52 protein-coding genes and 2 other RNA genes (2 of these 54 cut by a window edge) are annotated in these 55,859 nt (G+C 65.9%); 29 read left to right on the top strand and 25 right to left on the bottom strand.

The features are described 5' to 3' along the window. Positions 1-523 carry the 5' portion of a helix-turn-helix domain-containing protein gene (locus OH686_RS07000; protein WP_289537173.1) on the bottom strand. It extends 350 nt beyond the left edge of the window, so 523 of the gene's 873 nt are visible here — the first part of the coding sequence; it begins with the start codon at positions 521-523; its stop codon lies off the left edge, out of view. 144 nt (positions 524-667) lie between these two features. On the opposite strand from OH686_RS07000, the gene OH686_RS06995 reads away from it, so the two are divergent. Next, positions 668-1,567, top strand: coding sequence for a DMT family transporter (locus OH686_RS06995; RefSeq protein ID WP_289537170.1), 900 nt, complete (start codon positions 668-670; stop codon positions 1,565-1,567). Here the strand turns inward: OH686_RS06995 and OH686_RS06990 are convergent. After that, positions 1,564-2,724, bottom strand: a complete 1,161-nt coding sequence (locus OH686_RS06990; RefSeq protein ID WP_289537168.1) for an AAA family ATPase — start codon at positions 2,722-2,724, stop codon at positions 1,564-1,566. The genes OH686_RS06995 and OH686_RS06990 overlap by 4 nt on opposite strands. A 27-nt stretch (positions 2,725-2,751) precedes the next feature. Next, positions 2,752-3,258 carry a 2'-5' RNA ligase family protein gene (locus OH686_RS06985; RefSeq protein WP_289537165.1) on the bottom strand — a complete coding sequence of 169 codons (507 nt, stop codon included), beginning with the start codon at positions 3,256-3,258 and terminating at the stop codon, positions 2,752-2,754. 187 nt (positions 3,259-3,445) lie between these two features. Here OH686_RS06985 and OH686_RS06980 point away from each other — a divergent pair, with 187 nt between their 5' ends. Then, positions 3,446-3,844: a PA2779 family protein gene (locus OH686_RS06980; protein ID WP_289537162.1), complete on the top strand. Its 399-nt coding sequence runs from the start codon at positions 3,446-3,448 to the stop codon at positions 3,842-3,844. 29 nt (positions 3,845-3,873) lie between these two features. Beyond that, the gene (locus OH686_RS06975; RefSeq protein WP_502942801.1) at positions 3,874-4,797 is read left to right on the top strand and encodes a PA2778 family cysteine peptidase; all 924 of its coding nucleotides are present in this window, start codon (positions 3,874-3,876) and stop codon (positions 4,795-4,797) included. On the opposite strand, the gene OH686_RS06970 is transcribed toward OH686_RS06975, so the two are convergent. The 3 genes from OH686_RS06970 to yaaA all read right to left on the bottom strand — a co-directional run bounded on the left by OH686_RS06970 (position 4,794) and on the right by yaaA (position 6,868). Further along, entirely contained in the window at positions 4,794-5,168 is a 375-nt protein-coding gene (locus OH686_RS06970; RefSeq protein WP_289537157.1) for a hypothetical protein, read from the bottom strand. The two genes, OH686_RS06975 and OH686_RS06970, sit on opposite strands and share 4 nt — an antisense overlap. Before the next feature lie 9 nt (positions 5,169-5,177). After that, entirely contained in the window at positions 5,178-6,008 is an 831-nt protein-coding gene (locus OH686_RS06965) for an SDR family oxidoreductase (RefSeq protein WP_289537156.1), read from the bottom strand. A gap of 80 nt (positions 6,009-6,088) precedes the next feature. Next, on the bottom strand, positions 6,089-6,868 hold the full coding sequence (gene yaaA, locus OH686_RS06960; protein ID WP_289537153.1) for a peroxide stress protein YaaA: 780 nt from the start codon (positions 6,866-6,868) through the stop codon (positions 6,089-6,091). A 455-nt stretch (positions 6,869-7,323) separates the two neighbouring features. Between yaaA and OH686_RS06955 the strand changes: the two genes are divergently transcribed. The 6 genes from OH686_RS06955 (at position 7,324) to aotJ (ending at position 11,160) form a co-directional block, all read left to right on the top strand. Beyond that, positions 7,324-8,715 (top strand): PhoH family protein, encoded by a 1,392-nt coding sequence (locus OH686_RS06955; protein WP_137974218.1) that lies wholly within the window; start codon positions 7,324-7,326, stop codon positions 8,713-8,715. Between the two features lie 99 nt (positions 8,716-8,814). After that, on the top strand, positions 8,815-9,306 hold the full coding sequence (gene moaC / locus OH686_RS06950) for a cyclic pyranopterin monophosphate synthase MoaC (protein WP_289537151.1): 492 nt from the start codon (positions 8,815-8,817) through the stop codon (positions 9,304-9,306). Further along, the gene (locus OH686_RS06945; protein WP_137974220.1) at positions 9,303-9,548 is read left to right on the top strand and encodes a MoaD/ThiS family protein; all 246 of its coding nucleotides are present in this window, start codon (positions 9,303-9,305) and stop codon (positions 9,546-9,548) included. The genes moaC and OH686_RS06945 overlap by 4 nt, the downstream gene beginning before the upstream one ends. Positions 9,549-9,609: 61 nt before the next feature. Further along, positions 9,610-9,685: non-coding RNA, sX9 sRNA (locus tag OH686_RS06940), on the top strand. 5 nt (positions 9,686-9,690) lie between these two features. After that, positions 9,691-10,146 carry a molybdopterin synthase catalytic subunit MoaE gene (gene moaE / locus OH686_RS06935; protein WP_289537149.1) on the top strand — a complete coding sequence of 152 codons (456 nt, stop codon included), beginning with the start codon at positions 9,691-9,693 and terminating at the stop codon, positions 10,144-10,146. Between the two features lie 237 nt (positions 10,147-10,383). Next, positions 10,384-11,160 carry an L-arginine-binding protein AotJ gene (gene aotJ / locus OH686_RS06930; RefSeq protein ID WP_137974222.1) on the top strand — a complete coding sequence of 259 codons (777 nt, stop codon included), beginning with the start codon at positions 10,384-10,386 and terminating at the stop codon, positions 11,158-11,160. 22 nt (positions 11,161-11,182) lie between these two features. On the opposite strand, the gene OH686_RS06925 is transcribed toward aotJ, so the two are convergent. Next, the gene (locus tag OH686_RS06925; RefSeq protein ID WP_289537145.1) at positions 11,183-11,863 is read right to left on the bottom strand and encodes an ArsR/SmtB family transcription factor; all 681 of its coding nucleotides are present in this window, start codon (positions 11,861-11,863) and stop codon (positions 11,183-11,185) included. A 73-nt stretch (positions 11,864-11,936) separates the two neighbouring features. Between OH686_RS06925 and OH686_RS06920 the strand changes: the two genes are divergently transcribed. The 4 genes from OH686_RS06920 to OH686_RS06905 all read left to right on the top strand — a co-directional run bounded on the left by OH686_RS06920 (position 11,937) and on the right by OH686_RS06905 (position 14,903). Further along, positions 11,937-12,269 (top strand): NIPSNAP family protein, encoded by a 333-nt coding sequence (locus OH686_RS06920; RefSeq protein WP_289537144.1) that lies wholly within the window; start codon positions 11,937-11,939, stop codon positions 12,267-12,269. Next, the gene (locus OH686_RS06915) at positions 12,266-12,613 is read left to right on the top strand and encodes an antibiotic biosynthesis monooxygenase family protein (RefSeq protein ID WP_289537141.1); all 348 of its coding nucleotides are present in this window, start codon (positions 12,266-12,268) and stop codon (positions 12,611-12,613) included. The genes OH686_RS06920 and OH686_RS06915 overlap by 4 nt, the downstream gene beginning before the upstream one ends. 74 nt (positions 12,614-12,687) lie before the next feature. Continuing rightward, complete coding sequence (gene potE, locus OH686_RS06910) at positions 12,688-14,022, top strand: putrescine-ornithine antiporter (protein ID WP_289537138.1); 1,335 nt, start codon at positions 12,688-12,690, stop codon at positions 14,020-14,022. Beyond that, the gene (locus OH686_RS06905; protein ID WP_289537135.1) at positions 14,019-14,903 is read left to right on the top strand and encodes an amino acid ABC transporter substrate-binding protein; all 885 of its coding nucleotides are present in this window, start codon (positions 14,019-14,021) and stop codon (positions 14,901-14,903) included. Before potE ends, OH686_RS06905 begins: the two co-directional genes overlap by 4 nt. Positions 14,904-14,907: 4 nt before the next feature. Here OH686_RS06905 and OH686_RS06900 read toward each other — a convergent pair whose 3' ends face one another. From OH686_RS06900 to OH686_RS06880, 5 genes are all read right to left on the bottom strand, one after another. Beyond that, the gene (locus tag OH686_RS06900) at positions 14,908-15,537 is read right to left on the bottom strand and encodes a helix-turn-helix transcriptional regulator (protein ID WP_289537132.1); all 630 of its coding nucleotides are present in this window, start codon (positions 15,535-15,537) and stop codon (positions 14,908-14,910) included. 55 nt (positions 15,538-15,592) lie between these two features. Beyond that, the gene (locus tag OH686_RS06895) at positions 15,593-16,717 is read right to left on the bottom strand and encodes an NAD(P)/FAD-dependent oxidoreductase (protein ID WP_289538851.1); all 1,125 of its coding nucleotides are present in this window, start codon (positions 16,715-16,717) and stop codon (positions 15,593-15,595) included. 5 nt (positions 16,718-16,722) lie between these two features. Continuing rightward, a complete protein-coding gene (locus tag OH686_RS06890) occupies positions 16,723-17,664 on the bottom strand; it encodes an ornithine cyclodeaminase family protein (RefSeq protein ID WP_289537129.1) in 942 nt (313 codons plus the stop codon). Positions 17,665-17,771: 107 nt separating this feature from the next. Further along, complete coding sequence (locus OH686_RS06885) at positions 17,772-18,191, bottom strand: hypothetical protein (protein WP_289537126.1); 420 nt, start codon at positions 18,189-18,191, stop codon at positions 17,772-17,774. Beyond that, positions 18,191-19,387 carry a CaiB/BaiF CoA transferase family protein gene (locus tag OH686_RS06880; RefSeq protein ID WP_289537124.1) on the bottom strand — a complete coding sequence of 399 codons (1,197 nt, stop codon included), beginning with the start codon at positions 19,385-19,387 and terminating at the stop codon, positions 18,191-18,193. The genes OH686_RS06885 and OH686_RS06880 overlap by 1 nt, the downstream gene beginning before the upstream one ends. 264 nt (positions 19,388-19,651) lie before the next feature. Here OH686_RS06880 and bacA point away from each other — a divergent pair, with 264 nt between their 5' ends. The 13 genes from bacA to OH686_RS06815 all read left to right on the top strand — a co-directional run bounded on the left by bacA (position 19,652) and on the right by OH686_RS06815 (position 37,631). Next, positions 19,652-20,269, top strand: coding sequence for a biofilm formation regulator BacA (gene bacA / locus OH686_RS06875; RefSeq protein ID WP_289537121.1), 618 nt, complete (start codon positions 19,652-19,654; stop codon positions 20,267-20,269). 10 nt (positions 20,270-20,279) lie between these two features. After that, positions 20,280-20,975, top strand: coding sequence for a PspA/IM30 family protein (locus tag OH686_RS06870; RefSeq protein WP_289537118.1), 696 nt, complete (start codon positions 20,280-20,282; stop codon positions 20,973-20,975). Between the two features lie 64 nt (positions 20,976-21,039). Continuing rightward, positions 21,040-21,681, top strand: coding sequence for a hypothetical protein (locus OH686_RS06865; RefSeq protein WP_289537115.1), 642 nt, complete (start codon positions 21,040-21,042; stop codon positions 21,679-21,681). A gap of 27 nt (positions 21,682-21,708) precedes the next feature. Continuing rightward, positions 21,709-23,754, top strand: coding sequence for a flotillin family protein (locus OH686_RS06860; protein ID WP_289537113.1), 2,046 nt, complete (start codon positions 21,709-21,711; stop codon positions 23,752-23,754). A gap of 86 nt (positions 23,755-23,840) precedes the next feature. Beyond that, positions 23,841-24,080, top strand: a complete 240-nt coding sequence (locus OH686_RS06855; RefSeq protein ID WP_289537110.1) for a hypothetical protein — start codon at positions 23,841-23,843, stop codon at positions 24,078-24,080. A 170-nt stretch (positions 24,081-24,250) separates the two neighbouring features. Beyond that, on the top strand, positions 24,251-29,509 hold the full coding sequence (locus tag OH686_RS06850) for a DNA repair ATPase (protein WP_289537107.1): 5,259 nt from the start codon (positions 24,251-24,253) through the stop codon (positions 29,507-29,509). A 50-nt stretch (positions 29,510-29,559) separates the two neighbouring features. Next, positions 29,560-30,057, top strand: coding sequence for a rhomboid family intramembrane serine protease (locus OH686_RS06845; protein WP_289538849.1), 498 nt, complete (start codon positions 29,560-29,562; stop codon positions 30,055-30,057). A gap of 10 nt (positions 30,058-30,067) precedes the next feature. Further along, a complete protein-coding gene (locus OH686_RS06840) occupies positions 30,068-30,757 on the top strand; it encodes a phospholipase D-like domain-containing protein (RefSeq protein ID WP_289537106.1) in 690 nt (229 codons plus the stop codon). Between the two features lie 72 nt (positions 30,758-30,829). Further along, complete coding sequence (locus OH686_RS06835) at positions 30,830-31,369, top strand: YaeQ family protein (protein WP_289537104.1); 540 nt, start codon at positions 30,830-30,832, stop codon at positions 31,367-31,369. 149 nt (positions 31,370-31,518) lie between these two features. After that, positions 31,519-33,234, top strand: coding sequence for a single-stranded-DNA-specific exonuclease RecJ (gene recJ / locus OH686_RS06830; protein WP_289537102.1), 1,716 nt, complete (start codon positions 31,519-31,521; stop codon positions 33,232-33,234). Between the two features lie 127 nt (positions 33,235-33,361). Further along, entirely contained in the window at positions 33,362-34,699 is a 1,338-nt protein-coding gene (locus OH686_RS06825; RefSeq protein ID WP_289537100.1) for a choice-of-anchor Q domain-containing protein, read from the top strand. Positions 34,700-34,833: 134 nt separating this feature from the next. Next, positions 34,834-36,165: a choice-of-anchor Q domain-containing protein gene (locus tag OH686_RS06820; protein ID WP_289537098.1), complete on the top strand. Its 1,332-nt coding sequence runs from the start codon at positions 34,834-34,836 to the stop codon at positions 36,163-36,165. Positions 36,166-36,299: 134 nt separating this feature from the next. After that, positions 36,300-37,631 carry a choice-of-anchor Q domain-containing protein gene (locus OH686_RS06815; RefSeq protein WP_289537096.1) on the top strand — a complete coding sequence of 444 codons (1,332 nt, stop codon included), beginning with the start codon at positions 36,300-36,302 and terminating at the stop codon, positions 37,629-37,631. Here the strand turns inward: OH686_RS06815 and OH686_RS06810 are convergent. From OH686_RS06810 to OH686_RS06765, 10 genes are all read right to left on the bottom strand, one after another. Continuing rightward, on the bottom strand, positions 37,628-38,308 hold the full coding sequence (locus OH686_RS06810) for a transglutaminase-like cysteine peptidase (protein WP_289537094.1): 681 nt from the start codon (positions 38,306-38,308) through the stop codon (positions 37,628-37,630). The two genes, OH686_RS06815 and OH686_RS06810, sit on opposite strands and share 4 nt — an antisense overlap. Positions 38,309-38,447: 139 nt before the next feature. Next, positions 38,448-38,921, bottom strand: coding sequence for an ester cyclase (locus OH686_RS06805; protein WP_289537092.1), 474 nt, complete (start codon positions 38,919-38,921; stop codon positions 38,448-38,450). 156 nt (positions 38,922-39,077) lie between these two features. Next, the gene (locus OH686_RS06800) at positions 39,078-40,502 is read right to left on the bottom strand and encodes a gamma-aminobutyraldehyde dehydrogenase (protein WP_289537090.1); all 1,425 of its coding nucleotides are present in this window, start codon (positions 40,500-40,502) and stop codon (positions 39,078-39,080) included. A gap of 39 nt (positions 40,503-40,541) precedes the next feature. Beyond that, positions 40,542-41,348 (bottom strand): ABC transporter permease, encoded by an 807-nt coding sequence (locus OH686_RS06795; RefSeq protein WP_289537088.1) that lies wholly within the window; start codon positions 41,346-41,348, stop codon positions 40,542-40,544. Continuing rightward, on the bottom strand, positions 41,338-42,282 hold the full coding sequence (locus OH686_RS06790; protein ID WP_289537086.1) for an ABC transporter permease: 945 nt from the start codon (positions 42,280-42,282) through the stop codon (positions 41,338-41,340). The genes OH686_RS06795 and OH686_RS06790 overlap by 11 nt, the downstream gene beginning before the upstream one ends. Position 42,283: 1 nt before the next feature. Beyond that, positions 42,284-43,312 carry an ABC transporter ATP-binding protein gene (locus OH686_RS06785; protein WP_289537084.1) on the bottom strand — a complete coding sequence of 343 codons (1,029 nt, stop codon included), beginning with the start codon at positions 43,310-43,312 and terminating at the stop codon, positions 42,284-42,286. Between the two features lie 133 nt (positions 43,313-43,445). Beyond that, a non-coding RNA gene (locus OH686_RS06780) (sX9 sRNA) lies at positions 43,446-43,520 on the bottom strand. 61 nt (positions 43,521-43,581) lie between these two features. After that, positions 43,582-44,733 (bottom strand): putative ABC transporter substrate-binding protein YdcS, encoded by a 1,152-nt coding sequence (gene ydcS, locus OH686_RS06775; protein WP_289537083.1) that lies wholly within the window; start codon positions 44,731-44,733, stop codon positions 43,582-43,584. 81 nt (positions 44,734-44,814) lie between these two features. Then, the gene (locus tag OH686_RS06770; RefSeq protein ID WP_289537081.1) at positions 44,815-46,269 is read right to left on the bottom strand and encodes a gamma-aminobutyraldehyde dehydrogenase; all 1,455 of its coding nucleotides are present in this window, start codon (positions 46,267-46,269) and stop codon (positions 44,815-44,817) included. 136 nt (positions 46,270-46,405) lie between these two features. Beyond that, positions 46,406-47,317 (bottom strand): LysR family transcriptional regulator, encoded by a 912-nt coding sequence (locus tag OH686_RS06765; RefSeq protein WP_137974252.1) that lies wholly within the window; start codon positions 47,315-47,317, stop codon positions 46,406-46,408. A gap of 197 nt (positions 47,318-47,514) precedes the next feature. On the opposite strand from OH686_RS06765, the gene OH686_RS06760 reads away from it, so the two are divergent. Then, positions 47,515-48,249 (top strand): tellurite resistance TerB family protein, encoded by a 735-nt coding sequence (locus OH686_RS06760; protein WP_289537078.1) that lies wholly within the window; start codon positions 47,515-47,517, stop codon positions 48,247-48,249. Positions 48,250-48,374: 125 nt separating this feature from the next. Here OH686_RS06760 and OH686_RS06755 read toward each other — a convergent pair whose 3' ends face one another. The 3 genes from OH686_RS06755 to OH686_RS06745 all read right to left on the bottom strand — a co-directional run bounded on the left by OH686_RS06755 (position 48,375) and on the right by OH686_RS06745 (position 52,455). After that, on the bottom strand, positions 48,375-49,541 hold the full coding sequence (locus OH686_RS06755; protein WP_289537075.1) for an acyltransferase family protein: 1,167 nt from the start codon (positions 49,539-49,541) through the stop codon (positions 48,375-48,377). Beyond that, a complete protein-coding gene (locus tag OH686_RS06750) occupies positions 49,538-50,566 on the bottom strand; it encodes a hypothetical protein (protein WP_289537072.1) in 1,029 nt (342 codons plus the stop codon). Before OH686_RS06750 ends, OH686_RS06755 begins: the two co-directional genes overlap by 4 nt. A gap of 266 nt (positions 50,567-50,832) precedes the next feature. After that, positions 50,833-52,455: a diguanylate cyclase domain-containing protein gene (locus OH686_RS06745; protein WP_289537069.1), complete on the bottom strand. Its 1,623-nt coding sequence runs from the start codon at positions 52,453-52,455 to the stop codon at positions 50,833-50,835. A gap of 188 nt (positions 52,456-52,643) precedes the next feature. Between OH686_RS06745 and OH686_RS06740 the strand changes: the two genes are divergently transcribed. Next, positions 52,644-54,641: an XrtQ-dependent VIT and vWF-A domain protein gene (locus tag OH686_RS06740; protein WP_289537066.1), complete on the top strand. Its 1,998-nt coding sequence runs from the start codon at positions 52,644-52,646 to the stop codon at positions 54,639-54,641. Then, positions 54,631-55,859, top strand: the 5' portion of a protein-coding gene (xrtQ, locus tag OH686_RS06735) for an exosortase Q, long form (RefSeq protein ID WP_289537063.1). 127 nt of this gene lie beyond the right edge of the window; only the first 1,229 of its 1,356 coding nucleotides appear in the window; its start codon is at positions 54,631-54,633; its stop codon lies off the right edge, out of view. The genes OH686_RS06740 and xrtQ overlap by 11 nt, the downstream gene beginning before the upstream one ends.

Genomic DNA, 55,859 nt, shown 5'->3' with positions numbered 1-55,859 from the left:
GCAGGCCGACCTGGCTCAGCAGCAGGTGGCTGATCATCTCGTGGGCCAGGCTGCTGGCCAGCAGGCGCTCGCCGGGGTCGTTCCAGTCCAGGCTCACCAGTTGGCGGAATTGCACGGCCAGGCGTGGATCCTCGAGGAAGGTGCTCTCGCGCAACTGCAGCTCGCGCGGCTCGCGGTCGAGCAGGGTGACGGCGCTGGCGGCGAAGCGTTGCGGGCTGACGTAGAGATGGGCCAGGCGGATGTCGCCGTTGATCACCCAGGACGACTCGTGGCCGGCCGGCAGCACGCACAGCTTGTCCGGCGAGCCCTTGGCGCCGGGGCGTTCGCGGCGGAAGGTGCCGGTGCCGCCGGCCAGGTAGCAGGACAGGGTGTGATGATCCGGGCCCTGGTAGTCGCGGGCGTCGTGATGGTTGGTCCACAGCGCCGCGGCCAGTTCGTCGCCCAGCTCGGCGCCGCGCAGCAGGCGCGCGTTGGGCGAGCTGCTGAGCGACTGGAACACCAGGTTCTGTTCGAGGCTGGCCATCGGGACTGCGGTCGGTGGAGAAGATGCCTGCCATCCTACTCCCACGGCGCCGCGCCGCCAGCGGCGGACGACAGATAAGCGCAAGTTTGTGCAAGCGCGTGCGGGGCGTCGGGTGGAGACTTGACGGGTCAACGGAGCCTTGCCATGAACCTGTCGCTGTACCTGCTCACCGTCCTGATCTGGGGCACCACCTGGATCGCCCTCAAGCTGCAGCTGGGCGAGGTGGCCATCCCGGTGTCCATTGCCTACCGCTTCGCCCTGGCGGCCGGCGTGCTGTTCGCCCTGCTCCTGCTCAGCCAACGCCTGCAGCGCCTCGACCGGCGCGCCCAGCTGCTGTGCATGGCCCAGGGGCTGTGCCTGTTCTGCCTCAACTTCATGTGCTTCTACACGGCCAGCCAGTGGATCCCCAGCGGCCTGGTGGCGGTGATCTTCTCCACGGCCACCCTGTGGAACGCACTGAATGCGCGGATCTTCATGGGCCGGCGGATCGCCGCCAACGTGCTGGCCGGCGGCGCCCTGGGCCTGCTCGGCCTGGGTCTGCTGTTCTGGCCGGAGCTGTCGCACCACCAGGCCAGCCGCGAGACGCTGCTCGGCATCGGCCTGGCCGTGCTCGGCACCCTGTGTTTCTCCGCCGGCAACCTGCTCTCCAGCCTGCAGCAGCAGGCCGGGCTCAAGCCGCTGACCACCAATGCCTGGGGCATGTTGTACGGTGCGCTGCTGCTGGTCGGCTACTGCCTGGTCGCCGGCGTGCCGTTCACCTTCGAGGCCAACACCCGCTATATCGGCTCGCTGCTGTACCTGGCGATTCCCGGCTCGGTGATCGGCTTCACCGCCTACCTGACCCTGGTCGGGCGCATGGGGCCGGAGCGCGCGGCCTACTGCACCGTGCTGTTCCCGGTGGTGGCGCTGAATATCTCGGTGTTCGTCGAGGGCTACCAGTGGACGGCGCCGGCGCTGTTCGGCCTGCTGCTGGTGATGCTCGGCAACGTGCTTGTGTTCCGCCAGCCCAAGCCGGCGCTCGCGGCCGAGCCGGGCAGAGCCTAGTCCGGCCAGTGCCAGGCCGGCTCGTCGAGCATGCCCTGGCCCTGGATGGCGGTCTGCCCCAGGCTCTTGTCGAGGACGATGGAGTTGCACTCCGGGTGCTCCTCCAGCGCGGCGATCAGCCGGCGCGCGTGGGATACCACCCACACCTGGGTGTGCCTGGAGGCCTCGACGATCAGGCGCCCCAGGGCCGGCAGCAGGTCGGGGTGCAGGCTGGTCTCGGGCTCGTTGAGCACCATCAGCGAAGGCGGCCGCGGGGTGAGCAGGGCGGCGACCAGCAGCAGATAGCGCAAGGTGCCGTCGGACAGCTCGGCGGCCGACAGCGGGCGCAGCAGGCCTTCCTGACGCAACGCCACGCTGAAGCGCCCACCGGGCTGGCAGTCGATGCTCAGCTCGGAGCCGGGGAAGGCGTCGGCGATGGCCTGCTCCAGCGCCTGGCGATCGCCGATCTCGCGGATGGTCTGCAGGGCGGCGGCCAGGTCGCGGCCGTCGTGGTGCAGCACCGGGGTCCGGGTGCCCAGCTGCGGCTGGCGTGCCGGGGCATCGGCGTCGGTGCGGAAGTGATCGTAGAAGCGCCAGCGGCGAATGGTCTCGCGCAGCTGGAACACCTCCGGGCAGCCCGGGTCGTTGCCGATCTGGTCGAACAGGCTGTCGTAGCTCGGCAGATGCTGGGCCAGTACCTGCCAGCTGCGGCCCTCGCGCTGACGGACCAGCGGGCCCTCGCGATCCACCAGCAGCGCGGCGGGGCGGTAGCAGGGCCCGGCCCAGATGCATTCGCGCTTGATCTCGGGGTCGAGGGCAAAGGCCGAGCGCGAGGGCTCGGGCAGGCCCAGGGAGATGGCGTAGCCGAAGTCCTCGCCGGCGAAGCCCAGGCGCAGGCGCACCACCTCGCTGCGCGGGCCGCCCTGGATCGGCACCTCGCCAGTCTTCATGCGCCGGCTGATCTTCTCCGGCCCCGCCCACAGCGTGGATTCCAGCCCGCCATCGCGGGCCAGGGCATTGACCACGCCACCGCGCGCCGTCTCGGCCAGCAGGCGCAGGGCCTTGTACAGGTTGGACTTGCCGCTGCCATTGGCCCCGGTAATCAGGTTGAGGCGGCCGAGCGGCATCACCAGGTTGTTGATGGAGCGGTAGTTGCCGACGGCGAGGGTGTGCAGCATGGAGAGTCGTCCTGACGAGTGCGCGGCCTATGCTAGCGCGACCCGCGCTTCGACGCGCAGCGGGCCCTGCAGCTCGCGGGCGTCATAGCTGACCAGTTGCAGCTCGCGCACCGCCAGGCTCAGTGGCGGGCAATCGCGCAGGGGCTCGGCACGCGCGCGCCATTGCTCGGCGCTGACGGCTTGCCGATAGAGGCCGACGGTCAGGTGCGGCACATAGGCGGCCTGGCGGATTTCCGTGGAGAGGGTAGAAAGCGCCTGGCGCAGCTGCTCGAGCCGGCCACCGTCCCGCAAGCCGAGAAAGGCCGCGCTGGCGAAGCTGTCCAGGCCGCCAATCTGCAGCTCGAAGGGCGCTGCGTTCAGGCCGGCGAGAGCGCTGTGATGGGCCTGCAGAACGGCAGTGCCGATGTCGTCGTCATGGTGTGGCTCTGCGCAGGGGAAGCCGCAGACGAACAGGCTGATATGCGCCTGGCGCCGCTGCGCGGGATGCAGCCAGTCGCCGAGCAAGCGGCGAGCCTCGTGCAGGCGCCGGAGCACCGCCGGGCAGTCCAGCGGAATCGACCAGAGTGCATAGCGTGGGCGACTGCGGTGCCATTGCGGATACTCGTCCCGCAGGCTGGGAGCAGGGTGGACGGGGCCTGTAGCGGGTCTGACAGCAACATGTGGGAACCAGTGTGCAGCGCAGCGAGTCAAGAAGAGAACAATACCAACAGGAGTCGCCATCATGCGTGCCCACCCGTTTAAGCGTTATCTCGCTGCCGTTCTCGCTGCCCTCAATCTGCTGATGTTCGCCCAGATTCCTCTGGCCAATGCGGCCATGCTCGGCACGCCCGAGGTGCTGCAGGAGCAACGCCAACAGGTCGACCGCGAGCAACTGCGCGCCATGCTGGACGACCAGCAGGTGCAACAGAAGCTGCAGGAGATGGGCGTGGATCGCGCCCAGGTCGAGAAGCGCATCGATAGCCTGACGCCGGCCGAGCTGGCCCAGTTCAACCAGCAGCTGTCCGAGGAGCCGGCCGGTGCCGGCGTGGTCGGAATCATCGTGCTGTTCCTGGTGATCTTCATCATCACCGACATGCTCTGCGCCACCGATATCTTCAGCTTCGTGAAATGCCTGCGCTGAGGTGGCGGGCTCCGGCCCTCGCCATGCTGATGCTGCTGACCGGCTGTGCCGGCCAGCAGCTGCAGTTGTCGGCCAGCAGCGAGCGCTTGCCCGCGCGGGTCGAGCTCGGCGATACCCCGTTCTTTCCCCAGGATGACTACCAGTGCGGCCCGGCCGCCCTGGCCACGGTGCTGGTGCAGCGTGGCGTGCAGACCTCGCCCGAGGCGCTGCTGCCGAGCGTCTACCTGCCGGCGCGCAAGGGTAGTCTGAAGGTCGAGCTGGTCGCCAGCGCGCGCCAGCACGGCCAGCTGGTCTATCCGCTGCAGCCGAAGCTGGATGCGGTGCTGGCGCAACTGGCGGCGGGCCATCCGGTGCTGGTGATGCAGAACCTGGGGCTGGACTGGTACCCGCAATGGCACTTCGCGGTGGCCGTCGGCTACGACCGTGAGCGTCAGCAGCTGATCCAGCGCTCGGCACGAACCAAGCGCTGGACCACCGATTTCACCGACTTCGACCGCACCTGGGCGCGCGCCGGGCGCTGGGCCGTGCTGACCCTGCCGCCGGATCGGCTACCGGCGGAGCCGCAGCTGACCTCCTGGATGCAGGCTGCCAGCGATCTGGAGCAGACCGGCCAACGCGGAGCAGCCGCCACGGCCTATCGGACGGCGCTGCGGCAGTGGCCCGACGAGCCGCTGCCCGGCTTCGCCATGGCCAATCTGCTGCATGCAGCGGGCGATCGTGCCGGCGCCGAGCGGCAGTTACGCGACAGCCTGAGCCGCCGCGGCGATTTCGCCGCCGGCTGGTTCAACCTGTCGGAGATGCTCAATGAGCGTGGCTGCGTGTCCCAGGCCAGCGCCGCCAGGGCCTGTGCGCGCCGCCTGGCGCCTGACGATCGGCGCCTCGGCGCGCCGCTGTCGGCAGCCGGCAACGCGACGGGCGAGTGCCAGGCCTTGCCCGATTGCGCGGTCCGTTAGCCCGGGCGCGTGCGAGAGATGTGCAGCACCAGCAGCAGGGCCGCCGGATAGCAGAGGTAGTGCAAGAAGAACAGCAGCAGGCCCATGTCGCCGGGCTCGTCCTTCAGCCACATCAGGCCTAGGATCACCAGGTAGAGCAGGCCCAGCAGCAGGCTGTACAGCGCCACCAGCAGCCAGCGCTCGGCCGCTTGCGGGCGGCGCTGCTCGAGCCAGGCGAAGGCGGCGCACAGCACCCAGGCACCGAGCAGCGCCGCCAGCAGCGTGGCGGGCATGCCGCCGATCTTCAGTGGCACGCGTAGCAGGACATTGAGCAGGAACGCCGCCGCCGTCGCACCCAGGACGTAGCGGTAGAGCGGGAAGCGGCGTGGCATGGCGGTGCCTCAGAGTTGGGTGTCGAGGCCGAAGCGCCTGCTCAGCATGCGATCCATCAGCTTGCGCGGCAGCAGGCGATTGATCAGCGGCAGGCTGCAGCTGCCATTGCCGATGCGCAGCAGGGCGGGGCGCTCGGTCTGGCGCACGGCAGCCAGGAGAGTGGCGGCGAACTCGGCGGCCGGCGTCGGCTTCTCCTGGGAGGCATTGGCGCGGGCGCGGATGCCCTCGCGCACCGGCCACCAGGGCGACTGTTCGTTGACCAGCTGTTCGGCGCTGTGGCTGGCATTGCTGCCGAAGCTGGATTGGATGGCCCCCGGCTGCACTTCCATGACCTGAATGCCGAAGGGTGCCAGCTCCAGGCGCAGGGCGCCGGAGATGGCATGCACCGCGGCCTTGGACGCACAGTAGGCGCCGGCGAAGGGGGTGATCAGCACGCTGGAGATGCTGCCGATATTGATCACCAGGCCACGGCTGGCGCGCAGCAGCGGGAAGCAGGCGCGGGTCAGCTCGACCAGGCTGAACACGTTGGTCTCGAACTGCTGGCGCATGCCCTCGGCGCCACCGTCGAGCAGCGGGCCCATGGCGCCATAGCCGGCATTGTTGATCAGCACGTCGAGGCGCCCGGCCTCGCTCTGCACGCGCTCGACGGCGCGCTGCACGGCCACGGCGTCGTTGACGTCCAGCGCCACCGCGACGAAGCCGGCGGCGGTCAGGCCGGCGAGATCCTGGGGTTTGCGGGCGCAGGCCCAGACCTGGTAATCGGCGGCCTTGAAGGCATCAGCCAGGGCGCGGCCGATGCCGCTGGAGCAACCGGTGATCAGAACTACGGGCTGGGTCATGGGCACTCCTTGTCTCGCGAGGAAGGGGAGGCCCGATCATAACCACTCCCGGCGCCGGCGTACTGGCCTGGGCGGCCAGATCAGTCCTCTGAATGATCGCGCAGGAACACCAGGCTGTCCGGCTTGGACTGCTCGGGACTGTACCGATAGCCCTGGTAGTCGAAGGCCTTGAGCTGCTCGGGGTCGCGAATGCGCTCCTTGATCACGTAGCGCGCCATCAGGCCGCGGGCCTTCTTGGCGTAGAAACTGATGATCTTGTACTGGCCGTTCTTCAGATCCTTGAACTCGGTGTCAATGATCCGGGCGTTGAGGGCCTTGCGCTTGACCGCGCCGAAGTACTCGTTGGAGGCCAGGTTGAGCAGGATGTCGTCGCCCTGTGCGGCCAGCGCCTCATTGAGCCAGCCGCTGATACGCTCGCCCCAGAAGTCATATAGGTTGTTGCCGCGGGCGTTGGCCAGCTTGGTGCCCATCTCCAGGCGGTACGGCTGCATCAGGTCCAGCGGGCGCAGTACACCGTACAGGCCGGAGAGCATGCGCAGGTGGTTCTGCGCGAAGTCGAAGTCGGCCTCACTGAAGTCCTCGGCGGCCAGGCCGGTGTACACATCGCCCTTGAATGCCAGCAGCGCCTGCTTGGCGTTGGACGGGTTGAACGGCCGCTGCCAGCTGCCGTAGCGCGCCACGTTCAGCGCCGACAGTTTGTCCGACAGATGCATCAGTTCGCCGATCTGCTGCGGGCTCATCTCGCGCAGCTGGCCGATCAGCTCCTGGGCATGGTCCAGGTGCTCGGGCTGGGTGAAGCGGCCAATGGGCGGCGGAGTGTCGTAGTCCAGGGTCTTGGCGGGGGAAATCACCAACAGCATCGAATGGTCTCCAGAAGGCGTGGCGCGATTCTAGGCTGGATGGCTGCCCAGCTCTAGCTATGAGGGTGATTGACGGGATCGGCCTCGAATATGCCCAGGCAATAGTGCAGCTGGCGGCTTTGCCGAAAGAGATAAGGGATCTGGAGAAATGCAGCGAAGCGGCGTTGTGAAGCGCTTTGCCGCGGGGAGGACTTCCGACTTTAACGGCGCACTTGCGCCCCGCCAAGCGTTATTCGTCGAGCTGTAAAAAAAGCTTCCGGCCGAAGAAAAAGTTCTTTTTTCTGTCATCCAGATTGGGGTATTAAAAAAGCAGACCGCCGAACCCTGCAGCACAGGTGGCGGCCCTCGGCCATCACCTTTGCTCGCGTATCCCGCTCCGTTCGGGAGGTGGGCGGTCCTCCGCGACGGAGCTGTAGAGGCTCCGTCGTCCAGGCCCCTCGATAAGGTGACCGAGTATGGATGATCACGGACGCACCCGCTCCACCCAGCCCACCCTCTACGTCCTCGACACCAACGTCCTGATCCACGATCCCAACGCGCTGCTGAATTTCCAGGAACACCACGTCGCCATCCCCATGACCGTGCTGGAGGAGCTGGACAAGCTCAAGACCGGCAAGCACACGGTCGCCGCCGAATGCCGCCAGGCCATCCGCCTGATCGACCAGGTGCTCGGTGATGCGATTCCCGAGGACGTCGAGAAGGGCGTCCCCATCCAGCGCGGCAAGAGCGGGCCGAAGGGCAGCCTGTCGATCCTCATGAGCAAGCGTGCCGAGCCCATCACCTGGCTGCCGGAAAACCTCAACGACAACAAGATCATCAACCAGTTGGTGGACCTGCGCAGCAGCAACCCGGGCATGCGCGTGGTGCTGGTGACCAAGGACATCAACATGCGCCTGAAGGCGCGTGCCTGCGGTATCTCCGCCGAGGACTACCACACCGACCAGCTGGTCGACGACGTGTCCCTGCTGTCGCGCGGTTACCACAACATGAGCGGCTCGTTCTGGGACCGCGTGAGCAAGGTCGAGACCCGCCAGGGCCATGGCCGTACTTGGCACCAGGTGCAGCTCACCGACAACCTGCCGGCCGTGCACATCAACGAGTTCATCATCGACGAGCAGGGCTTCGTCGGCTGGGTCAAGGGCATCGAGGGCAGCACCCTGACCATCCTCGATCTGCATCAGGAGCCGCTGCTGCACCAGGAGGCCTGGGGCCTCAAGCCGCGGGACATCTACCAGTCGCTGGCGCTGTTCGCCCTGCTCGATCCGGATATCCACCTGGTCAACCTGTCCGGTGCCGCCGGCTCGGGCAAGACCATCCTGGCGCTGGCCGCGGCCATCGAGCAGACCATGGTCAGCAAGCGCTACCGGCGCATCATCGCCACCCGCAGCGTGCAGGGGCTGGACGAGGACATCGGCTTCCTGCCCGGCACCGAGGCGGAGAAGATGGAACCCTGGCTCGGCGCCATCACCGACAACCTGGAGGCCCTGCATTCGGACGACGAGAGTACCCACGGCAGCGTCGACTACATCCTGCAGAAGGTGCCGCTGCAGTTTAAGTCGCTCAACTACATCCGCGGGCGCAGCTTCCAGCACAGCCTGATCCTGATCGACGAGTGCCAGAACCTCACCCCGCACCAGATGAAGACCATCATCACCCGCGCCGGTACGGGCTCCAAGGTGATCTGCCTGGGCAACCTGGCGCAGATCGACACGCCTTACCTGTCCGCCACCAGCTCCGGCCTGACCTACCTCACCGAGCGCTTCAAGGACTTCGAGCACGGTGTGCACATCACCCTGCAAGGGGTGCCGCGCTCGGTGCTGGCCGAGTACGCCGAAGCCCACATGTAACCGACGCAGCTCCGCGCCTCTCCGACGGGAGGGCGCGGAGGCCGCGCGCTCCGCATGGTGGCGGCGTTACAATGGCCGCATCTATCCCGGAGCAAGATCGTGTTGACCCATCTCGATTCCCAAGGCCGCGCCAACATGGTGGACGTCACCGACAAGGCGGTGACCTTCCGCGAGGCCGTGGCCGAAGCCCGTGTGCGCATGCTGCCCGCGACCCTGGCGATGATCGCCGACGGCAGCCACCCCAAGGGCGACGTGTTCGCCGTGGCGCGCATCGCCGGCATCCAGGCGGCGAAGAAGACCCACGAGCTGATCCCGCTGTGCCACCCGTTGCTGCTGACCAGCGTCAAGGTCGAGCTGCAGGCCGAGGGCATCGACTGCGTGCGCATCCAGGCGCGCTGCAAGCTGGCCGGGCAGACCGGCGTGGAGATGGAGGCGCTGACCGCCGCCAGTATCGCCGCGCTGACCATCTATGACATGTGCAAGGCCGTGGACCGCGGCATCACGATCGAGGCCGTACGCCTGCTGGAGAAATCCGGCGGCAAGAGCGGCGACTACCGACTGGACTATCACGAGGCAGGGAGCCTGACATGATCCGCGTACAGTACTTCGCCCGCTACCGAGAGGTGCTGGGCATCGATGGCGAGCAACTGCAGCGCGCCGCCCTGGGCAACCTGGAACAGCTGCGCGAGCACCTGCTGAGCCGCGGTGGCGTGTGGCAGGTGCTGGCCGAGCAGAACCTGATGTGTGCGCGCAATCAGGAGCTGTGCGGCCTGGACACCGAAATCGCCGACGGCGACGAGATCGCCTTCTTCCCCACCGTGACCGGCGGTTGAAAATTGCCCACAAAGCTACTGCGCGTGTGTGATCTCGGGTTGGGCGGTGCTCGGAATCCTCATGTACTAGTTGTACATTCCGGTTCCTGTGCTCCGTCCGCCCCGAGCTGACACCCGCTCGCTACGCTTTGAGGACAATTTTATGAGCATCCGAATACAGGTCGAGGCCTTCGATCCGGGCGTCGAGCTCAATGCGCTGCACGCTGCCAACCTGGGCATCGGCGCGGTGGCCACCTTCGTCGGCTACGTGCGCGACTACAACGACGGCCAGGACGTGCACGGCATGTTCCTCGAACACTACCCGGGCATGACCGAGAAGGCCCTGGCGGGCATCGTCAGCGAGGCCGAGCAGCGCTGGCCGCTGCTGCGGGTGGAAGTGTTGCACCGGGTCGGCCGGCTGCAGCCGGGCGAGCCCATCGTCTTCGTCGGCACCGCCAGTGCCCACCGCCAGGCGGCGTTCGACGCCTGCAACTTCATCATGGATTACCTGAAGACCCGTGCGCCGTTCTGGAAGAAGGAAGACACCCCGGACGGCGCGCGCTGGGTAGAAGGACGCTGCAGCGATCAGCAGGCGGCGCAGCGCTGGTCGAAACCCTGAAGCAGATGAATACCGCCGCCGTTCAACAGGATCGGCGGTAGGCGAACGGCTGTTGACGCTGTGTACATTAAAGTCCAGTATGGATTTATAAGTACAAAATAGCGGTTCGTCGATCATGTCCCAGCACCAGCTATTCCTTTCTCCTTACTCGCTCCGGTTCGCGCCGGCGGCCCCTTCTTCTGCCCAGTCATTTGCCAACCTGCCTGCCTTGCGGTGGGCGCACCCGGGAGTCACACCATGAAGAAACTCGCATTGCTGGGCGGTCTCGCCCTGAGCCTGATGGCCTCCAGCCTGTTCGCCGCCGACAAGCCCCTGCGCCTGGGCATCGAGGCCGCCTATCCGCCCTTCGCCTTCAAACAGGCCGACGGCTCGATTGCCGGCTTCGATGTGGACATCGGCGTCGCGCTCTGTGCCGAGATGAAGGTCGAATGTCAGTGGGTGGAGCAGGAGTTCGACGGCCTGATCCCGTCGCTCAAGGTGAAGAAGGTCGACGCCGTGCTGTCGTCCATGACCATCACCGACGAGCGCCGCAAGTCGGTGGACTTCACCGGCAAGTACTACTACAGCCCGGCGCGCCTGACGATGAAGGAAGGCAGCGTGGTCAGTGATGATTTCAGCAGCCTCAGCGGCAAGCGCATCGCCGTGCAGCGCGCCACCACCACCGACCGCTTCGCCTCCGAGGTGCTGGCGCCCAAGGGCGTGGAAGTGGTGCGCTACAGCTCGCAGAACGAGATCTACCTGGATCTGGTCTCCGGCCGTGTCGACGGCACCCTGGCCGATGCCATCCCGGTCGACGAGGGCTTCCTCAAGACTCCGCAGGGCAAGGGCTTCGCCTTCGTCGGTCCGGCCTTCACCGACCCGGCCTATTTCGGCGAGGGCGCCGGTATTGCCGTGCGCAAGGGCGACAAGGCGCTGCTGGACAAGCTGAACGCCGCCATCGCCGGCATCCGTGCCAGCGGCGAGTATCAGAAGATTCAGGCCAAGTACTTCAGCTTCGATATCTACGGCGACTGAAGCGCGGCAGGGCTGACGCCGCTCAGCTCTGCAGCAGGCGTTCCAGCTCGTGCTCGCCGCGAGGGCTGAACGCGACCACCCGCGAGGTCGGGTCGCGTTTGGCCCAGCCCAGCTGCAGCAGGCGTTGCAGCAATTGTGCGCCCAAGGCGCCGCCGAGGTGATGGCGGCGCTCGCTCCAGTCCAGGCAGGGGCGGCACAGGTGGCGCCGGCGTCCGGCGGCGGCCGCCACATCTATCTGCAGTTCGGCGAACCAGCGCTGGCCGGCCTCGGTCAGGCGCAGTTCCTCGCCGCTTTCCTCGATGCAGCCACGCTGCAGCAGGGTCTCGTAGGCCTTCACGCCCAGTTCCCCGGCCAGGTGGTCGTAGCACACCCGCGCCTTGCGCAGCGCCGGCTCGCGCGGGCTGGAGCGCACGCGCACGGCGCCGGCGCGGAAGGCCACGCCCATCAAGGCTTCGAGCAGGCGGGCGACGTCGGCGTCGGCCAGGCGGAAGTAGCGGTGGCGACCCTGGGCCACACCGGCGATCAGCCCGGCGTCGAGCAGCTTGGCCAGGTGCGCGCTCATGGTCGGCTTGCTGACGCCGGCCAGGTTGGCCAGTTCGGTGGCGGTGAGGGCGCGGTCGGCCATCAGTGCGGTGAGCACCTCGGCGCGGGCGTGGTCGCCGATCAGCGCGGCGATGCGGGCGATGTTGGGTCCGTCTTTCATGGTTCGATCCTAGTCGAACCATCGACTGGCGACAAAGCGTTAGCTTGGCCCCATCAACCCAGGAGGACGCACCATGCCCATCACCTGTTTCATCCGCTACCAGATCGACCCGTTCCAGCGCGAGGCCTTCCGCGAGTACGCGGAGAACTGGGGGCGCATCATCCCGCGCTGCGGCGGGCACCTGCTCGGCTACTTCCTGCCGCACGAAGGCAGCAACGACATCGCCTGGGGGCTGATCGCCTTTCCCAGCCTGGCCGCCTACGAGGCCTATCGCACCCGGCTGAAGAGCGATGCCGAGGGCTGCGCCAACTTTGCCCTGGCCCAGGACAAGCGCTTCATCCTGCGCGAGGAACGCAGCTTCCTCGAGGTGGTGGAGGGGACGCTGGGCGTGGAGCCGCAGTCGTGATCGCGGTGATCTTCGAGGTGCAGCCGGCCGCGGGCCAGCGCGACGCCTATCTGGGGCTGGCCGCCGACCTGCGCGAGCAGCTGCAGGCCATCGACGGCTTCCTGTCCATCGAGCGCTTCGAGAGTCTCAGCCAGCCGGGCAAGTTGCTGTCGCTGTCGTTCTGGCGCGACGAGGCGGCCGTGCGCCAGTGGCGCAACACCGAGGAGCATCGCCAGGCGCAGGTGGCCGGTCGTGGCGGAGTGTTCGCCGACTACCGTCTGCGCGTGGCCGAGGTGTTGCGCGACTACGGCCTGCACCCGCGCGAGCAGGTGCCGGTCGATTCGCGAGCGATGCACGACGCGTGAGTTTTGTCCGCCGCCAGGCGCAGCCGCTGCGCTCCACCTAGTATGAGGAGGAGCTGATAGGGAGGGGGGCGGCTATGGCGGCGACAGGCAAGAAAATGGGGCTGACGGGGCTGACCACCCTGGTGGCGGTGAACATGATGGGCTCGGGCATCATCATGCTGCCGTCGAGCATGGCCCAGCTGGGGGCGGTGTCGTTACTGTCTTGGATCATCACGGCGATAGGCTCGATGGCCATCGCCTACTGCTTCGCCCAGTGCGGCATCTACTGCACGCGTCCCGGCGGCATGTCGGCCTACACCGAGGAGGCCCACGGCAAGTCGGCGTTCTTCCTCTGTTCCTACCTGTACTTCCTGTCGCTGGCCATCGGCAACGTGGCCATCGCCATCTCGGCGGTGGGGTACCTGACGCCTTTCTTCCCCTGGCTGGGCAGCGGTGCGATCCCGCTGTTCGTCGGCAGCGTCGGCCTGATCTGGCTGACCTCGCTGGCCAACTTCGGCGGCCCCAAGGTCACCGGGCAGATCGGCTCGGTGACGGTATGGGGAGTGATCATCCCGGTGGCCGGGCTGTCGGTGATCGGCTGGTTCTGGTTCGACCCGGAGATCTTCCGCCAGGCCTGGAACCCCAACGGCATCGCCACCAGCGACGCCATCGCGCAGAGCATTCCGCTGACCCTGTGGGCCTTCCTCGGCATGGAGTCGGCGGCGCAGAACTCCGATGCGGTGGAGAATCCCCAGCGCAACGTGCCGCTGGCCTGCCTGCTGGGCACCCTCGGCGCGGCGGTGGTCTATGTACTGTCCACCTCGGTGATCATGGGCATAGTGCCGAACGCCGAGCTGGCCAACTCCAGCGCGCCGTTCGCCTTCGTCTACGCGCAGATGTTCAACGGCTGGGTCGGCGACATCATCATGGCCCTGGCGGTGATGGCCTGCGTCGGCTCGCTGCTGGGCTGGCAGTTCACCCTGGCGCAGACCGCCAAGGTCACCGCCGAGCAGCGCATGTTCCCGCAGCTGTTCGCCCGCGTGACCCTGCTCGGCGCGCCGTTGCTCGGCCTGATCGCCAACGCGGTGCTGCAGACCGGCATGGCGATGTCGACCATCTCGCCGAACGCCTCGGAGCAGTTCGGCAAGCTGGTCAACCTGGCGGCGGTGACCAACATCATCCCCTACATCACCGCGCTCTCCGCGCTGCTGATCATCATGCAGAAGGCCGGCGTGGCGCGCGCCATCCAGTACCGCAACATTGTCGCCCTGGCGCTGGCCATGGCCTACAGCTTCTACGCGCTATATGCCTCGGGTACCGAGGCGGTGTTCGGCGGCATGATCGTCACCGCGGTGGGTTACCTACTGTTCGGCTATATCGCCGATCGCATGCTGGAACAGCGCATGGCGCTGAAGGAGGAGGCGCCATGAAGCGTGCGGCCTGGATGCTGATGGCGCTGCTGCTGGCGCAACCGCTGGCGGCGCAGACGCTGGAGCGAATCCGCAGCAGCAACAGCCTCACGCTCGGCTACCTGGCCGACCTGGCGCCGTTCTCCTCGCAGCAGGGCGAGGTGCCGGCGGGCTATGGCATCGAGCTCTGCCAGCGGGTGGCCGAAGGGGTCAAACGCGAGCTCGGCCTGGCCGGGCTGCAGGTGCAGTATCGGTTGCTGGCGCGTGACGCAGTGCTGCCGGCGCTGCAGGCGGGAGAAGTCGACCTGCTGTGCAGCGGCCTGGTGGAGACCCTGGCGCGGCGCGAACTGCTGAACTTCTCGCTGCCGATCTATCCGGCCGGGCGCGGTGTGGTGGTGCGCAGCGACGCATCGCCCAGCCTGGTGGCGGCGCTCAACGGGCAGGCCCAGCACAGCGGCCCGCAGTGGCGTGCCACCATCAATCGCGGTCTGATCCACGAGCGCTTCGCGGTCATCGCTGACAGCGTCACCGAGCACTGGGTACGCAGCAAGTTGCGTCTGCATGGCGTGCAGGCCGGCGTGGTGCCGGTTGCCGGCTATGCCGAGGGGGTGGCGGTGGTGGCCGAGGGCAAGGCCGACGCCTTCTTCGCCGATCGCGTGGTGCTGCAGAACCAGGTGGCGCTCAGTCGCGCGGCCGGTCAACTGCGGGTGCTCGATCGGCTGTTCGAGCTGGAGCCCCTGGCGCTGGTCATGGCGCGTGGTGACGATGACTTCCGCCTGCTGGTGGATCGCGAGTTGAGCCAGGTGTACCGCACCGGCGAGATCGAACCGCTGTACCGCAAGTACTTCGGCGAGCCCAGCGCGCAGGTGCGGCTGCTGTTCCAGGCGTACTCGCGACCCTGAGGGCTCAGGCCTCGCCCTTGATCTCCTTGAGGTGCTTGTACACCGTGGCACGGCCCATGTTGAGCACATTGGCCACATAGTTGGCCGCGCTCTTGCCCTTGAACGCCCCCTCGGCGTGCAGGGCCTCGACCAGCTCGCGCTTGTGTTCGCGGCTGAGGCGGGCGAGACCGAGCTGGCGCTGCTGCAGCCAGCCATGCAGGAAGGTGTTGATGCGCTCCTGCCAGTCGTCGCGGAACAGCGCATCGGGCTGCGGGATCACCTTGCTGGCGGAGAGGAACAGGTCCAGCGCCTGCTTGGCCGTCTCGAACAGCGAGATATTCAGATTCAGGCACAGCACCGCAACCGGCGTGCCCTGGCCGTCGCGCAGCACGGTGCTGACCGAGCGGATCTTCTGTCCGTCCCAGTTGAGCTTCTCGTAGGGGCCGATATTGCATGCGTCGGTCTCGCCCTCGAGCAGGTCCTCGAGGGCCGCATCGTCGCCCACCGCGCGCTTGGACAGGTTGTTGGCGATATGGTCGATCTTCTGCGTGCGCAAGTCGTGCAGCACCACTTCGGCGTGGGGGAAGAACAGGGTGGCGATCGCATCGGCGATGGCGCGGAAATTGGCCAGGTCGGCGGCGGGTGTCGGCTTCATGCAGGGGCTCCGGGTCTGCGCCCCGCATGACGGGGCGCAGCGAGTGTGCCGCAACTCATCCCAGGCGGGAAGGCGAGAGCATCTGCGCGGTCAGGCCGAACTCGGCGAGGCGCGCCGGCAGCGGTAGGTGGCGGATCAGCGCGGCGCAGGCCTCGCCCATGGCCGCGCTGGTCTGGATGCCATAGCCGCCCTGGGCGGCGACCCAGAAGAAGCCTTCGGCATGCGCGTCGTAGCCGCCGACCAGATCGCCATCGGCGACGAAGCTGCGCAGGCCGGCCCAGGTATGCGCCGGGCGGCGCACGCTCATGCTGGTGTGTTCCTCGATCTGGTACAGGCCCATGGCGATGTCCAGCTCTTCCGGCTGCACGTCATGGGGTTCCACCGGATCGGCGTTGGCCGGCGAACCGAGCAGCTGGCCGGCGTCCGGCTTGAAGTAGAAGGCCTCGTGCAGGTCCACCAGGCAGGGCCAGGCGTGGCAGTCCATGCCCTCCGGCGCCGGGAAGGTGAAGGCGGCGCGACGCCTGGGCACCAGGCCGATGGGGGCGACCCCGGCCAGCCGGGCGATCTGGTCGCACCAGCCGCCGGCGGCGTTGACCAGCACGCGGCAGCTGTACAGCTGCTGGCCGCAGCGCACCTGCCAGCCGTCCTCGACCTTGCCGATGCTGCTGACCTCGCGGTTGCAGTGAATTTCCCCGCCCTGCTGGCGGATGCCGCGCAGGAAGCCCTGATGCAGGGCGTCGGTGTCGATATCGGCGGCGCTGGGGTCGAGCATGGCGCCATGCACCTTGTCGCGGCGCAGTACCGGGACCAGGGCGCAGGCCTCGTCGGCGCTGAGCAGACGCATGTCCGCCACGCTGGCCTTGCCGCTGTCGAACTGGCGCTGCAGTTCCTCGGCGTCGCCGCTGAAGTCCACCACCATCTCGCCGCGCGGGCTGAGCAGCGGGTGCTCGCTGAAGCCGGCCGGCGGCGCGTCGAAGAAGGCGCGGCTGGCGGCGGTCAGGGCGCGCACCTGGGGCGTGCCGTAGGCCAGGGTGTAGAGCGCGGCGGAGCGCCCGGTGCTGTGGTAGCCGGGCTGGCTCTCGCGCTCCAGCAGCACGGTCTTGCCATGCGCGGCGAGGAAGTAGCCGGTGCTGGCGCCGGCGATACCGGCACCGATGATCAGGTAGTCGGCGTGGATGATCGTGCTCATTGGCCTTGCTCCAGCAGGCGATGCAGGGCATGGGCTAGGGCCATGTCTTCCAGGCCCAGGCCGATCGAGCGGAAGAATACCGGGCGGTCGTAGGCCGGTTTCGGCGCGCGTGCGCTGACCAGCTCGGCCAGGTCGCCGCGGATCAGGCCGCGATTCCAGCCGCCTTCCGCGGCCAGCACCATCTCGCCGGCCGAGCCGGGCGTGGTGGCGCGGTAATCGCAGTACACGTCCATGCCGACCAGGCTGGCCGGCGGCACCTCGTGGGCGCGCGGCGCATTGGTGCTGATCGAGGTGACCAGTACGTTGCGGCCCAGGCTCAGCGGATCGAACACCGGGCCGGCGGAGGAGGTGCACAGCAGGATCACGTCGGCGTCCGCCAACGCATCCTCCTGGCTGGCACACAGCTGCAGGCGCGGGTCCAGCGCGCGCAGCTCGGCGTGTTTGCCCGCGCTCTCGGCGGCCAGGCCCGGGGAATACAGGCGGATGCTCTGCCATTCGCGCAGGTTCTTCACATAGTGCAGGTGGGCGCGGGCCACCGGGCCGCTGCCGATGATCGCCAGGCGCGTGGCGTGCTGCGGGGCAAGCTCCTCCACGGCCACCGCGGTGGTGGCGGCGGTGCGTGCGGTGGTCAGGCTGTTGGCGTCGCACAGCAGCAGCGGCTGGCCGCTGTGCATCGACATCAGCAGGGTCCAGGCGGTGACGGTTGCGCCCTGCGGGCCGGGAATGTAGGGCGAGGTCTTGACCCCATAGACGCCTTCGTCGGCCAGCACGCCGAGGTAGTTGATGAAGTCGCCGCCGCCGGGGAATTCCACCAGCTGCTGCGCCGGCTGCACCGCGCGGCCCTCGGCCAGGCTGGCGAACATGGCGCGCATGGCCTGGTGCACGTCGATGCGGGCGAGCAGGCGTTCGGCTTCGGTCTGGTCGATCACGCGGGTCATGCGGGTGTCTCCGTAAATACTTGTTTGTCCATGTTGGACTTTAAAGTATTTGTCGGCAAGCGGCCGTCCGCCGAATGGCGCTTCGCTGAAAGCCGCTGTCGCCTGGGTCAACCCTCGCCGCGCTGGAACAGGGCGACCAGCAGGGTGCCAGGCAACAGCGCCAGGGCGATCAGGTGCAGCTGTGCCACGACCAGCTCCGCCAGGATTTCGCTGATGCTCCAGGTGTTGCCGAAGGCCTGGGCGAACAGGCCGGCGGCCAGCATGCAGGCCAGCAGTGCGCCACCGATGAAAGCGCCGACGCGCAGTGCCCCACGGCGCAGCCAGGCGCTCGCCAGCAGCACGAACAATGCGCCGGGTGCGGTGGTGAGCAGCAGTTCGAGCACGACCGAGTCGCCGCCGTCGATCAGCTGCGGCCACTCCAGGGTCAGGCGCTGCTGGCACAGGCTGCCGGTGAGCAGGGCGATGAACAGCGCGGCGCTCGGCGCGACGGCCAGGCTCGCCAGCAGCGCGGTGGCGAGGCGGCGCATCAGATCGCGCCGCCATCCTTCAGCGCGGCGATCTGCTCGGCGCTGTAGCCGAGGCGGCTAAGCACTGCCTGGTTGTGCTCGCCAAGCTGCGGACCGGTCCATTCCACGCCGCCGGGGGTTTCCGACAGCTTGGGCACGATGCCCGGCATCTTGAAGGGCTTGCCATCTGGCAACTTGGCCGAGAGGAACATCTCGCGGGCGAGGAACTGCGGGTCCTTGAACATGTCTTCGGCGGAGTAGATGCGGCTGGCCGGAACCTCGGCGCGCACCAGGACGGCCTCCACTTCGCTCAACGGCAGACTGGCGGCCCAGCGGTCGATCACCCCGTAGAGTTCTTCGCGCCGTGCATCGCGGCCGGCGTTGTCGGCCAGCGTCGGGTCGTCGGCCAGGTCGCTACGGTCGATGGCGCGCATAAAGCGCTGGAAGATCGCATCGCCGTTGGCGCCGATCTGGATATGTTTGCCATCGCCACAGGTGTGGATGGAGGAGGGGGTGATGCCGGGCATGATATTGCCGGTTCTTTCCCGCACGAAGCCGAACACATCGAACTCCGGCACCATGCTTTCCATCATGGCGAAGATCGCCTCGTACAGCGCCACGTCCACCACCTGGCCCTGGCCGCCATTCACCTCGCGGTGCCGCAGCGCCATCAGCGCGCCGATCACGCCCCACAGCGCGGCGATGGAGTCGCCGATGCTGATGCCGGTGCGCACCGGCGGCCGATCCTCGAAGCCGGTGATGTAGCGCAACCCGCCCATCGACTCGCCCACCGCGCCGAAGCCCGGCTGGTCCTGCATCGGCCCGGTCTGGCCGAATCCGGACAGGCGCACCATCACCAGCTTGGGATTCAGCGCATGCAGCACGTCCCAACCCAGGCCGAGCTTCTCCAGCACGCCGGGGCGGAAGTTCTCGATCAGGATGTCCGCTTCGCTCAGCAGTTTCTTCAGCACCTCGCGGCCGCCTTCGTGCTTGAGATTGAGGGTGATCGACTGCTTGTTGCGTGCCTGCACGAACCACCACAGCGAGGTGCCCTCGTACAGCTTGCGCCACTTGCGCAGCGGATCGCCGCCATCCGGCGACTCGACCTTGATCACCTCGGCACCGAACTCGGCGCAGATGCGCGAGGCGAAGGGGCCGGCGATCAGAGTGCCGAGCTCGACCACTTTCAGGCCGGCGAGGGGTTTGCTGGGGATCATCGTGACTCCTGTGGATGCGACCTGGTTGGTGCGCCTTGGGCTTTCGTCGGTGGAGTATCTGCGGTTAAATCGCCGGGCGAAAGGATGCGCGCTCCCTCTCTGGCCTGGAAGGCTTTCCCTCCCGTTGCCCATACCCGCAAACCCTTTCCCGTGGCGGCCCTTCCGGTCTGCTCTCGGCGTGCTCGTATGTCCGTCATACGTGCGTTTGAAAATATTACATGTGAGTAGTTGATTCATTACATGTGAGTGCCTAATCTCTCGCCCATGGAAAGCAAATCATCAGCCCACTACCAGCGTCTCTTTCGTCAGCGCCTGCGCGAGCAGGGCTTGATCAAGAAAGAGGTGTGGATACTGCCCGAGCATGCGCAAGCGCTCGCGGCGTTCGAGCGGAAACTGCGCCAGCCCCAGGTGGGGCAGGCCTCTATGGAGAAGGAGGGAGGTGCCATGCCTCAGGTTTGGACTGCACAAGGTTTGTTCGATGCGCTGTCCGCAACGGAGCTGTTCAAGGACGGGCGCGCGGCCATCGAGCTGATCCAGGGCGCCGACGCCAGCCTGCACGTGACCATGGGTGAGTACGGCGACCTGCCGCTGTTCGTCGCCGTGTTCGGCGAGCAGATCATCGTCGAGGCGCTGCTCTGGCCGGCGGCCGATGTGCGCGATGAGGTCGCGTTCAACGAAGAGGTGCTGCGCAGCCGCAAGCTCTTCCCGCTGTCGTCCATCGGCCTGGAAACCCTGCCGGACGGGCAGGCCTGCTACACCATGTTCGGTGCCCTGAGCGCGTCCTCGGTGCTCTCCAACGTGGTACAGGAAATCGAGATGCTGGCGGACAACGTGATCAAGGCCACCGAAGCCTATGAGGGCTTCCTCAAGGCCGGTGCCTAAGGAGATTGCCATGAACGTGTGGAGCAAACTGTTGACCGCCCTGCGTGGCGGCGCCAACGAAGTGGGTGAGGCCATGGTGGACAGCCAGGTCCTGCGTATCCTCGACCAGGAAATCCGCGACGCCGACCTGGAGCTGCGCAAGTCCAAGGAAGCGCTGGCCGAGATCATGGCCAAGCAGAAGCTGGCCGCCGATCGCGCCGAGAAGAGTTCGGCCAAGGTCGCCGAGTACGAGCAGTACGCGCTCAAGGCGCTGGAGGCCGGCAACGAGTCGCTGGCGCAGGAAGTGGCGGTAAAGATCGCCAACCTGGAAGTCGAGCTGAACAGCGAGCGCGAGCAGGCCGACAGCTATGCCGCCAGCGTCGCTCAGCTGCGCAAGGCAGTGATCCAGGCCGAGGCCAATATCAAGCGCCTCAAGCAGCAGGTGGATACCGTCAAGGCCACCGAGAGCGTGCAGAAAGCGCAGATGGCTGTGGCCCAACGCTACGGCGGCTCTCAGGCCAAGTTGCACACTGCCGTCGAGTCGCTGGAGCGGATCAAGCAGCAGCAGGCCGAGCGGGCGGCGAAGATGGAAGCGACGGCCGAACTGGCCGAGGCGGCCAACGTCGACGACTCGCTGGAGGCCAAGCTGCGCGCGGCCGGCATCAAGGCCGACAACGCCAGCGCCGAAAGCGTGCTGGCGCGCCTGAAGGGCAAGGCCAAGTCCTGATCGGCTGCTTGGAGAGAGGTCGCACAAAGCGACCGCTCTCGGTTAATTCGGGGAAAGGAAAGTTATGGAAATCTTTCTGCAGACGGTGTCTTCGTTTCCCACAGCGCTGTTCAGCTTTCTCCTGTGCGTTGCGATCATCTACTGGATGGTCGTGGCGCTGGGGCTGATCGAGGTCGATGTGTTGAATGTCGAGGTGGACTCCCTGATTGAGAGCGGCGGCCAAGCCGAGGGGCTGGCTGGGCTGCTGTACAAGCTCAAGTTGGGCGGGGTGCCTGTCACTCTCGTGCTGACCCTGCTGTTCTTCTCGGCATGGGTGCTTTGCTATTTCGTGGAGCTCCTGCTGCTAAGTCACCTGCCTCTGGGCATCTTGCGCTATCCACTTGGTGCTGTAGTGGCATTTGGGGCGCTGGTGCTTGCCGTACCTCTTTGTTCTGCCGTTTGCCGGCCTCTGCGTCCGTTGTTTCAGAAGATCGAAGCGACCACCAGTAAGTCAGTGCTCGGTCAAGTAGCGGTCGTGCGTAGTGGGCGTGTTACCCAAAGTCACGGTGAGGCAGTGCTGGAAGATGGCGGTGCGGGCTTGATTCTGCGAGTGCGCGCAGAAGAGTCTCTTGGCTTCAAGAGGGGCGATCGGGTGGTGCTGCTGGAATACCTACAAGCCGAGCATGCGTACCGTGTGATTACCGAGAATGAGTTTCGGGGAGTTTGATCCCCTCGCTAAGGAGATTGGAAAACAATGGAATACATCATCCCTGGCCTGATGTTCGCCGGGCTCGTCGTCCTCGTCCTTCTGGCCCTGCTGGCTCTGTTCAAGGCCTTCTATATCAAGGTCCCCCAGGGCACGGCGCTGATCGTCAACGACATGTCCTCCACCCCCAAGGTGCACTTCACCGGTGCCCTGGTGTACCCGGTGATCTACCTCAAGGAGTTCATGCGTATCTCGCTGATCACCCTGGAAGTGGATCGTCGCGGCAAGGACGGCCTGATCTGCAAGGACAACATGCGTGCCGACATCACCGTGGCCTTCTACCTGCGCGTCAACGAGACCCAGGAAGACGTGCTCAAGGTGGCCAAGGCCATCGGCGTGGACCGTGCCTCCGACCGCGCCGCGGTCAACGAGCTGTTCAACGCCAAGTTCTCCGAGGCGCTGAAGACCGTCGGCAAGCAGTTCGACTTCGTCCAGCTGTTCGAGAACCGCCAGGAATTCCGCGACCGTATCGTCGAGACCATCGGCAACGACCTCAACGGCTATGTGCTGGAAGACGTCGCCATCGACTACTTGGAGCAGACCGCCAAGAGCTCGCTGGACCCGAGCAACATCCTCGACGCCGCCGGTATCCGCAAGATCACCGAGCTGACCGCCGCGCAGAACGTCATCACCAACGACCTCGAGCGCAACGAGGAGCTGGCGATCAAGAAGAAGAACGTCGAGACCCGCGAGGCGACCCTGGCCCTGGAGCGCCAGCAGGCCGATGCCGAGGCGCGGCAGAAGCGCGAGGTCGAGACCATCCGTGCCCGCGAGGAAGCCGAGACCATCAAGGTCAAGGAAGAGGAACGCCTCAAGGCCGAGCAGGCGCGCATCCAGTCGCAGCAGGAAATCGACGTGCGCACCGAGAACCATCAGCGCGAAGTCGAAGTGGCCCAGCAGAACCGCCAGCGTGCCGTGGTCATCGAGGTGGAGAAAGTCACCCGTGCCAAGGACCTGGAAGTGGTGGCCCGCGAGCGGGAGGTCGAGCTGCAGCGCATCGAGGCCGAGAAGGCCCTGGAAGAGCAGCGCAAGAACATCGCCAACGTGATTCGCGAGCGCGTCGCGGTCGAGAAGACCGTGGCCCAGGAAGAAGAGCGCATCAAGGAAGTGCGCGAGGTGTCCGAGGCCGAGCGTGCCAAGCAGGTCATCGTGCTGCAGGCCCAGGCCCAGGCCGAACAGGAGCTGGTGCGCCAGGTCAAGCAGGCCGAGGCCGACGAGACCCGCTCCAAGCACAAGGCCGTGGAAATCAACAACCTGGCCCAGGCCGAGCTGGAAGCTGCGGCCAAGCAGGCCGAGGCCAAGAAGCGCATGGCCGAAGGCATCGAGGCCGAGCGCGCCGCGCCTGGCCTGGCCGACGCCCGCGTGCTGGAAGTCACTGCCGCGGCCAAGGAGAAGGACGGTCTAGCCGAGGCGCGCGTGCGTGCCGAACAGCTGATCGCCGAAGCCAAGGGCGAGCAGGAGAAAGGCCTGGCCGAGGCCCGCGTTCTGGAAGCCCAGGCCGCAGCCAAGGAGAAGGATGGCCTGGCCGAAGCCAAGGTGCTGGAAGAGAAACTGGGCGCCCAGGCCCGCGGCGAGCAGCAGCTCGGTGCGGCCAAGGCCCAGGCGACCAAGGACCTGGGTACGTCGGAAGCCGAGGTGCTGCTGCAGCGCCTGAACGCGGAAGCGGAAGGTCTGGGCAAGAAGTTCGGCGCCCTCGACGCCCTCAGCGACAGCGCACGCCAGCACGAAGAGTTCCGCATGCAGCTGGAGAAGAGCTTCGAGGAGGCCATGGCCGCCATCGCCGCCAACAAGGAGATCGCCAAGGACCAGGCCGAGGTGCTCGCCACCGCGCTGGCCAAGGCGAAGATCGAGATCGTCGGCGGCGAGGGCGACTTCTTCAACTCCTTCGCCAAGTCGCTCTCGGTGGGCAAGGCCATCGAAGGCGTGGTGGGCAAGAGCCCGGTGGTGCAGGACGTGCTGGCACGCCTGCTCAACGGCAAGCCGGCCGAGCGCAAGCCTGACCTGGAAGTCGTGGCGCCCGCCGCCGAGGCCTGATCGAGTCACCACCCGGGCGGGAGCGAGATTGGCTCGCTTCCGCCGCCATGGGCATGAGCCCAGCCTATCGAACAAGGAGAGCTGCAATGTTGGAACCCAGGGACTATCTGGAAATGTCGTTCCGCTCGATCCAGTGCTTCGCCAATGATGGCCGCCTGGACGTGCATGAGCTCGGCGCCCTGCTGGACATCGCCGAGCGCGACGGCGCGATCGACGACAACGAGATCCGCGTGCTGAAGAAGATCATCGCGCAGATCAAGCCGGAAGAAATCGACCAGGCCATGCGCGACAAGCTGGCCGAGGTCGCCAAGAAAATCGGCGCCTGAGCGGTGCCGGATCACGGGCGCGGCGCATGCCGTGCCCGGGAGGGCGAGAGCGGGTGGCTGAAGTTCAGTCGCTCGTTCTCACCCTGATTCGCTCAACAGATTCCCGCTCAGCCCTTTAGCTTCACTCCCGCACCATTGCCCGCAGACAGCGCAGATCCAGGAAGGCCACGATGTCGGACGCACCAGCCGCAACCCAAACCCAGGACGTACTGGACAAGGCCGTCGCCGAAGGCGGCGCCTACGAGGTGCTGCACAAGCGCCTGCTGGACCAGGGGCAACGCCTGCGGCAGATCACCGAGAACCTCAACGGCCAGCGCCTGGAGGAGTTCGGCAGCAGCCAGATGGAAGTGGTCGGGCGCGTGCGCATCCGCACCGAGAACAACTGCATCGCCCGCGACATCGTCCAGGTCGGCGACTGCCTGCTGTTCGGCTACAACGTGTTCCTCGGCCTGAAGAAGGAGACCGGCGTCGGCGACGTGTTCTCCCTCTACCGCCTGGTGGGCGAGGGCGATGCCTACGAGGCCGAGCCGGTGCCGCTGGAAGGTACCTTCCTGGCCGCGCCCGGCTTCATCAACGACTTCAACGAGCTGTACAGCTACTACAAGAACACCCGTCTGCTGCAGCTGGCCATCCGCGACGGCAAGTTGCTGGCGAGCTTCCAGATCGGCGAGCGGATCACCGACATTCGCGTGTTCCGCTGGTCGATCTCCATCGACGGCAAGGACGTCCGCTACATCGACAACCGCGGCGAGCGTGATATCGCGCTGCCGGCGCCGTTCGATTTCGAGTGGATCAAGGCCACCCGCGAGATGGTAGTGGAAGGCCGCCATCCGCATCTGAACATTCTCGACACCCTGTTCGTCGAGACCATCGGCGGCGACCTCACCATCAAGGTCGAAAACAACACCGAGGACGGCCTGGGCATCTACCGCGAGGAGGTGCTGGACAAGACCCAGTCGCTGGACGATGCCCAGGTCGAGTTCGCCCGCCTCGGCAGCCTGGTGCTGCTCAAGGTGCTGCCGTACCGCGAGGAGCAGTGGCGCTACCTGGTGTACAACGGCCTCACCGGCAAGGTGGAGCGCATCGACGCCATCGGCCAGGCCTGCGTGCAGCTGCCGGAAGACCACGGCATCATTTTCCCCGGCGGCTACTACCTGCAGAACGGCGAGTACAAGACCTTCGAGCAATCCATGGCCGGCATGCGCTTCAAGCGCGCCGTGCGCTCGCCCAACGGCGAGGACGTGCAGTACATCTTCTACCACCCCGAGCAGGGACGGGCGGTGCTGCTGACCTACAACATGATCAACCGCCAGCTGCAGAACCCGCTGTTCGGCCACGGTTATGCGCGCCTGGAAGATGGCCGCACGGTGATCTTCGCCGCCGAAGGCGAGGAGCCGACCCGCATCCACCCGATGCAGATCTGGCAGACGCCGTTCTGCAGTGACGAATTCGCCGCCCGCCAGCCGGCGCGCAGCGGCTTCCTCGGCAAGATCGGCAATGCCGAGCTGGTGCGCGGCGTCTCCGACCTCTACGACCTGTGCCGCGAGATCGACACCCCGGCGGTGTCGGTGCAGCGCTACAGCCTGCTGTGTCAGAACACCCGCCGTCTGTTCGATGCCTACCACTGGCTGGCCGGCGAGCAACTGGCCGGCCTGGCGCCGCTGCTGCGCGAGATCGCCGCCACCTCCGAACTGGTGCTGGACGAATACGAGAAGGTCGAGAGCATCCGCAAGCAGTCGGCCCAGGCCATGGCCGATGCCGAGAGCCGCCACAAGGCGCTGCTCGACGGCCTGCTGCCGGATAGCTGGGACCAGGCGCAGAGCTTCGTCGACGGCCTCAACGGCATCACCGCCCAGCGCGGCCTGCTGCTGACCATTCGCGAATACCGCTATATCGATCTGGTGCGCCTGGATGCCATGGAGGCCGAGCTGCTGGCCGCCCAGGAGCGTGTCTCGGCGGTCACCGCCACCTTCCTCGCCGGCGATGCCGCGCTGCAGCCCTTCGTCGTGCGCCTGCAGGGCTTCGACGAACAGGCGCAGAAGGCCGAAACCGTGGCGCAGCTGGCCGAGCCACTGGCCGCGCTGCAGACCATGGCCGCCGACCTGGACATGTTGTCCGGCCTGATGGCGTCGTTGAAGATCGACGACGCTACCCAGCGCACGCGCATCGTCGAATCCATCTCCGAGATCTACGCCCGCCTGAATCAGGCCAAGGCCCGTGCCGAACAGCGGCGCAAGGGCCTGGGCTCGAGCGAGACGGTGGCGCAGTTCGGCGCCCAGTTCAAACTGTTCAGCCAGGGCATCACCAACGCCCTCGGCCAGGCCCAGGATCCGGAGCGCTGCGACGAGCAGCTGGCCCGCCTGCTGGTGCAGCTGGAAGAGCTGGAGAGCCAGTTCGGCGACCACGAGCAGTTCATCGGCGACATCCTGGCCAAGCGCGAGGAGCTGTTGGAGACCTTCGAGGCGCACAAGCAGGCGCTGCTCGACGAGCGCCAGCGCAAGGCGCAGAGTGTGCTGGATGCGGCCAAACGCATCCTCGACAGCCTGTCCCGGCGGACCGCCAAGTTCACCCAGGTCGAGGAGCTCAACGCCTTCTTCGCCGCCGACCCGCTGATTCTCAAGCTGCGCGAAATGACCGGTCGTTTGCGCGAGCTGAAGGACAGCGTCAAGGCCGACGACATCGAGGCGCGTCTCAAGGGCGCCCGCGATCAGGCCGTGCGTGCGCTGCGCGACAAGAGCGAGCTGTTCGAGGAAGGCGGCAACGTCATCAAGCTCGGCCCGCGCCACCGCTTCAGCGTCAACACCCAGGAGCTGGACCTAACCTTGCTGCCGCGCGGCGATCAGCTGTACCTGCACCTGACCGGCACTGACTTCCTCGAGCCGCTGGCCAATGCCGAGCTGGAAGCGCTCAGACCGTTCTGGCAGGTGGCGCTGGAGTCCGAATCCGAAAATCTGTACCGCGCCGAATACCTGGCCGGCGAGGTGCTGGCTGCGGCCGACGAGGGCCGCGAAGGCCTTGGCCTGGAACGCCTGAAATCCCTACTGGCGCAGCCGGACGAGCTGGCCCGGCTGATCCGCGACTTCGCCGCGCCGCGCTACAAGGAAGGCTACGAGAAAGGCATCCACGACCACGACACCGCCGCCATCCTCACCCAGCTGCTGTCGCTGCGCGACAGCGCCGGGCTGCTGCGTTACGGCGCCGAGGCGCGCGCTCTGGCCTGCCTGTTCTGGGATCTGCGGCGTGATAACGAAAGTGCCGCCCAGTGGCCGGAGCGGGCCCGCACCAGTCGGCATATCCAGCAGCTGTTCGGCCGCCGCGAAGGCCTGCAACAACTGCAGGGTGAGGTCGCCGAGGCGCTGCAGGCGTTCCTCGCCGAGCAGCCTCTGGGCCTGGCCGCCACCGTGGTGAGCGAGGCCGCCGAATACCTGGTGCAGGAGCTGGCCGCCGAGCGCGTCGAGTTCGTCTTCAGCAAGTACGCCAAGCAGTTGCAGGAAGGCCTCAAGCTGCGCCTGCAGGGCGCGCGCATGTGGGACGACTACCAGCGCGCCCTGGCCAACCTCGACGGCCGCCCGGCGGCCCAGTGGGCGCTGGCCGACAACTGGCTGCGCGGCCTCTGCGCCCAGGACGAGTTCGCGCCGCTGGCCGGCTATGTCGCCGAGGCGGTGGCCCTGTCGCTGCTGAGCGAAGGCTTCCCCGGTCGCGTCACCGAAGTGGACCTGCGCTTCACCGTCGCCAATCTGATGGGCGAGCACGCGCGCATCCAGGAACGCCAGCTGGTGCTGGCGGTGGACGACCTGTTCGCCCGCCTGCGCAGCCACCGTGCGTCCTTCCTGCCCGGCCTGCAGCGCTACCAGGCCCTGCGCCAGGAGGTGATCGGTCGCGAGCGCGATGCGCTGCGCCTGTCCGAGTTCAAGGCCAAGCCGCTCAGCTCCTTCGTGCGTAACAAACTGATCAACGACGTGTACCTGGGCTTTATCGGCGACAACCTGGCCAAGCAGATGGGCACCGCCGGCGAGAACAAGCGCACCGACCTGATGGGGCTGCTGATGCTCATCTCGCCGCCCGGCTACGGCAAGACCACGCTGATGGAGTATGTGGCGCACCGCCTCGGCCTGATCTTCATGAAGATCAACGGCCCGGCCCTCGGCCACGAAGTACGCTCCATCGACCCGGCCCAGGCGCCGGACGCCACCTCGCGCCAGGAGCTGGAGAAGCTCAACCTGGCGTTGGAGATGGGCAATAACGTGATGCTGTATGTCGACGATATCCAGCACACCCACCCGGAATTCCTGCAGAAGTTCATCTCGCTGTGCGACGGCACCCGGCGCATCGAGGGCGTGTGGAAGGGCCAGACCAAGACCTACGACATGCGCGGCAAGAAGTTCTGCGTGATCATGTCCGGCAACCCGTACACCGAGTCCGGCGAGGTCTTCAAGATTCCGGACATGCTGGCCAACCGCGCCGATATCTATAACCTCGGCGACACCCTGGGCGGCATGCAGGAGGCCTTCTCCCTCAGCTACATCGAGAACGGCCTGACCTCCAACCCGGTGCTGGCGCCGCTGGCCACCCGCGACATGGCCGACGTCTACCGCTTCGTCGCCAAGGCAGAGGGCAAGCCGTTCTCTGCCAACGAGCTGAGTCACGGCTACAGCGGCGCCGAGATCAACGAGATCGTCAGCACCCTGCAGCGCCTGATGCAGGTGCGCGACGTGGTGCTGCGGGTCAACCAGCAGTACATCGCCAGCGCCGCCCAGGCCGACCAGTACCGCAGCGAGCCGCCGTTCAAGCTGCAGGGCAGCTACCGCAACATGAACAAGATGACCGAGAAGATCAGCGCGGTGATGAACGACGCCGAGCTGCTGCAGCTGATCGCCGACCACTACCAGGGCGAGTCGCAACTGCTCACCACCGGCGCCGAGGAAAATCTGCTCAAGCTGGCCGAGCTGCGCGGCAATATGACCGAGGAGCAGCGTGCCCGCTGGGAGCAGATCAAGCGCGACTTCCTGCGCAACAAGGCCATGGGCGGCAGCGACAGCGACGTCGGCGCCCGCGTGGTGGCCCAGCTCAACGACCTGGTGGAAGGCATCCGCGCCCTCGGCGGCAACCTGCAGCGCGAGCCGCAGAAGCAGCAGGAGATTCCCTGGAACGAGCTGCTGGCCGGCCTGGAGCGCCTCGGTACCGTGCAGCCGCAGGTCGAGGTGGAAGTGGTGGCGCCGCCGCAGCCGGGCGTGCAGACCCTGCTGGAGAGCGTGGCCGGCACCCTGCAGAACAGCTTCCTGCCGCTGATGAACGCGATGGACAAGAAGATCGAGATCGACCTGCGCACCCACAATCGCATGGGCGACATGGCCCAGCGCCTGCGTGAGCTGGGCCAGTTCCTCGGTGCGCCGCAAGCACCCGCCGAAGTGGGGCCGGAGCAGAAGTGACGGCCTGGCTGGCTCCGCGCCTGCGCCTGCTCGCCGGCATCGCCGCACTGATGCTGGCACTGCAGGTCGGCAACAGCCTCAGTGGCAATGCCCTCACTGTATGGGGCGTTCTGCCGCGGCATGTCGACAGCTTGCCCGGCATCCTCTTCGCCCCCTGGCTGCATGCAGGCTGGTGGCACCTGCTGAACAACCTGCCGGGGCTGATACTGCTGGGCTGGCTGGCGCTGCTCGGTTCGCTGCGCCAGTTCCTCGCCGCCAGCGCCTTCATCATCATCGGCAGCGGCCTGCTGGTCTGGCTGTTCGCCCGGCCGGGCATGCACCTGGGCGCCAGCGGCTGGGTGTTCGGCCTGTGGGGCCTGCTGCTGGCCCGCGCCTGGTTCGAGCGCAGCCTGGGTAGTTTGCTGATCGCCCTGCTGGTGCTGTTCTACTACGGCGGCTGGTGGCTCGGGCTGTTGCCGAGCCAGGGCGTCTCCTTCGAATACCACCTGTTCGGTGCCTTGTGCGGTGTGTTGTTCGCCGCATTGAGTCGGCACCGACGTTCGACCTGAGGATGCGGAAATGGACTTTGCCCGTCTCGACCAGCAACTGCGCGACAGCCTGGTCGATCTCAAGCTGAGCAACGAGGAACGCGACGAGCTGCGCCAGCTGGGCAGCGACCTGGGCCCGGACCAGGTGCGCTACCTGCGCAACCGCGCATTCGACCTGGTACGTGACCTGGCGCTGACCGACACGGCCAATCTGCTGCCGGCGCTGAAATGGCTGGAGCAGGTGATCAAGACTCTCGACGCCGCCAGTGCGCCGCCGCGCCCGGCCGTGGCCAGCGCCCACTTCAGCCCCGGCGAGGACTGCCTGCGCAAGATTCGCGAGCTGTGCCGCCAGGCGCGCAGCAGCGTGGATATCTGCGTCTACACCATCTCCGACGATCGCCTCAGCGAGGAGATCGTCGCCTGCCACCGCCGTGGCGTGGCGGTGCGGGTGATCAGCGACAACGACAAGCAGTTCGACGAGGGTAGCGATATCCAGCATTTGCTCGTCCAGGGCGTGCCGCTGCGCATCGACGACAGCCCCTTCCACATGCACCACAAGTTCGCCCTGTTCGATGGCCGCGTGCTGCTCAATGGCAGCTTCAATTGGACCCGTAGCGCCAGTACCAGCAACGAGGAGAACCTGCTAGTGACCGACCATCCGCAGCTGCTGGCGGCCTATGCGGCGGAGTTCGAACAGCTCTGGGCGCGCTTCGCCCGCTGAGCGGCCGGGTTCGTGGCGAGGCGGCCTTTCGGGTAGACTTGCCGCCTTTCCCGCCAGCCAAGAAGCCCGCCCATGGCCCTGCAAGCCACGCCTTACAAAGTCGAACTCAACCTCACCGACATCGACCGCAACGTCTACGAGAACCTGCGTTTCACCGTGGCCAAGCATCCCTCGGAGACCGAGGAGCGGCTGTGCGTGCGGCTGATCGCCTATGCGCTGTGGTACCACGAGCAGCTGGCCTTCGGGCGCGGCCTGTCCGACGTCGACGAGCCGGCGCTGTGGGAGAAGAGCCTGGACGACCGTGTGCTGCACTGGATCGAGGTCGGTCAGCCGGACGCCGAGCGCATCACCTGGTGCTCGCGCCGTACCGAGCGTTTCAGCCTGGTGGCCTACGGCAGCCTGCGCGTGTGGCAGAACAAGGTGCTCGACGGCGTGCGCAGCCTGAAGAACATCAATGTGGTCGGCGTGGACCAGGAGGCCTTGGAGAACCTGGCCCGCGACCTGCCGCGTTCGGTGAGCTGGAGCGTGATGATCAGCGACGGTTTGCTCTACGTCACCGACGAGCGCGGCCAGCACGAGATCCCGCTGGAGTGGTTGCACGGCGAGCGTTGAGCCTCGCTTCCCCTCTCCCTCCGGGAGAGGGGCCAGGGGTGAGGGGCTGATCGCCTGCGCGGAGTTTCCCTCACCCCAACCCTCTCCCAAAGGGAGAGGGAGCCTTCCGCGCCGCTACTGAACGCCTAGCAAAACAATCGGAATACCCCATGCGCATCGACCTTCGCCCCTTGCCCGCCACGCTGCCCGATCTGGGCGAGCTGCCGCCGCTGCTGACCCGTCTGTACGCCTCCCGTGGTGTGCAGTCCGCCGCCGAGCTCGACAAGGGGCTGGCACGGCTGATTCCGTATCAGCAGCTGAAGGGCATGGACGGCGCGGTGGAGCTGCTGGTGCAGGCATTGGAGCAACGCCAGCGCATCCTGATCGTCGGCGACTTCGATGCCGACGGTGCCACCGCCAGCTCGGTCGGCGTGCTCGGTCTGCGCATGCTCGGCGCGGCGCATGTCGACTACCTGGTGCCGAACCGCTTCGAATACGGCTATGGCCTGACGCCGGAAATCGTCGCCGTGGCCCTGCAGCGCCAGCCCGACCTGCTGCTGACCGTGGACAACGGCATCTCCAGCGTCGAGGGCGTGGCCGCGGCCAAGGCCGCCGGCCTCAAGGTACTGGTCACCGACCACCACCTGCCGGGGCCGGAGCTGCCAGCGGCGGACGCCATCGTCAACCCCAACCAGCCGGGCTGCGAGTTCCCGAGCAAGGCGCTGGCCGGGGTCGGGGTGATGTTCTACGTACTACTGGCCCTGCGTGCCAAGCTGCGGGAGATCGGCTGGTTTACCAGTAGCGGTGTGGCCGAACCGAATCTGGGCGAGCTGCTCGATCTGGTGGCACTGGGCAGCGTCGCCGACGTGGTGCCGCTGGACGCCAACAACCGCATCCTGGTCCATCAGGGCCTGGCGCGCATCCGCGCCGGCCGGGCACGGCCGGGACTGCGGGCGATCCTCGAGGTGGCCGGGCGGCAGCACGGGCGCATCAGCTCTACCGACCTCGGCTTCATCCTTGGTCCGCGCCTGAACGCGGCCGGGCGCCTGGACGACATGAGCCTAGGCATCGAATGCCTGCTGTGCGACGACGAGGCGCTGGTGCGCGACATGGCCCAGCAGCTCGACGACCTTAACAAGGACCGCAAGGCCATCGAGCAGGGCATGCAGCGCGAGGCGCTGGCCCAGCTCAAGGACATGAGCGTCGAGGACATGCCGTTCGGCCTGTGCCTGTTCGAGGCGGACTGGCACCAGGGGGTGATCGGTATCCTCGCCTCGCGCCTCAAGGAGCGTTACCACCGCCCGGCCATCGCCTTCGCCGATGCCGGCGACGGCCTGCTCAAGGGTTCGGCCCGTTCGGTGCCGGGGCTGCATATCCGCGATGCGCTGGATGCCGTGGCCGCGCGTCATCCGGGGCTGATCAGCAAGTTTGGCGGCCATGCCATGGCCGCCGGCCTGTCGCTGCCGCAGGAGAATTACGGTGCCTTCGCTGCCGCCTTCGACGCCGAGGTGCGCCGCCAGCTCACCGAGGACGATCTCACCGGGCGCCTGCTGTCCGACGGCCAGCTGGGCGTCGAAGAGTTCCACCTGGAGCTGGCCAAGGCCCTGCGCCATGCCGGGCCCTGGGGCCAGCACTTCCCCGAGCCGCTGTTCCACGGCGTGTTCCAGATCGTCAATCAGCGGGTGGTGGGCGAGAAGCACCTCAAACTGGTGTTGAAGACCGAGTGCGGTGGTCAGACCCTGGACGGCATCGCCTTCAACGTCGACCGCGACACCTGGCCCAACCCCAACGTGCGCTGGGTGGAGCTGGCCTACAAGCTGGACGTCAACGAGTACCAGGGCCGCGAAAGCGTGCAATTGCTGGTAGCGCATCTGGCTCCGCGTTGAGCTGACCGGGTGAGTGGCGTTGACGCTGCCGGGGTGGGCTTCTAAAGGTTAATGCGCCGCTACGACGCGGCGCTGGAGCGGAAGCCGGGCGTTATCCGCGATAACGTCTTCCCATGGGGGTTCCGCCATGCGTCATGTCCCGTTCGCGCTCGCCTGCGCATCCGTTCTTGCTCTTGCCGACCCCGCACTGGCCCATGATTTTCGGGTCAACCGTTTCGATGATCAGTTCGATGGCGTCTGTGATACCCATTGCTCGCTGCGTGACGCGGTCAGCGCGCACAACCAGACGGGCCAGGGGCCCAACCGCATTCTGCTGCCGGCGGGCACGTTCCAGCTGTCCCTGCCGCCGGAGTACGGGGAGGAGGGGGAGGTCTACGACGAGGATGAGAATCTCAACGGCGACCTCGATGTGCTCGCCGGCAGCGTCATTCTGGTGGGCGCCGGGCGAGACAGCAGCATCATCGATGGCGGGCGGCTCGATCGCCTGTTCGAAGTTGCCAGCACGGCCGTATTGGATGTGCGCGACCTCACCCTGCGCAACGGCTTCACCTCGACCCACGGCGGTGCCATCGAGAACCGCGGCCAGGTCATCGTGCGGCGCAGCCGCCTGGCCGACAACCTGATCTCCTACCAGTGGGACGGCCAGCACTACGGCGGCGCGATTTACAACGAAGGCACGCTGGTGGTCTATGACAGCCTCTTTCAGCACAACGTCATCAACATCAATGACAGCGGTAGCGCCCAGGGAGGCGCGCTGTTCAACGCCGGCCGGCTGCAGGTGCGCGACACCCTGTTTGAGAACAACGTGGTGGACACCGATGACGTCACCGGCTTCGGCGCGGCGCTGTTCAACATCGGTGAGGCCAGCATGGCCCGCGTGGCGATTCTGGGCGGCAGGGGCGACGGTCAGGGCACCGCGGTGCGCAACGATGGCAACGGCGTGCTGACCCTGTCCAACGCCACGATCACGGGCAGCGGCAGCCAGGAGTCCGAGACGGATGCGGCGGTGTCCAACGGCTCGGACCACTGGGCCTACCCCGGCAGCCCGCGCCTCAAGCTGCTGAATGTCACCATCGCCGGCAATGGGCAGATGGGGTTGTATAACGACGGCTTCCTCGAGCTGCGCAACAGCATCATCGTCGACAACCCGCAGAACAACTGCGTCAACTACGGCACCATCGTGCGTTCCGCCGGCCTGCTGCTCGGCAGCGATTCGGGCAACTGCCCGGCGGACCTGTCTGTCGACGAGCAGGCCATCTACGGCAGGGTGCTGTATGCACTGCGGGACAACGGTGCGGGCTTGCCCACCTTCAGCCTGCCGCCGGTTAGCCCGGCGCTGGATGCCGGGGTCGGCATGTGCCCGACCGTAGATCAGCGCGGCTACCCGCGGCCCCAGGATGGCGACGGCGATGGAGTGGTGGGGTGCGACCTGGGCGCCTACGAGCGCGGCCCGAAGGTTCGCTGAGCGCTAATCGGCGGATAAGCGGTCTTGACTGGGGGCCTGCGCACCCCTAAGAAGTTATCCGTCGCCCATGTGCGACAGGTCTGCGGAAGCTGGGCGTTGTCCGCGAATAACGTCCCGTATCTGGAGACTCCGCCATGCGCTACTCCATATCCGCGCTTGCCTGCGCGTCTGTTCTTGCCCTTTCCGAGGCCGTCCAGGCCCAGGACCTGAGGGTCAACCGCTTCAACGATGAATTCGACGGTATCTGCGATACCCATTGTTCGCTGCGTGACGCGGTCACGGCCAGCAATCTGCTGGGTGGTGACAACCGCATCCTCCTACCCGCCGGCACCTACACCCTGGCGTTGCCCCCCGATTACGGCGAGGAGGGTGAGGTGTACGACGAGGACCAGAACCTCAATGGCGACCTCGATGTGCTCGCCGGCTCGCTGACCCTGGTCGGCACCGACAGTCGCGACAGCATCATCGACGGTGGCGCGGTCGACCGTTTGTTCGAGGTCGAGGCCGGTGCTGCTCTGACGGTGTTGAATCTGACGCTGCGCAACGGGCAGACCTCCGAGGACGGCGGGGCAATCGAAAACCGAGGCCACCTGACCGTGCGCCACGCCTTGCTGACCCAGAACCGCTGCCGATATCCATGGGGCGGTGAGCAGAGCGGAGGAGCAATCTTCAACAGTGGCCAACTCGAGGTGTATGCCAGCCAATTCGAGAGCAACTATGTGCTAACGGGCGATAGCGGTGGAGCTTTTGGCGGCGCCATCTTCAGCTCTGGCACGCTCAAGGTGCGAGACACGCTGTTTGTCAACAATCGCGTGAGTACCGACGACGTAACCGGCATCGGCGGGGCCTTGTTCAATACCGGCGCGGCCAGCGTGATACGGGCATCCTTCGTCAACAACCGTGGCGACGGTCAGGGCGCGGCGATACGCAACGATGGCGACGGCTCGCTGACGCTGGCCAATGTCACCGTGGCGAAGACACCCTTCGCAGGGCTGGAGAGCTACGCCGCCATTGCCAACGGGAGCGACTATCCCATGTATCCGGGTACTCCTTCGATGACGCTGATTCACGCGACCGTTGCGGATAACCTATCGGTCGGGGTGCACAATGAGGGCAATCTGACCGTGCGCAACAGCCTGCTTATCGACAATCGGGAGGGCAATTGCGTCAACGCGGGAACCCTGATGTCCCGCGGATTGCTGCTGGGTGCCGATTCCGGCAATTGCCCTGCGACTGTTTATGTCGGCGATCAGAGCATCTACGGCAAGGTGCTCTATGCACTGAGCGACAACAGCGCCGGTTTGCCGACCTTCAGCCTGCCTCCCGCCAGCCCGGCGCTGGACGCGGGTGTCGGCGCGTGCCCGACCCTAGATCAGCGCGGCTACCCGCGGCCGCGCGATGGCGACGGCGATGGGCTGGCGGTGTGCGATCTGGGCGCCTATGAGCGCGGCTCGAAGGTTCGCTGAGCGCTGATCGGCGGATAAGCGGTCTTGACTGGCTGCCTGCACATCCCTAAGAAGTTATCCGTCGCCCATGTGCGACAGGTCTGCGGAAGCTGGGCGTTGTCCGCGAATAACGTCCCGTATCTGGAGCCTCCGCCATGCGCTACTCCATATCCGCGCTTGCCTGCGCGTCTGTTTTTGTCCTTTCCGATGCCGTCTTGGCTCAAGATCTGAAGGTCAACCGCTTCAACGATGAATTCGATGGTATCTGCGATAGCCATTGTTCGTTGCGCGATGCCGTCAGCGTGAACAACCAGCTGGGTGGCACCAATCGCATCCTGCTGCGGGCCGGTACCTACCAGCTTTCCTTGCCGCCGGAATATGGTGTGGACGGCGACGTCTATGACGAGGATCAGAACCTCAATGGCGATCTCGACGTGCTCGCCGGCAATCTGACCGTGGTGGGTACCACTCGGCAGGACACCATCATCGACGGTGGGAGCATCGATAGGTTGTTCGAGGTGGAGGCCGGCGCGGTGCTGGATGTGCAGGACGTGACGTTGCGCAACGGCTATACCACCTCGAATGGCGGCGGTATCGAGAACCGCGGCCATGTCGTGCTGCGTCGCAGTCTGCTGACGGGGCTGCGTATCTGGTACTTGTGGTTCGCTGAGCACCGCGGTGGGGCGATCTACAACCAGGGCACGCTAGAGCTTTACGACAGCATTCTGGATGGCAACGGCATCGCCAATTATGATCTCGGCCGCGCTGAGGGCGGGGCCCTGTTCAATGCCGGCACGTTGAGCGTGCGTGACACCCTGTTCCGCGGCAATTCGGTCATCAGCTCCAACAGCATCAGTGCGGGGGCGACCCTGTTCAATACGGGTGAAGCCAGTCTGGCGCGGGTGGCCATTCTGGACAGCCGGGCCGATGGCGACGAAGGCGTCGCGGTACGCAATGCGGTCTATGGCGTGCTGACGATGTCCAACGTCACGGTAGCGACCAGCAGTTCGAGGTCCGGGTTGTATTCTGCCGTGGCCAACGGCAACGCCACCGATCTTCTGTACTACTCCCCGCGCATGAAGTTGTTGCACGTCACCATTGCCGATAACGCGGCGGTGGGGCTGCATAACCGCGGTTTCCTGGACGTGCGTAACAGCGTGATTGCCGACAACCAGTTCGGCAATTGCATCAACGACGCAACAGTCCAGCGCGCGAGCGGGCTGTTGCTCGGTCTCGATTCGGGCAATTGCCCCGCCGCTGTCTATGTCGATGACCAGAGCATCTACGGCAAGGTGCTCTATGCACTGGCCGACAACAGTGCTGGTTTGCCGACCTTCAGCCTGCCTCCCGCCAGTCCGGCGCTGGACGCGGGTGTCGGCACCTGCCCGAGCGTAGATCAGCGTGGCTACCCGCGGCCGCGCGATGGCAACGGCGATGGCCTGGCGGTGTGTGATCTGGGCGCCTACGAGCGGGGCGCTGCGCGCTAGATGGAGTGCGGGTTGCTGGCCGATGAGCTTTCGGCCAGCGCCCGCGCGCTGACGTCCTGCCAGCGCGACAGCAGCTGCGGCGACTGCTTGGACTGCCGCTGCGGCGCGCTGCCGAGGAAGATGCCGTGGTTGTTGAAGGCGTAGACCGGCAGCAGGTCGCGGCGCTCGCGAGCCGGCAGGATCTGTGCTTGCAGGTTGTCGAGGATCAGCGGCTCGGCGCGCTCGTCGGCGTAGTAGGCCAGCACCATGTGCGCGCGCTTCAGCTCCAGGGATTTGACGAAGGTCAGGCGCAGCTTGGCGCTGGGCATACCCAGCTGGACCAGGCCGAAGTACTTGGCGATGGCGATGTCCTCGCAATCGCCACGGCCCAGGCCTAGGGTCTCGCGTGGCGTGGCCCAGTAGTCGGCCTCGCCCCACACATCCAGATCCTCGCCATGCAGCACGCTGCGGTTGACGAAGCGGTTGACTCGCTCCAGTAGCGCCGCCTCGTCCGCCGCGCCGGGATGTTCCAGCAGTTGCTGCCAGGCCTGCAGGCGATTGGCGCTGATCGCCTCGGCCAGTGCCGAGGGCTGAACGTTGCCCGCGTTGCTCGGTGCGCCGCCCAGGCCGACCAATAGCCCCAGCGCGCCGAGCAGGGCGCGGCGCGGGAACAGGCGAGTGGGCGAGGGCAGGGGCATGGCGGCTGCTCCGGCCGCCGGGGTGGCGGTGCTCGGGCGATCCTGAAAGATCGCCCGGTGGACAAATGTGACGGCCTACTCCCTTTGCGAGCGCGTCTGTCCGATTCGGTGCGAATCCATGCGCTGGTTCACGCTCCGCTTACCAGCCCAGCTGCTTGTTGAAGCCGAGGGCGTCGTAGTAGTCGCCCTGGTAGGCGATCTTGCCGTCCCTGATGCGGATGAAGCTGACCCCCTCGAACGACAGCGGTTTGCCGGTGGCCTTGGTCTCGGCGCTCCAGTCGCCGCTGTTGGTGCCGCTGAACTTCCACTGGAAGGCAATGCCGTCGGCGCTGACGATGGGCGCGCTGGTCATCTCCCACTTCAGGTCCGGCACGGCGCCGATAAATACCTTGATCACGTTGTCGCGGGCGGCGGCCTTGCCGTTCTGCGGTGTGCCGACGGTGGCGTCGAAGTACACCGCGTCTTCGGCCAGGAATGTCGCGGCCTTGTCGGCGTCGTGGGCGTTCCAGGCGGCCATGTAGCCGTCGACTATGGCCTTGGCATCGGCCGCCTGGGCCAGGTGGGCGAAACAGAACAGCGACAGCAGGGATAAGGCTCTGACGAGATGACGCATGCTTGCCTCCGTGCGGGCGTACCCGCGGGTTGTGGGCCGGCTGGCCCGAAATCGGCGTAGCGCTGCCCGCGAGCGGTGCCGAGCATCGCCCGTGGGGCAGGGAAACAGTGGAGTTATCTGAGCGTCGCGCGCCCGGCCAAGGGCGCGGCGTTCAGATCAGTGCTTGAACATCACATGGCGGATGGCGGTGTAATCCTCCAGGCCGTACATGGACATGTCCTTGCCGTAGCCGGAGTGCTTGAGGCCGCCATGCGGCATCTCGCTGACCAGCATGAAGTGGGTGTTGACCCAGGTGCAGCCGTACTGCAGGCGGGCGGACAGGCGATGGGCGCGGCCGACGTCGCGGGTCCACACCGAGCTGGCCAGGCCGTAGTCGGAGGCATTGGCCCAGGCCAGGGCCTGCGCCTCGTCGTCGAACGGGGTGACCGAGACCACCGGGCCGAACACCTCGCGCTGGACGATCTCGTCGCTCTGCTTGGCGCCGGCCAGTACCGTGGGCAGGAAGAAGAAGCCGTTGCCGGCCGGCGCCTTGCCGCCGGTGACCACCTCGATATGCGACACCGCGCTGGCGCGCTCGACGAAGCCGGCCACGCGCTGGCGATGCACCTCGGTGATCAGCGGGCCGAGCTCGGTGCCGTCGTCGTCCTGCAGGCCGTGCTTGATCGAGCCGACCGCCTCGCCGAGCTTGGCCACGAACCTCTCGTAGATGCCCTTCTGCGCGTAGATGCGGCAGGCGGCGGTGCAGTCCTGGCCGGCGTTGTAGAAGCCGAAGGTGCGAATGCCCTCGACGGCGGCGTCGATGTCGGCGTCGTCGAAGATGATCACCGGGGCCTTGCCGCCCAGCTCCATGTGCATGCGCTTCACCGAGGCGGCGGTGCTGGAGATGATCTTCGAGCCGGTGGGAATGGAGCCGGTCAGCGACACCATGCGTACCTTGGCGTGGTTGACCAGCGGCTCGCCGACGGCGGCACCACGGCCGAACACGATGTTGACCACGCCGGCGGGGAAGATATCGGCGATCAGCTGGCCCAGGCGCAGGGCGGTCAGCGGGGTCTGCTCGGAGGGCTTGAGCACCACGCAGTTGCCGGCGGCCAGGGCCGGAGCCAGCTTCCAGGCGGCCATCATCAGCGGATAGTTCCACGGCGCGATGGAGGCGACCACGCCGATCGGGTCACGGCGGATCATCGAGGTGTGCCCCGGCAGGTACTCGCCGGCGGCGGAGCCCTGCAGGCAGCGCACGGCGCCGGCGAAGAAGCGGAACACGTCGGCGATCGCCGGCAGCTCGTCGTTGCGGGCGGCGGCGTAGGGCTTGCCGCAGTTCTGCGACTCCAGGCGGGCAAGCTCGTCGGCGTTGGCGTCGATGGCGTCGGCCAGGGCCAGCAGCAGGGCGGAACGCTGGCCCGGAGTGGTCTGCGACCAGTCATCGAAGGCGGCATCGGCGGCGCGCACGGCGGCGTCGATCTGCTCGGCGCTGGCCTCGGGAATCTGTACCAGGGTGCTGCCCAGCGAGGGGTTGAGCACGGGTTGGGCGGCGCCCAGGCCGGCGACCAGTTCGCCGTTGATCAGCAGTTTGGTTTGCATCGCTAGAACCTCGTGTCGTCGGGTTGCATGAATAGGGCGCTACTTGCCGCTGCCGGCCACGCTTTCGCCACCCTTGGTCAGGTAGTAGGCGCCGAGGATCGGCAGCATGGTCACCAGCATCACCAGCATGGCGACCACGTTGGTCACCGGTACGTCGCGCGGGCGCGACAGCTGGTTGAGCAGCCAGATCGGCAGGGTCTTCTCGTGGCCGGCGGTGAAGGTGGTGACGATGATCTCGTCGAAGGACAGGGCGAAGGCCAGCATGCCGCCGGCCAGCAGGGCCGAGCCGAGGTTGGGCAGGACGATGTAGCGGAAGGTCTGCCAGCCGTCGGCACCGAGGTCCATGCTGGCCTCGATCAGGCTGTAGCTGGTGCGGCGGAAGCGGGCTATGACGTTGTTGTAGACGATCACCACGCAGAAGGTGGCGTGGCCGATGACGATGGTCAGCAGGCCCGGCTCGATGCCGAAGGTCTTGAACGCCGAGAGCAGGGCGATGCCGGTGACGATGCCGGGCAGGGCGATCGGCAGGATCAGCAGCATGGACACGCTCTCCTTGCCGAAGAAGTCGCTCCGCCACAGCGCCGCCGCGGCCAGGGTGCCGAGGACCATGGCGATCAGCGTGGCCACCGCCGCCACCTTGAGCGACAGCTCGATGGCCTCGAGCACATCGGCACGGGCGAAGGCCACCTCGAACCAGTGCAGGGTCAGGCCCTTGGGCGGGAAGCTGAAGCCGGCGCTCTCGGTGTTGAAGGCGTAGAGGAAGATGATCAGGATCGGGAAGTGCAGGAACACCAGCCCGCCCCAGGCGGCCAGCTTCAGGCCGAGGGATGCTTTCTCAGAGAGCATCGAAGGCCCCCAGACGCTTGACGATGGACAGGTAGACGGCGATCAGTACGATCGGCACCAGGGTGAAGGCGGCGGCCATCGGCATGTTGCCGATCGCGCCCTGCTGGGCGTAGACCATGCTGCCGATGAAGTAGCCGGGTGGCCCCACCAGCTGCGGCACGATGTAGTCGCCGAGGGTCAGGCTGAAGGTGAAGATCGAGCCGGCGGCGATGCCCGGGATCGACAGCGGCAGGATCACCTGGAAGAAGGTCTGCCGAGGCTTGGCGCCGAGGTCTGCCGAGGCCTGCAGCAGCGACGGCGGCAGGCGCTCCAGCGAGGCCTGGATCGGCAGGATCATGAACGGCAGCCAGATATAGACGAACACCATGAAGCGCCCCAGGTGCGAGGTCGACAGGGTGTTGCCGCCCACCCCGGGGATGCCGAGGATCAGTTCCAGCAACGGCTGCAGGTGCAGCACCTGGACGAACCACATGGCCACCCCGCCCTTGGCCAGCAGCAGGGTCCAGGCATAGGCCTTGACGATGTAGCTGGCCCACATCGGCAGCATCACCGCGATGTAGAAGAAGGCCTTGGTCTTGCCGTCGGTGTAGCGCGCCATGTAGTAGGCGATGGGGAAGGCCAGCAGGCCGGCGGCCAGGGAAACCGCCACGGCCATCGTCAGGGTGCGCAGGATGATGTCGAAGTTGGCGGCCTGGAACAGCGCCTTGAAGTTGCCCAGCGTGAGGTCCGGGGTGACCGTCATGCTGAAGTCGTCGAAGGTGTAGAAGCCCTGCCACAGCAGGGTCAGCAGCGAGCCCAGGTAGATCGCGCCGAACCACAGCAGCGGCGGGATCAGCAGCAGCGACAGGTACAGCGTCGGCTTGCGGTAGAGCAGGCTGGACAGGCGGCGCAGCGGTCCGCCGCCGTCTGCCTGCAGGGCGATGGCCTGACTCATCTCAGGCCTCCTCGCGCAGGGCGACCATGGCCGCGCGGGCCCAGCGCGCGGTGACTCGCTGGCCCGGCTGGCAGGGCGCATCGCCCACGCCCCACTGGTTGTTGGCCTGGCTCACGGCGAAGTTCTGACCGTTGTCCAGTTGCAGCTCGTAGCGGGTGGCGGCGCCCAGGTACTGGATGTCGTGCAGCAGGCCGCCGATGGCCACCTCGTCGCCGCCCAGGGTGCTGCCGTCGCACAGGCGCACGTGCTCGGGGCGGATCGACACGGGGCGCGGCGAGCCGTTGAGCTGCTGCGCCAGCTCGCCCTTGAGCACGTTGCTGGTGCCGACGAACTCGGCGACGAAGGCGCTGGCCGGGTTCATGTACAGGTTGCGCGGGGTGTCGACCTGCTCGATGCGGCCCTTGTTGAACACCGCCACCCGGTCGGACATGGACAGGGCCTCGCCCTGGTCGTGGGTGACGAAGATGAAGGTGATGCCGAGCTGGCGCTGCAGCTTCTTCAGCTCGCTCTGCATCTGCTCGCGCAGCTTGAGATCGAGCGCGCCGAGCGGCTCGTCGAGCAGCAGCACCCGCGGGCGATTGACCAGGGCCCTGGCCAGTGCGACCCGCTGGCGCTGACCGCCGGAAAGCTGCGCCGGCTTGCGCACGCCATAGCCGCCGAGGGCGACCAGGGCCAGGGCCTCTTCGGCGCGGGCCAGGCGCTCGGCCTTGGCCACGCCCTTGACCTTGAGGCCGTAGGCGACATTCTCCAGTACGTTCATGTGCGGGAACAGGGCGTAGTCCTGAAACACCGTGTTGACGTCGCGCTGGTAGGGTGGCAGCCCGGCGGCCTCCTCGCCGTGGATGCGGATGGAACCGGCGCTGGGCTGCTCGAAGCCGGCGATCAGGCGCAGGCAGGTGGTCTTGCCCGAGCCGGAGGGGCCGAGCATGGAAAAGAATTCGCCGTCCCGGATGTCGATGGACACCCGGTCGACGGCCTTGACCTCGCCGAACACGCGGGACACATCGGTGAATTGCACTGCAAGGGTCATCTCGAACACTCCAGGAGAAAAGCCACCCACCACCGGCCCGTCCGGTTTGCCGACACGAGGCGGGAGAGTCGGTGGTGGGTGTACAACGGTAAAGCTGTGGAAGGGGGTGCTAAGGCATCAAGGGTTCGAAAATCGTTCTGGCAGCGTCGCGAGCGGGCCTCAGCCGTGTCCGGCCAGCGCGGAGGAACCGCAACGTACTGGAGTACGTGAGGATTCCGAGCACTGCCCGGGCGCGGATCAGGTCCGCGCAGCAGCCGCCAGGACGGTTTTCACCTGCCGCCCATGATGGCGATGTAGTCCTGGGTCCAGCGGCTATAGGGCACGTACTTGCCACCCTCGGCCTGCGGGGTCTTCCAGAAGGCGATCTTGTCGAAGTTGTCGAAGCCGTTGGTCTTGCAACCCTCTGCGCCGAGCAGGGCGTTGCCTTCGCACGCGGTCGGTACCGCCGGCACCGAGCCGAACCAGGCGGCCAGGTCACCCTGCAGCTTGGGCTGCAGCGACCAGTCCATCCACTTGTAGGCACATACCGGGTGCTTGGCCTCGGCGTGCAGCATGGTGGTGTCGGCCCAGCCGGTGGCCCCTTCGCTGGGCACGGTGGAGGCGATCTCCTGCTTCTCCAGCTGCAGCGCGTTGACCTGGTACGGCCAGGCGCTGGAGGCGACCACGCCCTCGTTCTTGAAGTCGTTCATCTGCACGGTGACGTCGTGCCAGTAACGGTGGATCAGCGGCTGCTGCTGGCGCAGCAATTCCAGCGCGGCGGCGTACTGCTCCTCGTTGAGCAGGTAGGGGTCGGTGATGCCCAGCTCCGGCTTGTGCGCCTTCAGGTACAGCGCGGCGTCGGCGATGTAGATCGGGCCGTCGTAGGCCTGCACGCGGCCCTTGTTGCTCTTGCCGTCGGCCAGGGTCTGCTCCTCGAACACCACCTTCCAGCTGCTCGGCGCCTCCTTGAACAGCTTGGTGCTGTACATCAGCACGTTCGGGCCCCATTGGTAGGGCGTGCCGTAATGCTGGCCGTCGACCACGTGCCAGGGCGCGTTCTTCAGGCGCTCGTCGATATTCTTCCAGCTGGGGATCAGGTCGACGTTGACCGGTTGCACGCGCTTGCCGGCGATCAGGCGCAGGGAGGCGTCACCCGAAGCGGTGACCAGGTCGTAGCCGCCCTTGGCCATCAGGCTGACCATCTCGTCGGAGGTGGCGGCGGTCTTGACGTTGACCTTGCAGCCCGAGTCCTTCTCGAACTGGGTCACCCAGTCGTAGTTCTTGTCGGTCTCGCCGCGCTCGATGTAACCGGGCCAGGCGATGATATCGAGCTGGCCTTCGGCCTGGCCCAGGGTCTTGAGCGGTTCGGCGGCCTGCACGGCGCCTGCGGCGAGCAGGGCGGTGGCGACAGCGCTGAGCAGTGCGGTTCTTGGCGCGGACATCGTGATTCCCTCTTGTTGTGACCTGTTATCGGGGCAGATGAATGTCGTTCGGCAAGACGGCTGCCGAGCCGGCGGTTGGTTTCAGTCTAGTTGTTGTCCATGGCGCGCCATGATGTGGCGCACCACGCTGTAGTCCTGCAACGAGTCGCTGGACAGGTCCTTGCCGTAGCCGGAGCGCTTGAGCCCGCCGTGGGGCATCTCGCTGGCCAGCATGAAATGGGTGTTGATCCAGGTGCAGCCGTACTGCAGGCGGTTGGCCAGCTGGAAGGCCTTGTCCAGGTTCTGCGTCCACACCGAGCTGGCCAGGCCGTACTCGGAGTCGTTGGCCCAACCCAGGGCCTGGCTCAGCTGGTCGAAGCGGGTGACCGTGACCACCGGGCCGAACACCTCGCGCTGGACGATCTCGTCGCTCTGCTTGCAGCCGGCCAGCAGCGTCGGCTGGTAGTGGAAGCCGGGGCCGGAATGCACGGCGGCGCCGGTGACCCGCTCGATATGCGGCTGGCCCAGCGCGCGCTCGACGAAGCTGGCCACGCGGTCGCGCTGGCGAGCGCTGATCAGCGGGCCGATCTCGTTGTCGGCGTCCTTCTTGCGGGCGAAGCGGATGCTCGCCACGGCCTCGCCCAGCTCGCTCACCAGGCGGTCGTGGATGCCGGCTTGGGCGTAGATGCGGCAGGCGGCGGTGCAGTCCTGGCCGGCGTTGTAGTAGCCGTGGGTGCGGATGCCCTGGACCACGGCGTCGAGGTCGGCGTCGTTGCAGACGATCACCGGCGCCTTACCGCCCAGCTCCAGGTGCGTGCGTTTCAGGGTGCGGGCGGCGCTCTGCAGGATCTTCTGCCCGGTGACGATATCGCCGGTCAGCGACACCATGCGCACCCGCGGGTGGCCGACCAGGCTGCTGCCGATGCCTTCGCCGCCACCGCAGACGATGTTCAGCACGCCGGCTGGCAGGATCTCGCGCAGCGCCGGCGCCAGCGCCAGGATCGACAGCGGCGTGTGCTCCGAGGGTTTGAAGATCATGGTGTTGCCCGCTGCCAGGGCCGGGGCAATCTTCCACGCGGCCATCATCAACGGGTAGTTCCACGGCGCGATGGAGGCGACCACGCCGACCGGGTCGCGGCGCACCAGGCTGGTATGCCCGGCCACGTATTCGCCGGCCAGCTGGCCCTGCTGGCAGCGCACGGCACCGGCGAAGAAGCGGAACACGTCGGCGGTGGCCGGCAGGTCGTCCTGGCGCGCCAGGTGCACAGGCTTGCCGCAGTTCAGCGCCTCCAGCGCCGCCAGTTGTTCGGTCTGGGCGTCGATGGCATCGGCGATGGCGAGCAGGGCGCTGGCGCGCTGGGCGGGAGTGGTGCGCGACCAGCTCGGGAAGGCGCGATGGGCGGCCTGGACAGCGGCCTCCAGCTGTTCCAGCGAGGCCTCGGCGATGCTGCACAGCACTTCGCCGCTGGCCGGGTTGAGGATGGTTTCGGCGACGCCTTCCCCGCCGACCAGTTGGCCGTCGATCAGCAATGCGCTGTGCAGGGTGGGCGTGCTCATCTTCGCGTTTCTTCTGTTATTCGCTGCGGCTGGCATGGCGGCTCCGGTTGGCCCGGGGCGCCCGCGTCCATAAGGAAGCGAGACTAGAGTCCGGGCTTGAGGTCTACAAATTCTAAATATTGAAAGCGGCGTTCGATTAAATCGAAACCTTGCGGCTGTTGGGCTGCTCACGGGCCAGGGTCAGGAACGGATCGACCAGCGCCGGCCGCGCGGTGCCGCGGCGCCAGGCCAGGCCGACGTCGAGTGGCTCGCCGAGGTCTACCAGCGGGCGCGCCTCGATGATGTCGCCCTCCAGCGACCAGGGCCGGTAGGTCATGTCCGGCTGGATCGACAGACCGAGGCCTGCCGCCACCAGGCTGCGCACGGCCTCCACCGAGGCGGTGCGCAGCGTCACGTGCGGCGTCAGGCCGGCACGGCTCCAGATGCGCTGGGTGTGCAGGCCCATCTCGTCGGCGTTGAGCTGGATCAGCGGCTCGCCGGCCACGTCGGCCAGGCCGATGCTGTCGCGCTCCAGTAGCGGATGCCGGGCCGGCAGCCACAGGCGATGCGGCGAGTGGGTCAGCACCTCGGTCTGCAGGGCGTGGCGATCTTCCAGGTTGGACAGGATCAGCACGCCGACGTCGATCTCGCCGCTCACCAGCAGGTGCTCGATATAGGGGCGCTCATCCTCCACCACGCGGGTCTGCACGTTGGGGTAGGCGCGCTGGAAGCGGGTGATCAGGTCGGCCAGGTAGTAACCGGCCACCAGGCTGGTCACGCCGATGGTGAGGCTGCCGGCGACCTGGTCGGTGCTCTGCTGCAGGCTGCGCTTGGCGTTGTCCACTGTGGCCAGGATCAGGTGCGCCTGGCGCAGAAACTGGTGGCCCTGGTGGGTCAGGCTCATGCCCTTGGCGTGGCGGTTGAACAGGCTGACGCCGATCTCCTCCTCCAACTGCTGGATGGCCAGGGTCAGGGTCGACTGGGAGATGAATACCGCCTGGGCGGCGGCGGAGATCGAGCCGGTCTCGGCGACGGCGATGAAATGGCGGATCTGGCGCAGGGTCATCATGACGGGCAATCCGATGCGGCGGGCTGTGGGGATTATGGTTTATCGAAAATAGATAAAGCCGTTCTTTTTATTCGAAAGAAGAGGGCTTTTCCCTGGCGCCTGCAATATCCCGAAGCACTGCGTCACTTCCGCCCGTGGGTCATGTGGCTAGAATCGGGGCACTTCCATGGATCGGTTAACCCTGAAGGAGGGCTCAGATGAATACCCGTGGACTGCTCGACCAATTGCTCAAATCCGGCCAGGACCTGCTGCAGCAGAAGTCCGGATCATCGTCGTCCGGCGGCCTGGGCGGATTGCTCGGCGGCATCGCCGGCGGCGCGAGTGGCGGTAAAGGCGGTGGTGATCTCAGCACCCTGCTCAAGGGCGCCGGCGGCGGCGCCCTGGCGGCAGGTGCCCTGGGCCTGCTGCTGGGCAACAAGAGTGCACGCAAGCTGGGCGGCAAGGCGCTGACCTATGGCGGCCTGGCCGCGCTCGGGGTGATCGCCTACAAGGCCTACGGCAACTGGCAGGCCCAACAGCAGGGTACCACGCAGCCGCGCGTCGAGCCGCAGACCGTCGACCGTCTGCCGGCGCCCCAGGCCGAGCTGCACAGCCAGGCCATCCTCAAGGCGCTGGTGGCGGCGGCCAAGGCCGATGGCCACGTGGACGCCAAGGAGCGCCAACTGATCGAGGAGCAGATCGGTGCCCTGGCCAACGATCCCGAGCTGCTGCGCTGGCTGGACGCCGAGCTGAACAAGCCGCTCGACCCGGGCGAGGTGGCGCGTGCCGCCACTACCCCGGAGATGGCCGCGGAGATGTACATCGCCAGCGTGCTGATGGTGGACGAGGAGCACTTCATGGAGCGCGCCTACTTGGAGGAGCTGGCCCGGCAGCTCAAGCTGGATCCCTCGCTCAAGGCCGAGCTGGAAGCCCAGGTGCGCCAGGAGTTGTAGCGGTTAGGCTTCATTGCTGAATGGCGTTTGGAGAACTGCCGCCGTTGTTACGGACAAAGGCGGTATGTCTCCAGTGTCGAGATCGGGCAGGATCTGATGATGGACATTGAACTTTCAGCTGCGCATCAAGGCGTATTTGCGGCTATTTTTGGGTTTGTAAGGTTCGATTTATCTGGATACTGCAATCGATCTTTGATGCGCAAGAAAGGCTTTTCTATCAGCAGGTGAATGATTAGAGCTAGAGCAATGGATAAGGCCAAATACACTATGGCGAAAACCAGGAAATTGATTTGCTGAAATTCGCTTATGGTGTTGCTGGCGGCTATAGATAGCGGAATTAACATTATGTGGGTTGCATAGAGCGGATAGGATATTTTGGCAAAAAAAAGCAAAGGGCGAGATTCAAGAATCGGATGAGGGTAAGTTTTCGGTTGAATAAGCAAAAAAACTAGGCCGGCGCATGCGGCGGTAAACAGCAGGCTAACTAAGTCAACAATGAGCCATTGTTTTGTTTTTAGCCAATCTATGGAGCAGAGGGTAAGTATAAGTGTGGCACATAACGTTGCGAACAAAAATTTGTGCGTGGCGGTGCTGATCTTCAGTGGTGGGCGTTTATGAACAAGTAGGGCAATCGAACTGCCTATGGCTATATGGAGCGCTGCATGCTGGAAAGGTGCGCGAAATGTCCAAAAATAATTTTCGTAACCATCGGGCGGCATTAGAAGGATTGTGAGGGCTCTTCCCGCTATGTAGATCGACGCTATGGCGGCGAGGCCGCTCAGAAATTTTGCTCTATTGCTGTGCAGAAATAGAGCGGCTAGGAGTGGTGCTAGCAGATAGAATTTCTCTTCCGTTGCTACTGACCAAAGTGGGATGACAAGAGGGGATGAGTAGTATTCCTGTATAAATAATAAATGTTGTAATGTGATTTCCCAGTCGAGCGGCTGTATTGGTGTATATCCAGGTATTATGCAGAGTGCTGCGAGTATTAAGGTTATTAGATAAACCGGGATGATGCGTAGAAATCTTTTTAGGAAAAAGATGCTTAAGAAATTCCGGATGTTTTGTTCGGGCCACCAGTTTAGCAAGTGCTGGAAAATTAAAAAGCCACTCAGAACAAAGAATAAATTGACTCCCAGCCATCCGTTAATCCAAGGCTTCCAGAAGCCGCTCTCTAATGGTTGAGGCCAGTAGTAAGCTGCATGTCGCAACAATACTGCGATGATCGCAACTCCTCTAAGCCCGTCTAGGCTTGGGTAGCGCCCGGCGCTACCTGTGATGCCTAAGTTCATGCTTTATTTAGACCTAGGCTGGCCTGAATTTTTGGATGCTTTAATTTCCAGATTTTTGAGTCGATGATGTAATGATGGAAGTTTATGGTGGAGTAAAGCAGTAGGATTAGCGAGAGATTGTAATTTGTCATGGCGTATTCGGTAATTTGCTGTAGTCCGCCATAGACAATACTTGTTAGCAACATGCAGACTAGTAGATAGATGATTAATCGATTGGGTTGGCTTAGGTATGATATGGTTTTGTGCTGGTTGTCAATGCCGTTACTGTACTTTTTGGTGTTGGACAGCCAGACAAAGAAAATATATTGGCTGTTGTGCCAGATGTTTATGACGAGCCAGCCAAAGCTAATGGGTTCGATGACGATGTAGGAGAATAGATAGATTGCGGCATGGCTAGCCATGTAGGAAAAGTAAAATCTAGAGATTTTCTTCTGTTGTAACAGGGTTGCCAGATAGATGAGCCAGCTTACTGTTAGTAATAGAGTGATGCTGAGTAATCCGAGGCGAACAGGCTCGGGCAGATGAAAGCTCCAGAACGGCATGCCTAAGAAATCACTGTCTTGGCGAGTAATCATCCATAGAAAGCTGAGCGCGGCGATACCGTAGAATGCTGTGCGATTGAAAAAATTCGCTACGATCTTCTTGTCGCCATACTTCATGCCGTACGCTTTAGATATACCTTCGCTTTGTCGGGTATAGTGATACCACTGCCAGTACAAGTAGACTGACGAGATCAGTATTCCCCCGGCGAAGTGATAGCCAAGGAGGACTGCGCCTATCACCAGCAGAGGCAGTGGAAACAGCAGTAACCAGTGTTCCTTTATGCTGGTCACGTCGAAAGCAATGCGCGTATAGGTTGCAATGACATGATGATAGCCCAAGAGCCAGAGATCTAAAGTCAGCACTAAATAAAACCAGCTAGGATTCAGGTATACAGCGAGGCCGGAGAGTGCGGCTAGGGCAGGAATAAGTCCTATGTATGCCCAGTTGGCCGGTGGTGTGTTAAAAAGGCCTTGGGCTGGCATTGATATGTTCATGTTTATGGCCTGTCAGATATTCGGAATTATCTTATCTACTTGATAGGGCTGCCGCGGGCGCTGGCATGATCCGTATCCGTTGACAGGCGAAAGCCTGTCATGGATTGGCGGTCTTTGATCTTCTCGGCTTAAGCGAGCGAACTACTTAGGCGTCATCATGCTTCATAGCGATTTGGCTGTGTGTGATGCCCGTTGGCTAGGCGACAAAGGGTGGCACTTTTGGTGCTCAATGGAGTCGGCTGGTTTTTTGAGTTTTACTCACAAGATTTCTGGAACTCCGCGCGATTACGCCCGGCGTGCTTGGCGCGATACAGCGCCTGGTCGGCCAGCTCCAGCACGCTCTCCAGTTCGGCATTGTCCAGCGGCCACAGGGCGCCGCCGATGCTGCAGCCGATCCTGACTTCCTGTTCGTCGATCCGTACCGGTTGCTGCAGGCCATGCAGCACGCGCTCGGCCACGTGACGAATGCGCGCCTGCGCTTCCTCCTCCTGCACCCGTAGCACCAGCACGAACTCGTCGCCGCCCAGGCGCGCCACCAGATCGCCTTCGCGTACGCAGCCGCGCAGGCGTATGGCCACGTGCTTGAGCAGCTGGTCGCCGGCGGCGTGGCCGAGCTGGTCGTTGACCGGCTTGAAGCCGTCCAGGTCGAGGTAGAGCAGGGCCAGGGCGCCTTCGCGCTGCTTGGCCAGCATGAGGAATTTCTCCAGCGCGGCGCGGTTGGCCAGGCCGGTCAGCGGGTCGCTGTAGGCCTTGTTCTCCATCAGCCCGAGGGCGTTCTGCTGGTGGGTCAGGCTCTCCACCAGATGGCGGATCGACTGGCTGAGCACGGCGATCTCGTGCGGGCTGTCGAGGTCGGGGATCTCGGCGATCTGCCCGACGCTGAGGCGGTCGGCGGCTTCGGCGATCTGGCGCAGCGGGCGGGTGAAGTAGCCGGTCAGCAGCCAGCCGACGGCGGCGAACAGCAGCGCCAGGCCGACGCCCCACAGCACGATGTTGGTGCTCAGCGCCCGGGCCGGCGCGTAGGCCTCGTCCAGCGATTGCCGCGCCACCACGATCCAGCCGAGACCGGCATAGTCCTGGTAGCCCTGGCTGGCGGCGAAGCTGGTGACGTACTCCTGGCCGTCCGGCCAGCGTTGTATGGCCCACTGGCCATCTTCGGCGAGGGGACGATCGAGGGCATGCAGTTCCAGGCGCTGGCCGATCATGGCCTTGGGGCCGAGCAGCACCGTGTGGTCGCTGCCGAGGATCAGAAATTCCACGTTGCGGCGCTGCTGGATGGGCTCGACCAGCGAGCGCCGCACCTCGTCTGCCCAGGCCCAGGACAGGTGGGTAGCCAGCACCCCGGCCAGTTTGTCGTCCGGGCCGTACACCGGCAGGCTGATATCGACGAACTTCATCGGTTCGCCGCTCGGGTTGGGCAGCAGTTTGGCCAGCAGCACGGCCTCGTGCACGTCGCCGATGAACAGGCCGCGGTAACCCTGGATATACACCGGGCGCTGGGCCAGGCTGGCGCCTTGGAGGATGCCGCCGCTGGAGGCCAGAACGCTGCCCTTGGGGTCGGTGAAGCCGATCCAGGCGATGCTGGGAATCTCCCGCTTGAGGCGGTCGAGCAGCTCGCCAATCTGCCCGGCGTCGTCCGGCTGGCGCAGCACACTCAGGCTGCCGAGCACCTGCAGGTAGGCGGCGCGGCTGGCCATGTCGCGGTCCAGGCGGTCAATCATCTGCAGCGAAACCTCGACCAGGTCACGGCCGACTTCTTCGCGGATGCGCTGACTGGATTCGTTGCCGATCAGTGTGCCGAGCAGCCAGCTGAGCAGGGTCACCAGCAGGGCGATGAGCAGGGCGATATGGCTGCGCAGACTGAAGGCTGGGCGCATCAACGGCGACTCCGAATGCATGACGGTGGCGGTTCGCCCTGGCGCTGGCCATAGCGGGTATCGGCCTTCTCTCAGGGTAGTCCAGGCCGCTCGGCGAGCATTCCACATAAAGCCCACGCAATCTTCATACTTTTCACACTTTGCGCTCGCAGCATCCCGCCATCAGCAATCGTGAGCGGGAGGTGGATATGTTGCCGGCAATTGGCAGGCGGGCCCTGCGGGTGGCCCTGGGGCTGGTGCTGTTGGGCTGCGCGCCGCTGGTGGCGGCGCAGCAGGAGCAGGGCGAGAGCCCCTACTTCGCAGTGGAGGGCGGCGATGGCGTGGTGGATGCCCTGCCGCTGAAGTCCACCGATGTGCAGGTGCGCATCCTCGGCATGATGGCAGATGTGCGGGTGGTGCAGCGTTATCGCAACGAGGGCCAGGAGGTGCTGGAGGCGCGCTACGTGTTCCCCGGCTCGACCCGCGCGGCGGTGTATGGCATGACCGTGCGCCTGGGCGAGCGCGAGCTGCGTGCGCAGATCCGCGAGAAGCAGAAGGCCAAGGTGGAATACCAGCAGGCCAAGAGCGCCGGTAAGACCGCGGCGCTGCTGGAGCAGCAGCGCGAGAACGTGTTCCAGATGCAGGTCGCCAACATCCTGCCGGGCGACGAAGTCGACGTGGAGTTGCGCTACACCGAGCTGCTTTTGCCGGAGCAGGGCGTGTACCGTTTTGTCTTTCCGACCGTGGTCGGGCCGCGCTACAACGGCAAGCCGGGCAGCGCGAGCCACAAGGCCGAGCCCTGGATCGCCACGGCCCATCTGGGCGAGGGCGTGCCGTCGAGTGCGGGCTTCAGCCTCGACATCGACCTGATGGCGCCGACGCCGCTGGCGGACGTCGTCTCGCCCAGCCACCCGCTGCGGCGTGAGCAGGTGGAGGCCAACCGGCTGTACCTGAGCCTGGGCGACGACGGCCGGCCGGCGAACAACCGCGACTTCGTGCTCGACTATCGCCTGTCCGGCGCCGACTTCCAGAGCGGCGTGCTGCTCAGCGAAGGCGCGCAGGAGAACTTCTTCCTCGCCCTGGTGGCACCGCCACGACAGGCGCCGAGCAGCCTGATCGTGCCGCGCGAGTACATCTTCGTGGTGGATATCTCTGGCTCCATGCACGGCTTCCCGCTGGATACCGCCAAGCAGCTGCTGCGCCAGCTGATCGGCGGCCTGCGCCCGGCGGACAGCTTCAACGTCCTGCTGTTCTCCGGCAGCAGTAGCATGCTGGCGCCGCAGTCGCAGCCGGCCACCGAGGAAAACATCGAGACGGCGCTGGCGCTGCTCGACACGCAGATGGGCTCCGGTGGCACCGAGCTGTTGCCGGCGCTGCGCCAGGCCCTGGCGATACCGGTGGATGCCGAACGTTCGCGCAGCTTCGTGGTAGTCACCGACGGCTTCGTGGCGGTGGAGCGCGAGGCCTTCCGGCTGGTGCGCGAGAACCTGGACAAGGCCAACCTGTTCGCCTTCGGCATCGGCACTTCGGTCAATCGCCAGCTGATCGAGGGGCTGGCCCGTGCCGGCCAGGGCGAGCCGTTCGTGGTGCTGGATGCCGAGTCGGCGCAGCAGGAGGCCGAGCGTCTGCGGCGGATGATCGATGCGCCGCTGCTGGCCAGCCCCAAGCTGACATTCGAAGGCCTGGACGTGTACGACGTGGAGCCGGCGCTGCTGCCCGACCTGTTCGCCGAGCGCCCGCTGGCGGTGTTCGGCAAGTGGCGCGGCCCGGCCCAGGGCCGCCTGCGGGTGGAGGGGCATGGCAGCCAGGGTCCCTTCCGGGCCGAGGTGCCGATAGTGGCGGCCGAGGTACGCAAGGACAGCCAGGCGCTGACCCATCTGTGGGCGCGCCGCCGGGTGGCCACGCTGGTGGACCAGGAAACCCTGGAGGGTGGCTACGAGCACAGCCAGGCGATTCTCGACCTCGGCCTCAAGTATGGGTTGCTGACGCCCTATACCTCGTTCGTCGCCGTGGATGAGCAGGTGCGCAATCCCGATCCGGGCGCGGCAGCCAAGGTGCAGCAGCCGTTGCCGCTGCCCCAGGGGGTGAGCAACCAGGCGATCGGCGCGCTGGTGCCGAGCACGCCGGAGCCGGCGGCCTGGGCCATGCTGCTGATCGCCGCGCTGGGCATGTTCTGGGTGAGCCGGCGCCGTAGCCATGCGCACTGACAGGCTGCCGCGCCTGCCGGCCTGGCTCTGGCTGCTGCTGGCGAGCGCCGCGCTGTGGCCGCTGTGGCTATGGAGCGCGCGGCGCCTGAGCGATGGCTCGGATGACCCCTACGGCATCGTCGCGCTGGGCGCGCTGTTGCTGGTGCTGTGGCGCGAGCGCACGGGCTTTGTCGAGGCGCCGCGCCTGGGCTGGCTGCTGACGGCGGTCGCGCTGGCCGCCTCGGCGGAGCTCAGCCAGGGATTTTGGCCACCGCTGCCCCGCGCCGCTCTCGGTGTGCTGGCGGTGCTCTGCGTGGCCATGGCCCTGCGCGGTGCCGGGCAGCCGCGCCTGGCCTGGTTCGGCCTCGGCCTGCTGGCGCTGCCGCTGTTGTCGTCGCTGCAGTTCTACCTGGGCTATCCGCTGCGCGTGCTCACCGCCGAGGCCAGTGTCTGGCTGCTGCGCGGCGGCGGGCTGGTGGCTGCGCGCCAGGGCAGCGTGCTGGAAGTGGGCGGGCAACTGGTGATGGTCGACGCCCCGTGCTCCGGCATCCAGATGGCCTGGGTCGCCTATTTCACCGCCTTCGCCACCGCCGCCTGGTTGCGCCTGCCGGACCGCCTGCTGCTGCACAGGATCCCGTTGCTCGGTGCGCTGGTGCTGGTCGGCAACATCCTGCGCAACAGCCTGCTGGTGCTGCAGGAGACCGGCCGCCTGGGTTGGCCGGGCTGGATGCACGAGGGCATCGGCCTGCTGGTGTTCGTCGCGGTCTGCGCCCTGGTGCTGCGCATCGTCGGCGCCGGCGTGTGGCAAGCGGCGCAGCTGCCGGCGCGGGCTCCGGCAGTCGCGGTTGCGGGCGTCTGGCAGTTGTCTGTGGCGCTGGTGTTCGTCGGTCTGGGTGGCTGGCCGCTGTTGCAGGGGCAGGCGGAGCCGGCGCAGCCGCTGGTTCGTTCGCACGAATGGCCGCAGCACTTTGCCGGCCGCGAGTTGCGCCCGCTGGCGCTGTCGCCGGTGGAGTTGCAGTTCGCCGCGCAGTTTCCTGGCGCCATCGGCCGCTTCAGCGACGGAGAGCGGATCATCAGCCTGCGCCATGTCACCCGACCGACGCGCAAGCTGCATCCGGCGGCGGACTGTTTTCGCGGCCTCGGCTATCGCATCGGTGTGCAGGCGCTGGAGCGGCGTATTGCCGCTTCCGGTGTGCAGCGCTGCTTCGTCGCCGAGGGCCCGGGCGGCCCGCTGCGCGT

This window comes from Pseudomonas sp. SO81, assembly GCF_030374125.1.
Taxonomy (GTDB): domain Bacteria; phylum Pseudomonadota; class Gammaproteobacteria; order Pseudomonadales; family Pseudomonadaceae; genus Aquipseudomonas.
The sequence above is the reverse complement of the archived record's forward strand: the minus strand, read 5'-3'. Positions and strand labels throughout refer to the sequence as shown.

Excerpts from the sequence above, each read along its gene's own strand:
- OH686_RS06825 (WP_289537100.1), top strand. The coding sequence starts at position 33,362 with ATGCGTCATGTCCCGTTCGCGCTCGCCTGCGCATCCGTTCTTGCTCTT.
- OH686_RS06955 (WP_137974218.1), top strand. The coding sequence starts at position 7,324 with ATGGATGATCACGGACGCACCCGCTCCACCCAGCCCACCCTCTACGTC.
- OH686_RS06925 (WP_289537145.1), bottom strand. The coding sequence starts at position 11,863 with ATGAAAGACGGACCCAACATCGCCCGCATCGCCGCGCTGATCGGCGAC.
- OH686_RS06905 (WP_289537135.1), top strand. The coding sequence starts at position 14,019 with ATGAAGCGTGCGGCCTGGATGCTGATGGCGCTGCTGCTGGCGCAACCG.
- moaE (WP_289537149.1), top strand. The coding sequence starts at position 9,691 with ATGAGCATCCGAATACAGGTCGAGGCCTTCGATCCGGGCGTCGAGCTC.
- recJ (WP_289537102.1), top strand. The coding sequence starts at position 31,519 with ATGCGCATCGACCTTCGCCCCTTGCCCGCCACGCTGCCCGATCTGGGC.
- OH686_RS06785 (WP_289537084.1), bottom strand. The coding sequence starts at position 43,312 with ATGACCCTTGCAGTGCAATTCACCGATGTGTCCCGCGTGTTCGGCGAG.
- OH686_RS06820 (WP_289537098.1), top strand. The coding sequence starts at position 34,834 with ATGCGCTACTCCATATCCGCGCTTGCCTGCGCGTCTGTTCTTGCCCTT.
- OH686_RS06860 (WP_289537113.1), top strand. The coding sequence starts at position 21,709 with ATGGAATACATCATCCCTGGCCTGATGTTCGCCGGGCTCGTCGTCCTC.
- OH686_RS06945 (WP_137974220.1), top strand. The coding sequence starts at position 9,303 with ATGATCCGCGTACAGTACTTCGCCCGCTACCGAGAGGTGCTGGGCATC.
- OH686_RS06980 (WP_289537162.1), top strand. The coding sequence starts at position 3,446 with ATGCGTGCCCACCCGTTTAAGCGTTATCTCGCTGCCGTTCTCGCTGCC.
- bacA (WP_289537121.1), top strand. The coding sequence starts at position 19,652 with ATGGAAAGCAAATCATCAGCCCACTACCAGCGTCTCTTTCGTCAGCGC.
- OH686_RS06805 (WP_289537092.1), bottom strand. The coding sequence starts at position 38,921 with ATGCGTCATCTCGTCAGAGCCTTATCCCTGCTGTCGCTGTTCTGTTTC.
- OH686_RS06900 (WP_289537132.1), bottom strand. The coding sequence starts at position 15,537 with ATGAAGCCGACACCCGCCGCCGACCTGGCCAATTTCCGCGCCATCGCC.
- OH686_RS06995 (WP_289537170.1), top strand. The coding sequence starts at position 668 with ATGAACCTGTCGCTGTACCTGCTCACCGTCCTGATCTGGGGCACCACC.
- OH686_RS06765 (WP_137974252.1), bottom strand. The coding sequence starts at position 47,317 with ATGATGACCCTGCGCCAGATCCGCCATTTCATCGCCGTCGCCGAGACC.
- yaaA (WP_289537153.1), bottom strand. The coding sequence starts at position 6,868 with ATGCTGTTGGTGATTTCCCCCGCCAAGACCCTGGACTACGACACTCCG.
- ydcS (WP_289537083.1), bottom strand. The coding sequence starts at position 44,733 with ATGTCCGCGCCAAGAACCGCACTGCTCAGCGCTGTCGCCACCGCCCTG.
- OH686_RS06970 (WP_289537157.1), bottom strand. The coding sequence starts at position 5,168 with ATGCCACGCCGCTTCCCGCTCTACCGCTACGTCCTGGGTGCGACGGCG.
- OH686_RS06920 (WP_289537144.1), top strand. The coding sequence starts at position 11,937 with ATGCCCATCACCTGTTTCATCCGCTACCAGATCGACCCGTTCCAGCGC.
- OH686_RS06965 (WP_289537156.1), bottom strand. The coding sequence starts at position 6,008 with ATGACCCAGCCCGTAGTTCTGATCACCGGTTGCTCCAGCGGCATCGGC.
- OH686_RS06815 (WP_289537096.1), top strand. The coding sequence starts at position 36,300 with ATGCGCTACTCCATATCCGCGCTTGCCTGCGCGTCTGTTTTTGTCCTT.
- OH686_RS06880 (WP_289537124.1), bottom strand. The coding sequence starts at position 19,387 with ATGATCCCCAGCAAACCCCTCGCCGGCCTGAAAGTGGTCGAGCTCGGC.
- OH686_RS06990 (WP_289537168.1), bottom strand. The coding sequence starts at position 2,724 with ATGCTGCACACCCTCGCCGTCGGCAACTACCGCTCCATCAACAACCTG.
- OH686_RS06840 (WP_289537106.1), top strand. The coding sequence starts at position 30,068 with ATGGACTTTGCCCGTCTCGACCAGCAACTGCGCGACAGCCTGGTCGAT.
- OH686_RS06845 (WP_289538849.1), top strand. The coding sequence starts at position 29,560 with ATGCTGGCACTGCAGGTCGGCAACAGCCTCAGTGGCAATGCCCTCACT.
- OH686_RS06800 (WP_289537090.1), bottom strand. The coding sequence starts at position 40,502 with ATGCAAACCAAACTGCTGATCAACGGCGAACTGGTCGCCGGCCTGGGC.
- OH686_RS06760 (WP_289537078.1), top strand. The coding sequence starts at position 47,515 with ATGAATACCCGTGGACTGCTCGACCAATTGCTCAAATCCGGCCAGGAC.
- OH686_RS06870 (WP_289537118.1), top strand. The coding sequence starts at position 20,280 with ATGAACGTGTGGAGCAAACTGTTGACCGCCCTGCGTGGCGGCGCCAAC.
- OH686_RS06835 (WP_289537104.1), top strand. The coding sequence starts at position 30,830 with ATGGCCCTGCAAGCCACGCCTTACAAAGTCGAACTCAACCTCACCGAC.
- OH686_RS06795 (WP_289537088.1), bottom strand. The coding sequence starts at position 41,348 with ATGCTCTCTGAGAAAGCATCCCTCGGCCTGAAGCTGGCCGCCTGGGGC.
- OH686_RS06850 (WP_289537107.1), top strand. The coding sequence starts at position 24,251 with ATGTCGGACGCACCAGCCGCAACCCAAACCCAGGACGTACTGGACAAG.
- aotJ (WP_137974222.1), top strand. The coding sequence starts at position 10,384 with ATGAAGAAACTCGCATTGCTGGGCGGTCTCGCCCTGAGCCTGATGGCC.
- OH686_RS06770 (WP_289537081.1), bottom strand. The coding sequence starts at position 46,269 with ATGAGCACGCCCACCCTGCACAGCGCATTGCTGATCGACGGCCAACTG.
- OH686_RS06885 (WP_289537126.1), bottom strand. The coding sequence starts at position 18,191 with ATGCGCCGCCTCGCCACCGCGCTGCTGGCGAGCCTGGCCGTCGCGCCG.
- potE (WP_289537138.1), top strand. The coding sequence starts at position 12,688 with ATGGCGGCGACAGGCAAGAAAATGGGGCTGACGGGGCTGACCACCCTG.
- OH686_RS06740 (WP_289537066.1), top strand. The coding sequence starts at position 52,644 with ATGTTGCCGGCAATTGGCAGGCGGGCCCTGCGGGTGGCCCTGGGGCTG.
- OH686_RS06750 (WP_289537072.1), bottom strand. The coding sequence starts at position 50,566 with ATGCCAGCCCAAGGCCTTTTTAACACACCACCGGCCAACTGGGCATAC.
- OH686_RS06855 (WP_289537110.1), top strand. The coding sequence starts at position 23,841 with ATGTTGGAACCCAGGGACTATCTGGAAATGTCGTTCCGCTCGATCCAG.
- OH686_RS06890 (WP_289537129.1), bottom strand. The coding sequence starts at position 17,664 with ATGACCCGCGTGATCGACCAGACCGAAGCCGAACGCCTGCTCGCCCGC.
- OH686_RS06975 (WP_502942801.1), top strand. The coding sequence starts at position 3,874 with ATGCTGCTGACCGGCTGTGCCGGCCAGCAGCTGCAGTTGTCGGCCAGC.
- OH686_RS06810 (WP_289537094.1), bottom strand. The coding sequence starts at position 38,308 with ATGCCCCTGCCCTCGCCCACTCGCCTGTTCCCGCGCCGCGCCCTGCTC.
- OH686_RS06865 (WP_289537115.1), top strand. The coding sequence starts at position 21,040 with ATGGAAATCTTTCTGCAGACGGTGTCTTCGTTTCCCACAGCGCTGTTC.
- OH686_RS06790 (WP_289537086.1), bottom strand. The coding sequence starts at position 42,282 with ATGAGTCAGGCCATCGCCCTGCAGGCAGACGGCGGCGGACCGCTGCGC.
- OH686_RS06745 (WP_289537069.1), bottom strand. The coding sequence starts at position 52,455 with ATGCGCCCAGCCTTCAGTCTGCGCAGCCATATCGCCCTGCTCATCGCC.
- OH686_RS06755 (WP_289537075.1), bottom strand. The coding sequence starts at position 49,541 with ATGAACTTAGGCATCACAGGTAGCGCCGGGCGCTACCCAAGCCTAGAC.